Source organism: Novosphingobium sp. HNCC26DJ243, from assembly GCF_057180545.1.
In genome coordinates, this window is sequence record NZ_JBXUGN010000001.1 from 564,516 (window position 1) to 622,186 (window position 57,671).

Annotated in this window: 48 protein-coding genes and 1 tRNA gene; 23 read left to right on the plus strand and 26 right to left on the minus strand. The window is 62.3% G+C overall.

Translation table 11 applies throughout. From position 1 onward, the window contains the following. Positions 1 to 73: 73 nt before the first annotated feature. Positions 74 to 529 carry an Lrp/AsnC family transcriptional regulator gene (locus AC2A04_RS02750; protein WP_484210783.1) on the minus strand — a complete coding sequence of 152 codons (456 nt, stop codon included), beginning with the start codon at positions 527 to 529 and terminating at the stop codon, positions 74 to 76. A gap of 141 nt (positions 530 to 670) precedes the next feature. On the opposite strand from AC2A04_RS02750, the gene ald reads away from it, so the two are divergent. Then, positions 671 to 1,786, plus strand: coding sequence for an alanine dehydrogenase (gene ald / locus AC2A04_RS02755; protein WP_484210784.1), 1,116 nt, complete (start codon positions 671 to 673; stop codon positions 1,784 to 1,786). Between the two features lie 56 nt (positions 1,787 to 1,842). Here ald and AC2A04_RS02760 read toward each other — a convergent pair whose 3' ends face one another. Beyond that, a complete protein-coding gene (locus AC2A04_RS02760; protein WP_484210785.1) occupies positions 1,843 to 4,383 on the minus strand; it encodes a TonB-dependent receptor in 2,541 nt (846 codons plus the stop codon). Between the two features lie 130 nt (positions 4,384 to 4,513). Continuing rightward, positions 4,514 to 6,124 (minus strand): sulfotransferase family protein, encoded by a 1,611-nt coding sequence (locus AC2A04_RS02765; protein WP_484210786.1) that lies wholly within the window; start codon positions 6,122 to 6,124, stop codon positions 4,514 to 4,516. Positions 6,125 to 6,199: 75 nt separating this feature from the next. On the opposite strand from AC2A04_RS02765, the gene AC2A04_RS02770 reads away from it, so the two are divergent. Then, positions 6,200 to 7,504, plus strand: coding sequence for an APC family permease (locus AC2A04_RS02770; RefSeq protein ID WP_484210787.1), 1,305 nt, complete (start codon positions 6,200 to 6,202; stop codon positions 7,502 to 7,504). On the opposite strand, the gene AC2A04_RS02775 is transcribed toward AC2A04_RS02770, so the two are convergent. Both AC2A04_RS02775 and AC2A04_RS02780 read right to left on the minus strand, forming a co-directional pair. Continuing rightward, positions 7,458 to 9,071: a phytoene desaturase family protein gene (locus AC2A04_RS02775; protein WP_484210788.1), complete on the minus strand. Its 1,614-nt coding sequence runs from the start codon at positions 9,069 to 9,071 to the stop codon at positions 7,458 to 7,460. The genes AC2A04_RS02770 and AC2A04_RS02775 overlap by 47 nt on opposite strands. A gap of 27 nt (positions 9,072 to 9,098) precedes the next feature. After that, positions 9,099 to 10,298 carry an aromatic ring-hydroxylating oxygenase subunit alpha gene (locus AC2A04_RS02780; RefSeq protein ID WP_484211673.1) on the minus strand — a complete coding sequence of 400 codons (1,200 nt, stop codon included), beginning with the start codon at positions 10,296 to 10,298 and terminating at the stop codon, positions 9,099 to 9,101. Between the two features lie 62 nt (positions 10,299 to 10,360). On the opposite strand from AC2A04_RS02780, the gene betI reads away from it, so the two are divergent. Beyond that, the gene (betI, locus tag AC2A04_RS02785) at positions 10,361 to 10,975 is read left to right on the plus strand and encodes a transcriptional regulator BetI (RefSeq protein ID WP_484210789.1); all 615 of its coding nucleotides are present in this window, start codon (positions 10,361 to 10,363) and stop codon (positions 10,973 to 10,975) included. Here betI and AC2A04_RS02790 read toward each other — a convergent pair. From AC2A04_RS02790 to AC2A04_RS02825, 8 genes are all read right to left on the minus strand, one after another. After that, on the minus strand, positions 10,956 to 12,359 hold the full coding sequence (locus tag AC2A04_RS02790) for a M20/M25/M40 family metallo-hydrolase (protein ID WP_484210790.1): 1,404 nt from the start codon (positions 12,357 to 12,359) through the stop codon (positions 10,956 to 10,958). The two genes, betI and AC2A04_RS02790, sit on opposite strands and share 20 nt — an antisense overlap. Positions 12,360 to 12,482: 123 nt before the next feature. Then, positions 12,483 to 13,334, minus strand: coding sequence for a p-hydroxycinnamoyl CoA hydratase/lyase (locus AC2A04_RS02795; RefSeq protein ID WP_484210791.1), 852 nt, complete (start codon positions 13,332 to 13,334; stop codon positions 12,483 to 12,485). Between the two features lie 46 nt (positions 13,335 to 13,380). Further along, complete coding sequence (locus AC2A04_RS02800) at positions 13,381 to 14,781, minus strand: aldehyde dehydrogenase (protein WP_484210792.1); 1,401 nt, start codon at positions 14,779 to 14,781, stop codon at positions 13,381 to 13,383. Between the two features lie 350 nt (positions 14,782 to 15,131). Then, positions 15,132 to 16,124, minus strand: a complete 993-nt coding sequence (locus AC2A04_RS02805; RefSeq protein WP_484210793.1) for an NADPH:quinone oxidoreductase family protein — start codon at positions 16,122 to 16,124, stop codon at positions 15,132 to 15,134. 19 nt (positions 16,125 to 16,143) lie between these two features. After that, positions 16,144 to 17,058: an aldo/keto reductase gene (locus AC2A04_RS02810; protein ID WP_484210794.1), complete on the minus strand. Its 915-nt coding sequence runs from the start codon at positions 17,056 to 17,058 to the stop codon at positions 16,144 to 16,146. Positions 17,059 to 17,147: 89 nt separating this feature from the next. Beyond that, entirely contained in the window at positions 17,148 to 18,068 is a 921-nt protein-coding gene (locus AC2A04_RS02815) for a response regulator (protein WP_484210795.1), read from the minus strand. Continuing rightward, positions 18,065 to 19,654: an ATP-binding response regulator gene (locus AC2A04_RS02820; RefSeq protein ID WP_484210796.1), complete on the minus strand. Its 1,590-nt coding sequence runs from the start codon at positions 19,652 to 19,654 to the stop codon at positions 18,065 to 18,067. Before AC2A04_RS02820 ends, AC2A04_RS02815 begins: the two co-directional genes overlap by 4 nt. 234 nt (positions 19,655 to 19,888) lie before the next feature. After that, positions 19,889 to 20,092, minus strand: a complete 204-nt coding sequence (locus AC2A04_RS02825; RefSeq protein WP_484210797.1) for a hypothetical protein — start codon at positions 20,090 to 20,092, stop codon at positions 19,889 to 19,891. Positions 20,093 to 20,443: 351 nt separating this feature from the next. Here AC2A04_RS02825 and AC2A04_RS02830 point away from each other — a divergent pair, with 351 nt between their 5' ends. The 7 genes from AC2A04_RS02830 to glgX all read left to right on the plus strand — a co-directional run bounded on the left by AC2A04_RS02830 (position 20,444) and on the right by glgX (position 32,085). Further along, positions 20,444 to 20,983: a cytochrome b gene (locus AC2A04_RS02830; RefSeq protein WP_484210798.1), complete on the plus strand. Its 540-nt coding sequence runs from the start codon at positions 20,444 to 20,446 to the stop codon at positions 20,981 to 20,983. 397 nt (positions 20,984 to 21,380) lie between these two features. After that, positions 21,381 to 23,792: a glycogen/starch/alpha-glucan phosphorylase gene (locus tag AC2A04_RS02835; protein WP_484210799.1), complete on the plus strand. Its 2,412-nt coding sequence runs from the start codon at positions 21,381 to 21,383 to the stop codon at positions 23,790 to 23,792. Positions 23,793 to 23,800: 8 nt separating this feature from the next. Further along, complete coding sequence (glgB, locus tag AC2A04_RS02840) at positions 23,801 to 25,966, plus strand: 1,4-alpha-glucan branching protein GlgB (RefSeq protein ID WP_484210800.1); 2,166 nt, start codon at positions 23,801 to 23,803, stop codon at positions 25,964 to 25,966. A 17-nt stretch (positions 25,967 to 25,983) separates the two neighbouring features. Next, positions 25,984 to 27,243: a glucose-1-phosphate adenylyltransferase gene (gene glgC, locus AC2A04_RS02845; protein ID WP_484210801.1), complete on the plus strand. Its 1,260-nt coding sequence runs from the start codon at positions 25,984 to 25,986 to the stop codon at positions 27,241 to 27,243. Further along, the gene (gene glgA, locus AC2A04_RS02850) at positions 27,240 to 28,697 is read left to right on the plus strand and encodes a glycogen synthase GlgA (protein WP_484210802.1); all 1,458 of its coding nucleotides are present in this window, start codon (positions 27,240 to 27,242) and stop codon (positions 28,695 to 28,697) included. Before glgC ends, glgA begins: the two co-directional genes overlap by 4 nt. Further along, positions 28,694 to 30,322: an alpha-D-glucose phosphate-specific phosphoglucomutase gene (locus tag AC2A04_RS02855; protein WP_484210803.1), complete on the plus strand. Its 1,629-nt coding sequence runs from the start codon at positions 28,694 to 28,696 to the stop codon at positions 30,320 to 30,322. The genes glgA and AC2A04_RS02855 overlap by 4 nt, the downstream gene beginning before the upstream one ends. Then, a complete protein-coding gene (gene glgX / locus AC2A04_RS02860; protein WP_484210804.1) occupies positions 30,319 to 32,085 on the plus strand; it encodes a glycogen debranching protein GlgX in 1,767 nt (588 codons plus the stop codon). The genes AC2A04_RS02855 and glgX overlap by 4 nt, the downstream gene beginning before the upstream one ends. Positions 32,086 to 32,089: 4 nt before the next feature. Here glgX and AC2A04_RS02865 read toward each other — a convergent pair whose 3' ends face one another. The 3 genes from AC2A04_RS02865 to AC2A04_RS02875 form a co-directional block, all read right to left on the minus strand. Continuing rightward, a complete protein-coding gene (locus AC2A04_RS02865; protein ID WP_484210805.1) occupies positions 32,090 to 32,743 on the minus strand; it encodes an RBBP9/YdeN family alpha/beta hydrolase in 654 nt (217 codons plus the stop codon). 133 nt (positions 32,744 to 32,876) lie between these two features. Then, the gene (locus tag AC2A04_RS02870) at positions 32,877 to 33,533 is read right to left on the minus strand and encodes a TetR/AcrR family transcriptional regulator (RefSeq protein ID WP_484210806.1); all 657 of its coding nucleotides are present in this window, start codon (positions 33,531 to 33,533) and stop codon (positions 32,877 to 32,879) included. Next, positions 33,530 to 34,441: a helix-turn-helix domain-containing protein gene (locus tag AC2A04_RS02875; protein WP_484210807.1), complete on the minus strand. Its 912-nt coding sequence runs from the start codon at positions 34,439 to 34,441 to the stop codon at positions 33,530 to 33,532. Before AC2A04_RS02875 ends, AC2A04_RS02870 begins: the two co-directional genes overlap by 4 nt. Before the next feature lie 111 nt (positions 34,442 to 34,552). On the opposite strand from AC2A04_RS02875, the gene AC2A04_RS02880 reads away from it, so the two are divergent. From AC2A04_RS02880 to AC2A04_RS02890, 3 genes are all read left to right on the plus strand, one after another. Then, positions 34,553 to 35,746 (plus strand): cytochrome P450, encoded by a 1,194-nt coding sequence (locus tag AC2A04_RS02880; RefSeq protein ID WP_484210808.1) that lies wholly within the window; start codon positions 34,553 to 34,555, stop codon positions 35,744 to 35,746. Positions 35,747 to 35,875: 129 nt separating this feature from the next. Then, positions 35,876 to 36,511, plus strand: coding sequence for a murein L,D-transpeptidase catalytic domain family protein (locus AC2A04_RS02885; RefSeq protein ID WP_484210809.1), 636 nt, complete (start codon positions 35,876 to 35,878; stop codon positions 36,509 to 36,511). 206 nt (positions 36,512 to 36,717) lie between these two features. Beyond that, on the plus strand, positions 36,718 to 36,966 hold the full coding sequence (locus tag AC2A04_RS02890) for a hypothetical protein (protein WP_484210810.1): 249 nt from the start codon (positions 36,718 to 36,720) through the stop codon (positions 36,964 to 36,966). Between the two features lie 31 nt (positions 36,967 to 36,997). Here the strand turns inward: AC2A04_RS02890 and AC2A04_RS02895 are convergent, their stop codons facing one another. Further along, a complete protein-coding gene (locus tag AC2A04_RS02895; protein WP_484210811.1) occupies positions 36,998 to 37,927 on the minus strand; it encodes a LysR family transcriptional regulator in 930 nt (309 codons plus the stop codon). A gap of 118 nt (positions 37,928 to 38,045) precedes the next feature. On the opposite strand from AC2A04_RS02895, the gene AC2A04_RS02900 reads away from it, so the two are divergent. Genes AC2A04_RS02900 through AC2A04_RS02915 form a run of 4 tightly spaced genes read left to right on the plus strand, consistent with a single transcriptional unit; the run spans position 38,046 to position 42,219 of the window. Further along, entirely contained in the window at positions 38,046 to 38,771 is a 726-nt protein-coding gene (locus tag AC2A04_RS02900) for a pirin family protein (RefSeq protein ID WP_484210812.1), read from the plus strand. Between the two features lie 31 nt (positions 38,772 to 38,802). Next, complete coding sequence (locus tag AC2A04_RS02905) at positions 38,803 to 39,381, plus strand: nitroreductase family protein (protein ID WP_484210813.1); 579 nt, start codon at positions 38,803 to 38,805, stop codon at positions 39,379 to 39,381. 43 nt (positions 39,382 to 39,424) lie between these two features. Then, a complete protein-coding gene (locus tag AC2A04_RS02910; protein ID WP_484210814.1) occupies positions 39,425 to 41,044 on the plus strand; it encodes an NAD(P)/FAD-dependent oxidoreductase in 1,620 nt (539 codons plus the stop codon). Beyond that, on the plus strand, positions 41,041 to 42,219 hold the full coding sequence (locus tag AC2A04_RS02915; protein ID WP_484210815.1) for a BaiN/RdsA family NAD(P)/FAD-dependent oxidoreductase: 1,179 nt from the start codon (positions 41,041 to 41,043) through the stop codon (positions 42,217 to 42,219). Before AC2A04_RS02910 ends, AC2A04_RS02915 begins: the two co-directional genes overlap by 4 nt. 3 nt (positions 42,220 to 42,222) lie before the next feature. Here AC2A04_RS02915 and AC2A04_RS02920 read toward each other — a convergent pair whose 3' ends face one another. After that, positions 42,223 to 42,423, minus strand: coding sequence for a hypothetical protein (locus AC2A04_RS02920; RefSeq protein ID WP_484211674.1), 201 nt, complete (start codon positions 42,421 to 42,423; stop codon positions 42,223 to 42,225). A gap of 147 nt (positions 42,424 to 42,570) precedes the next feature. On the opposite strand from AC2A04_RS02920, the gene AC2A04_RS02925 reads away from it, so the two are divergent. Both AC2A04_RS02925 and AC2A04_RS02930 read left to right on the plus strand, forming a co-directional pair. Then, positions 42,571 to 44,262 carry a sensor histidine kinase gene (locus tag AC2A04_RS02925; RefSeq protein WP_484210816.1) on the plus strand — a complete coding sequence of 564 codons (1,692 nt, stop codon included), beginning with the start codon at positions 42,571 to 42,573 and terminating at the stop codon, positions 44,260 to 44,262. Continuing rightward, the gene (locus AC2A04_RS02930; RefSeq protein WP_484210817.1) at positions 44,259 to 44,942 is read left to right on the plus strand and encodes a response regulator transcription factor; all 684 of its coding nucleotides are present in this window, start codon (positions 44,259 to 44,261) and stop codon (positions 44,940 to 44,942) included. Before AC2A04_RS02925 ends, AC2A04_RS02930 begins: the two co-directional genes overlap by 4 nt. A 60-nt stretch (positions 44,943 to 45,002) precedes the next feature. Here AC2A04_RS02930 and AC2A04_RS02935 read toward each other — a convergent pair whose 3' ends face one another. From AC2A04_RS02935 to AC2A04_RS02945, 3 genes are all read right to left on the minus strand, one after another. Continuing rightward, positions 45,003 to 46,373 carry a PepSY-associated TM helix domain-containing protein gene (locus tag AC2A04_RS02935; protein WP_484210818.1) on the minus strand — a complete coding sequence of 457 codons (1,371 nt, stop codon included), beginning with the start codon at positions 46,371 to 46,373 and terminating at the stop codon, positions 45,003 to 45,005. Continuing rightward, the gene (locus tag AC2A04_RS02940; protein WP_484210819.1) at positions 46,370 to 48,685 is read right to left on the minus strand and encodes a TonB-dependent receptor; all 2,316 of its coding nucleotides are present in this window, start codon (positions 48,683 to 48,685) and stop codon (positions 46,370 to 46,372) included. The genes AC2A04_RS02935 and AC2A04_RS02940 overlap by 4 nt, the downstream gene beginning before the upstream one ends. A gap of 84 nt (positions 48,686 to 48,769) precedes the next feature. Continuing rightward, entirely contained in the window at positions 48,770 to 49,225 is a 456-nt protein-coding gene (locus tag AC2A04_RS02945) for a DUF2946 family protein (RefSeq protein ID WP_484210820.1), read from the minus strand. A 119-nt stretch (positions 49,226 to 49,344) separates the two neighbouring features. Here AC2A04_RS02945 and AC2A04_RS02950 point away from each other — a divergent pair. Further along, positions 49,345 to 49,421: transfer RNA gene (locus tag AC2A04_RS02950), tRNA-Met, on the plus strand. Between the two features lie 65 nt (positions 49,422 to 49,486). On the opposite strand, the gene AC2A04_RS02955 is transcribed toward AC2A04_RS02950, so the two are convergent. Then, the gene (locus tag AC2A04_RS02955; RefSeq protein ID WP_484210821.1) at positions 49,487 to 49,621 is read right to left on the minus strand and encodes a hypothetical protein; all 135 of its coding nucleotides are present in this window, start codon (positions 49,619 to 49,621) and stop codon (positions 49,487 to 49,489) included. A gap of 865 nt (positions 49,622 to 50,486) precedes the next feature. On the opposite strand from AC2A04_RS02955, the gene AC2A04_RS02960 reads away from it, so the two are divergent. The 3 genes from AC2A04_RS02960 to AC2A04_RS02970 are packed head-to-tail and all read left to right on the plus strand — an operon-like array spanning position 50,487 to position 54,153. Next, positions 50,487 to 52,907: a TonB-dependent receptor gene (locus AC2A04_RS02960; protein WP_484210822.1), complete on the plus strand. Its 2,421-nt coding sequence runs from the start codon at positions 50,487 to 50,489 to the stop codon at positions 52,905 to 52,907. 41 nt (positions 52,908 to 52,948) lie between these two features. Continuing rightward, a complete protein-coding gene (locus AC2A04_RS02965; RefSeq protein ID WP_484210823.1) occupies positions 52,949 to 53,632 on the plus strand; it encodes an alpha/beta fold hydrolase in 684 nt (227 codons plus the stop codon). Then, on the plus strand, positions 53,629 to 54,153 hold the full coding sequence (locus tag AC2A04_RS02970) for a nuclear transport factor 2 family protein (protein WP_484210824.1): 525 nt from the start codon (positions 53,629 to 53,631) through the stop codon (positions 54,151 to 54,153). The genes AC2A04_RS02965 and AC2A04_RS02970 overlap by 4 nt, the downstream gene beginning before the upstream one ends. Positions 54,154 to 54,171: 18 nt before the next feature. Here the strand turns inward: AC2A04_RS02970 and AC2A04_RS02975 are convergent, their stop codons facing one another. From AC2A04_RS02975 to AC2A04_RS02990, 4 genes are all read right to left on the minus strand, one after another. Further along, positions 54,172 to 55,239 carry a serine hydrolase domain-containing protein gene (locus AC2A04_RS02975; protein WP_484210825.1) on the minus strand — a complete coding sequence of 356 codons (1,068 nt, stop codon included), beginning with the start codon at positions 55,237 to 55,239 and terminating at the stop codon, positions 54,172 to 54,174. A 389-nt stretch (positions 55,240 to 55,628) separates the two neighbouring features. Further along, positions 55,629 to 56,297 (minus strand): alpha/beta hydrolase, encoded by a 669-nt coding sequence (locus AC2A04_RS02980; RefSeq protein ID WP_484210826.1) that lies wholly within the window; start codon positions 56,295 to 56,297, stop codon positions 55,629 to 55,631. Further along, entirely contained in the window at positions 56,294 to 57,088 is a 795-nt protein-coding gene (locus AC2A04_RS02985) for a DODA-type extradiol aromatic ring-opening family dioxygenase (protein WP_484210827.1), read from the minus strand. Before AC2A04_RS02985 ends, AC2A04_RS02980 begins: the two co-directional genes overlap by 4 nt. A gap of 55 nt (positions 57,089 to 57,143) precedes the next feature. Next, positions 57,144 to 57,557: a DoxX family protein gene (locus AC2A04_RS02990; protein WP_484210828.1), complete on the minus strand. Its 414-nt coding sequence runs from the start codon at positions 57,555 to 57,557 to the stop codon at positions 57,144 to 57,146. Positions 57,558 to 57,671 lie beyond the last annotated feature (114 nt).

Below are 57,671 nucleotides of genomic sequence, written 5' to 3' on the forward strand. Positions count from 1 at the left end.
ACGCATCTGGCTGATCTTGTCAGCGCAGCGGCCCTCCTGACAGTCAAGCGACGGCTGATCTCATCAGCCCACCTTAACGGACCGGGTACCCTCTCATCTGTTTGATGCGGCGAAGAGAAAAGCTTGAGCGCATCGCCGAGACACCCGGCAGACGCGCGAGGCAATCGCGGTGGATGCGGTCATACTGCTCAAGGTCGCGCGCGGCCACGCGCAGAAGGTAGTCACCCGACCCGGACATCAGATGGCACTCGAGAATGTCGTCGAAATCGCCAACGGCCTGCTCGAAGCGATCCATCGATTCCCGGGTCTGGCTGGTCAACGTGATCTCCACAAAGACTTCGACTGTCAGGCCGAGCTTTCGCGGCGCGAGCCTTGCACCATAGCCCGCGATGACGCCCGACTGTTCGAGTGCCTTGATCCGCCGATGGCAGGCAGAGGGGGAGAGCGCTACCTTCTCGGCAAGTTCAGCGATCGAAAGCGCTGAGTCGGACTGGATCGCTTCAAGCAGGGCTAGATCGGCACGATCCATGGAAGATTTCCCGACTTTTTAAATAATATCGGGAAATATCACCACGGCGATGGGCGGCAAAGGGCAAAATAGGCAAATATTGGCAACTATGCCGGGATATTCTCGTCCCAACGAAAGTTGTCCCAGTTCAGGAGCATCGCCATGCGCGTCGGAACCGTCCGTGAAATCAAGAACCACGAATATCGCGTTGGCCTGACGCCGGAAAGCGCGCGCGAACTTGTCGCTCACGGGCATGAAGTCTGGGTGGAAACAGGTGCGGGTAACGGGATCGGCGCAAGCGATGCCGATTATGGTGCCGCCGGCGCTATGATCCAGCCAGACGCCCGGACCGTGTTCGATGGCTGCGAGATGATCGTGAAGGTCAAGGAGCCGCAGGCAGTCGAGCGGGCCATGCTGCGCAAGGGCCAGATTCTTTATACCTACCTGCATCTGGCGCCCGACCCTGAGCAGACTGCCGATCTGGTGAAATCGGGTGTTACTGCCATTGCCTATGAAACCGTCACCGGCGCGGGCAATGCTCTGCCCCTGCTCAAGCCGATGAGCCAGGTCGCAGGTCGCATGGCTATTCAGGCGGGTGCCACTGCCCTTGAAAAGGCGCATGGCGGGCGCGGCGTCCTGCTGGGCGGCGTGCCTGGCGTTCTTCCGGGCAAGGTCGTCGTGATCGGTGGCGGTGTGGTTGGCGTCAATGCAGCGCAGATGGCGGTCGGTCTTGGCGCGGATGTCACCATTCTCGATCGCGACCCGGACGTGCTCGAACGCCTCGATAATCACTTCGAAGGTCGCGCGCGCACGCTCTATTCGGGCAAGGCTGCCCTGGCGAGCCTCGTCGCGGAAGCCGACCTCGTAATCGGCGCGGTGCTGATCCCGGGCGCGGCAGCTCCCAAGCTGGTTACGCGCGACATGCTGTCCACGATGAAGGCTGGCGCCGTGCTTGTGGATGTTGCGATCGATCAGGGTGGCTGCTTTGAAACCAGCCACGCCACGACCCACGCCGAACCGACCTATGTTGTCGATGGTGTGGTGCATTACTGCGTTGCCAACATGCCCGGTGCGGTGGCGCGCACCAGCACTTACGCGCTCAACAACGTGACCCTGCCCCACGCCCTGCGCATTGCGGACAAGGGCTGGAAGAACGCGCTGCTGGCCGACAGGAACCTCGCCGCCGGCCTTAATGTGCACGAAGGCAAAGTCACCTACGAGGCCGTCGCACGCGAACTCGGCTACGACTACGTGCCAGTCGCCGACATCCTCGCCTGAACGGTACAGGTGCTGAAAAAAGGCCCGGTCGGATGTTCCGGCCGGGCCTTTTCAGATCAGAACTTCGCGCCCGCTCTCACGCCGAACATGCGCGGTGTGGTTGGCACGATATAGGGCCGCTGAGTACAGGCACCGCACTGGACGAAGCGCGACAGCTGCCCGCGTTCGTCGGTAAGGTTGCGAATGAAGGCCTCGATCGAATAGCTCGCCCATTCCGCACCGACCGACAGGTTCAGCTGACCGAACCCTTCCAGCTTACCCTGGGCCGCCGCGAAATCGACGCGCAGGTCGGAACTGGCCGAGGTCTGGTAAGTGCCGTTGATCTGGCCATAGACCTTACCCTCGCCCATCGGCACCGTATAGCGCGCGGTCCCGCTCATCTTCCACTTCGGCGTGATCGGGAGCCGCGTTCCGGCCGGGGCCTGAACGCTGTTGTCCGGGTCCGAACATGCAAAAGTCGGATCGACGGCTGCGCACAGGTTCTGCTGAATCTTGGCATCGGTATAAGCGCCGGAGAAGTTCAGCGAGAGACGATCGAGCGAAACCGAGGCATCGATATCAAAGCCGCGGATACGCGCGTTCGGACCGTTGGTGATGATCGTGAAGCTGTTGGGGCCAAGATAGGCAAACTGGAAGGCCTTCCAGTCCTGCTGGTAGACTGCACCGTTCAGGCGGAGCAGGCCATTGGCCAGCGTCGTCTTCAAGCCCACTTCATAGTTGGTCAGATAATCGGGCTCATAGGCACCGAAATCCCCGCGACGGTTGATGCCGCCGGGGCGGAAACCGCGCGAAACCGTGGCATATGCCAGCAGGTCTCTGTTCGGCTTCCACGTGGCATTGAAGCGGTAAGTCCCGCCCGTGCCCGAAGCCTTGACCGGCTTCACGCCGCTGTTGGTGTAGACGCCCAAGTTCGTACACGGCGAGCCATCGACTGCAGGCGGCAGCAAGGTTGCGCCGGTATCGCCCGCAAGCTGCGCGTCGCGCAAGCGAGCGCCGCTCGAGGTAAAGCAGGCGGCAACGCCGGTGCGTGACGAGCCGGCAGCATTCGGCGGCGGATTGTCGTCCGCGCCCTGAATGAAGGCCGGGTTGCGACCGAACCCGAAGAAGCCGATCAACGTGTTGTCATAGACAAACACGCGTCCGCCCGCTGTGAGGGTGACCGTCGGCGTCAGATCGTAGCTGAATTCGCCGAAAGCGGCGTAATCCTGGTCAACACGCTTCTGCTGCGTGAGCCACAGAGTGCCCGGTTGCCCGTTGACCGAAACCAGCGGGCCGAGATTGGCGATCTGGTAGTCCTGGTGGATCAGGTTCGACTGATACTGGTAGAACAGGCCACCGACGAAGCGGAAGCGATCGGTCGATGGCGATGCGACGCGCAGTTCCTGGCTGACCTTCTTGAAATGGTCCGTACCGATCACCTTCTGGCGCGGGTCGATCGTGTTGCCGAGCGAATCCTGATAGTAGAAGTAGTTCGCAAGGCCGCCGTATGACTGGTAGAGCGAATCATAAGCCTCGGAATAGTCGGTATAATCGCTCGACTGGTAAGTCTTGCGATCAAGATAGGCGCCGGCATAGGTCATGTCCCAGTTGCCGAGCTTGCCCTCGATCGTCAGCGCGGCCTGCCAGAACTTGTCGTTGCGGAATTCCGGGAAGAAGTGCTGGACCTGAAGGTCGCCGACCGACGCGTCGAAGCCATAGGAGCCGTGGCTCTTGGTCTCCTGATACATGAACTGCGGTGTGACCGTCCAGTTCTCGTCCAGATCGACCTTCAACGCAGCACGGCCGCCGTAAGTGTCGGTGTAGTTGTAATCTTCCTTGACGAAGGCGTTGTTGTTTACGCTGATGCCGTCGAGGTTGCAGCCGTTGGTATTGCCTTCCGCATCGGTAGTCGTCGTACCACAGAAGGTGCGCGTGCCCGGCACATTGTCGATGAAGCCTGCATCGCGCTGGTACCAGCCCACAACGCGCAGCGCCGCCATGGACGCGAGCGGCGCGTTGAACATGCCCTCGAGCTTGTAGCCCTGCCCGCCCTTGTTGACGGTGTTCAGCTCGGCATCGACGCTGCCGTAGAAACCGGTCGTGTCGGGCTTGTTTGTAATGATGCGGATGGTGCCTGCTTCCGACGAAGCACCGTAAAGGGTGCCCTGCGGGCCCGACAGGCTTTCGATGCGCGCGATGTCGTAGACATGGACATCAAGATTGCCGCCGATCGTGGTCACCGGCTGTTCGTCGAGATAGACGCCTACCGAAGGCAGCGAACCCGAGTGGTTGCCGTCGCCGCCCGAAGCAACGCCGCGCATGTAAACGACGTTCGTGCCCGGCGTTCCGCCCAGTGCCTGGAAGGTGACCGAAGGCAATTGCTGCGCGTAGTCGGTAAAGCTGGCGACGCCTAGTTGCTCAAGCTTCTGCGTCCCCAGAGCCTGGATCGAGATCGGCACATTCTGCAGATTTTCGCTGCGCTTCTGCGCGGTCACGATGATCACATTTGGATCGGATTCCGCAGCATCGGTCTGCGCTTCCTGCGCCATGGCCGGAAAGCTTATTGCCGTGCCTGCAAGCAACAGAAGCCGCGACAGCCGGTCATTTTTCAAACGCATTGCAAACCCCACCCTCATGTAACTCTGCGTGCCGCTCAATGCTGCGCTGCGGTGGCCGTGCTCGTCAAGCCAGTTGCAGAATGAACGAACTGTTAGGCGCGATCCGTGGCCAATTTACAACGCTGTGAGTTTAGAATTGCGGCGGCGCTTCAGGGTAATGATCAAGGACATTGCCCAATGCTTCTTTGAGCGGATCGAGCCATGGTTCATACGCCTTCCAGCCCTCAGTGCCTTCGCGATAGATCGGGCGGCGAACCTGCTCGGAACTGGCTGTGCGAACTGCACGTTCGTTCTGGTGAAACGCAAGGCACTCCTCCTCGAAATCGAGCCCGCAATGCGCCAGCAGCGCGCGCACTTCAGCCTCGGTCTCGTCGACCATGCGCTCGTAGATCACCCGGTGCACCACGCCCGGCAGGACACGATCGAAATGGGCCATCGCGCGGACATAATCGCGATAGTAAGTCCCCATGTCCTCGAGCGAATAGCTGAACCCCTGCCCGCGCGCGAAGTGCTGCTTGAAATTCGAAAAGCAGCAGGCCAGCGGATGGCGGCGCGCGTCCACGATCCGCGCGTTGGGCAAGATCAGCTTTATGAAAGGCACATGAATCCAGTTGTTCGGCATCTTGTCGACGAACAGCGGGCGGTCAGTGTGGCGCTGGATGCGGGTGCGCTCGAGATATTGCTGCCCAAGGTCTTGAAGGGCATCAGGCGCCAGATCCGAAAGTCCTGCAGGGTAGTTCTCGACAGAGCGCGCAAGAAAACCGATGTCGGCAAGCTCACTCGTGCCTTCCACCTGCGAATGGCTGGCAAGAATTTGCTCGACCAGCGTCGATCCGGCGCGCGGCATACCAAGCACGAAGATCGGTCCCGGCGTGTCGCAGCCTTTGCCCGCATATGCCGCCAGCATCGCGGGCGTGAAGCTGGCGATGGCGCGCTCGGTCTGCTCCGTCGTGTCTGCTGCCTGATAGGGCATGCGCCTCTTTCGCAGCGCGTTGCCTGCAGCATAGTGGCTGAACGCCGCTTCTGCCTCGCCACGATCCTCGTGCGCTTTGCCCAATGCGAAATCGAGGTGCCAGCGATCCTCCGGTTCAAGATTGCCCCCGGAAAGTGCAGTCTTCATGGCGGCAATGTCTGCAGCATCGAAGCGTACGGTCTTGAGATTGGCAAGGCTCCACCACGCCTCTCCAAGGCCAGGTAGCAGGGCGATGGCCTGGCGGTAGGCGGCAATGCCCTCATCCTGCCGGCCAACCGTTTTCAGCATGTGGCCGAAGCTCATCCACACGCGCGGCTGGTTGGGCGCCTTTTCCAGGACCAGCCTGTAAAGGGCCAGCGCTTCGTCGAACTCGCCGATGCGGCCATAAGCCGCTGCCTGGAGATTGGCGTGCCCGACATTGTCAGGGTCGTCGGCCGTGACTTTTGTCAGTTCCGCCAGTGCCTCGGCCGTCCGGTTGGTACGATAAAGCACCAGCGCCAGATTGGCCCGTGCTGCCGTGAAGCGGGGCGCCAGTTCGATCGCGCGTCGCAAAAGGTTTTCCGCATCCTGATAGCGTCCGATCCGACCGGCCAGTTCGGCAAAGAGACGGATCGCGCGGACATCGAAAGGGTCGTCCTTGAGCAGCGCGCGCAACAGTGGCTCGGCTGTGGGAAGATCATTCTCGTTCATTGCCACCGCCGCGCGCAGCAGGCGTGGATCATAGGAGGGCGCGGCGATGCTGCGGACGGGCGTTGTGACGTTGGCCATTGCCCGCATCACAAACATGGTGACGCGCCGCAATCAAGCGCTAGTCTGCATTCTTCGATCGAGGAGACAGCGGGAATGTCAGGCAAACCACGTGGCCTCGGCTTCTGGATGACGCTCGCGCTTGTCGTCGGCAACATGATCGGGTCGGGGATATATATCCTTCCCGCGACACTTGCCCCCTTGGGAATGAACCAGCTTGTAGGGTGGGCCATCACGCTTGCCGGTGCCCTTTGCCTCGCCGCCAGCTTCGCGAGAATGGGGGCCCGATTGCCCCTTGCAGGCGGGCCTTATGCCTATGCGCAGGCTGCATTCGGCCCGATCCCGGGCTTCATCACCGCGTGGTCCTACTGGACGATGTGCTGGGCCGGGAACGGCGCAATTGCCGTGGCGCTAGTGAGCAATCTCAGCCTGATCGCGCCGTGGATCGGGACGACGCCGGGCGTCCCCGCTCTGCTGTCGCTGTGCTTCGTGTGGCTGTTGACGTTCGTCAACATCCGTGGCGTTCGCGCGGCAGGCGATGTGTCGATGGTGACCACGGCGATCAAACTCGTTCCGCTGGCCGGACTCATCGGCCTGACGGCGTGGCTGCTGGTCACCGGAACGCCGACCGTCGTGCAGACACCTGTTGCCATAACCGGCGGCATGGTCGCGACAGCTGCTGGGCTTACGTTCTGGGGCTTCCTCGGCCTGGAATCGGCAACCGTCCCGGCCGACAAGGTGGAGAACGCCCGTGTGGTCGTGCCGCGCGCCACCCTTCTGGGTGTGGTTCTTACGGGCTTTGTCTACATGGGGATTTCGGGCGCTTTCGCGCTCTACATGCCGCTTGATGAGGCGGCTGCCTCCCCTGCCCCGATTGCAGACTTCCTGGCCCGCTTCTTCGGCTCGAACATGGGCCAGGTTGTGGCGGTGTTTGCTGCAATCAGTGCCTTCGGTACGCTCAACGGCTTCATTCTGCTGCAGGGGGAGGTGCCGTGGGCGATGGCGCGGGGCGGCGTATTTCCGAGGTGGTTCGCCGCCGAAGGTCGCCACGACACGCCCGTGCGATCGCACGTCGTTTCCAGTGTCCTTCTCAGCATCGTGACGCTGCTCAACTACGGACGCGGCATGGGCGACCTGTTCGCCTTCATCGCGTCGGTCAGCCTTGCTGCGGGAATGCTGTCCTATTTCATCGCAATGCTGGCAGCGGTGCGCCTGCTGCCGGGTGAGCGATGGCTGGCGGCGGCGGCGCTGGTGGGCGCCGCCTTCATCGTCTGGGCGGCCTGGGGCCTTGGAATGGAAGCGCTCGCTTACGGCACCGGCTTCGTCGTGCTGGGCCTGCCGGTATACCTGCTGATCAGGCGCGATGCAGCAGCTTCCACACCACCGACCGGTCTCGGATAATCTCAGCCGCAGCATTGTGGCCAGGTGCACCGGTCACCCCGCCGCCCGGATGCGTGCCCGATCCGCACATGTAGAGCCCCTTGATCGGCGAGCGGTAATCGCCGTGGCCCAGCACCGGCCGCGCGGCCCAGAGCTGATCGAGGCCCATCGTACCATGGAAGATATCGCCCCCGATCAGCCCGAACTTGCGCTCCAGATCGAGCGGCGAATGGATCTGCCGCGCGATGACCGCCCCCTTGAAATTGGGGGCATTTTCGGTGACCGTATCGATAATCAGGTCCGCCACTTCCTCGCGGCAGTCATCCCACGACCTTCCGTCGGGAAGCTGCGGCGCGAATTGCTGGCAGAACAGGCTGGCCACGTGCTGTCCCGGAGGCGCGAGACTGTCGTCGACGGTGCTCGGGATCTTGATCTCGACAATCGGCTTTTTCGACCAGCCATGTTGTTGCGCGTCGATGAAGGCCTGATCCATGTAGTCCATGCCCGGCGCGATGATGATCCCGGCGGTGTGGTGTTCGGCTTGGGTCTTGCCCGGCAGGACGGTGAAATCGGGCAGTTCGGACAGCGCGACATTCATGCGGAACGTGCCCGAGCCGGTCTTGTATGTCTTCATCCGGCGGTTGAAGTCTTCATCCAGGTCCGAGGAATCGACCAGTTGGCGATAGAGCAGCGCCGGCCCCACGTTGGCAGCGATGATCGGTGCATAAATTTCCTCGCCGCCCTCCAGCTTCACGCCCGCCGCCTTGCCGTTATTGACCAGCACCTTCGAAACCGGCGCCTCGAGGCTGATCTCCACGCCCACATCAGCACAGGCCTTGGCCATCGCCTGCGTGATCGCACCCATGCCGCCAACCGCATGACCCCAAGCGCCCAGCTTGCCGTTCACTTCGCCGAACACGTGGTGCAGCAGGACGTAAGCTGATCCGGGTGTCGAGACGCCTGCAAAATTCCCGACCACCGCGTCGAACGCAAAGGCCGACTTCACGTGATCGTCCTCGAACCACCCGTCGAGGAAGTCGCGGGCAGACTTGGTAAAGATGTCGAGCAGGTCGCGTTGCGTGGCGATGTCGAGTTTGGCAATAGGCCAGCCCTGCATCGCGGCCGACTTCAACGCAGCCAGCCCGCCGCCGACGTTGGGCGGGGTCTGCAACGAGATGTCGCGCAAGACGTTAGCGACCTTTTCAAGCGCCGCGTCGTATTTCGGATAGGCCGCGGCGTCCTTCTTCGAGAACCGCGCGAATTCAGCCTCGGTGCGGCCCGGACCGCCCCCAAGCTTCAGGTGTGTATCCGGGAACGGGAAGAAGTTGCTGATCGTCCGTTCGATCACGCGGTAGCCGTAGTCGTGCAGCTTCATGTCCGCGATGACCTTCGGTCGCAGCAGGCTCACGGTGTAGCTGGCGGTCGAGTTGCGGAAACCGGGATGGAACTCCTCGGTAACCGCCGCCCCGCCGACGATGTCGCGGCGTTCGAGCACGCGAACCTTCATGCCTGCCTTGGCAAGGTAGAACGCGCATACAAGGCCGTTGTGGCCACCGCCGATGATGAGAGCGTCGTAACGATTGGACATGCGGTAACTCCCCGGAAATTCTTGTGCCTACTTCTTGGACCAACCCGCAGGCGGTGCCTTGTGCAGCCGTGCCTCGGGTGTGATCGCGCGGATCTTGCGGGCAAAGTTGCGCAGGCAGACCTCGCTGCGACCGATCGGACCCGCGCCATAGCTGTGCGAAGCCATGCCTTGCTGGATGCGTTCGATCAGCCAGGTATCTTCCTTGTTGACCACGCGATTGATCCGCCAGTTGGCGTAGCGCACCAGCTTCATCTCCCGCCGCTTATCGTCAGGGGTAAAGGCATCGGGCAGCGCAAAGCACATTTCGCGCAGCACCGTCGTGGTCGGCGTCAGCGGCAGCCACTGCATGAAGTCGATCTGGTCGGCGTATATGTCGAACGCCATGTTCGGCCAGAGCTTGTAATAGAGCCAGCGGCGCTGCGCATCGGGCGAGAGGTGCGGGACTTCGGGCAAATGCGCCTGATAGAACCGCTCCCAGAAATTGGCCGAGGGCTTGTCGACGAGATCCCCCTTCATGCGATCGGCCCAGCCGTGATCGGAAATCTCGTAGGACTTGCCGAAGATGCGCGTCAGCCCATCGTGCGCGACTGGAATGTGCAGGTTGTCCGAATAGTTGTCGCCAACGTTCTTCCAGTTTACCGCCCGCGTCCGCTCGCGCACCTCGCCGATCCGTCGCATGTCCGCAAAACGGTAGGGCGCGACTTCCTCGTCGAACGGCGCCATCATCTCGGCAACCGATGGGAAACCACCGTCGACCAGGCGCACGAAAACGAAGCCCTGCCAGACTTCCACGGAGACCGGAACGAGGCCGTTTTCCTCAAGCTTCAGCGCCGGATAGTCCGCCTTCATCGGCACGCCCGAGAGCCGCCCGTCCGGTTCGAACGTCCAGGCGTGATAGGGGCAGACAAGCTTGCGTGCGCAACCGGCTGGCCCTTCAACCAGCCGCATCGCGCGGTGGCGGCAGACGTTGGCAAAGGCGCGGATGACGCCGTCATCGCCCCGGATCGCGACGATGCTTTCGCCAAGATAGTCGAGCGTGCGGTATTCACCAGCCAGGGCAATGTCGCTCTGGTGGCAGACGATCTGCCAGGAGGGGCGGATAACCCGCTCCATCTCGACCGCGAAATATTCTGGATCAGTATATAGCCAGCCGGGCAGGCTCCAGTCCGCATCCGGATCGACTTCGTCCGATGAGATGTGCCGGAAAGCGCCGGAAAGATCGCCCATAGTTGCCGAATCCAAGATTGCTTGTTGAACGATCGTACAACAACGGGCAGAATGTTCAAGTGATGACGATTGCCGCCCCTTCCCCTGCCTATCGCCGGGCCGAGCCCGACGCGCGCCGGCAGAGCCTGATCGAAGCCTGCGCGCGCGTTCTGGCCCGGGCAGGCGCGTCAGGCACCAGCGTAAGAGCCATCGCGCACGAGGCTGGCGTCTCGGTCGGGCTGGTCGGGCACTATTTCGGCGGGGTCGATGCGCTGGTTGCCGCCACCTACGATCATGTCGATGGACAGGTGGCAGAAGCGCTCGACAAAGCGGTCGCCAGTGCCCGCAACGAAGCGGCGGCAAGGCTGGAAGCCTTTGTCACAGCCAGCTTTGCACCGCCAATCGCAGACCCTGCGCTGCTCGCCACCTGGATCGCCTTCTGGAGTCTGGTCACGGCGCGCAAGGACATTGCCCGTCAGCATGACGAGCAATATGCAGGCTACCGCACGCGGCTCGAAGCACTGCTGGGCGATTGCGGCCTGCCGGTCGCGCGTCGCCGTCAGGCTGCCATTGCGGTCACGGCATTGGTCGACGGCCTGTGGCTTGAACTGTGCCTGTCGCCCGGCTGCTTTTCGCCCGAGGAAGCGCGGGACATCGCCCGCGACTTCCTCGCAACGATCATTTCGAAAGATCGGTGAGCAGGCTCAGGAAATAGGTAATGCCAGGCTGGATGTTGGAAAGGCGGGTGCGTTCGTTGAGCCCGTGCGAAAAGTCTTCCGAATCCTTCGAGAACGACGGACTCAAACCGTAGCTCGGCACCCCGACGGCACGGAACCACATCGAATCTGAAGCGCCCGATGCCTGCGACGGGATCAACGGAATGCCGGGATGGGCTTTGCCCATTGCCCTGGTCACCGCGTTCATCAGATCTGGCCGCAACGGCGACGCAGGTGAAGCGACCGAGCCTTCGGTCACGTCGCTGATTTTCACGGCCGGATCGCCCACGACCTCCGCCAGCTCTGCCATGATCGCCTCTTTTGAGTGACCCGGGAAAATGCGGCAGTTGATGTTGGCAAAGGCACGTTGCGGCAGGGCGTTTTCGGCGTGGCCGCCGCCGAGCATGGTCGGAACGCAGGTCGTGCCCACCTTGCCCACCATCGACGGATCGGCCCGAAGCGTTGCCAGTGCCGAATCGTCCGCCGGATTGGCAGCGAAGGCACGCATCGCGGCGGCAGTCTCGGGACGATCGGTAAAGGCCGCCGCCTTTTCGAAATAGCCCTTCGTGATCTCGTTCTGCTCGGCCTTGAAGCGATAGGCGCCGACTTTCACGAGGGCCTGCGAAAGCTGGACGATGGCGTTGTCTGGACGCGGTGCAGAGCTGTGCCCTCCCGCATTCGTGACCTCGAGCCTGTAATCGGCATAAGTCTTTTCGGCACCCTGCCATGTCCAGTAGACCGGCTTGCCGGTGGCCTCGTCAAGCGCGCCGCCGCCGCCGTCTATATTGATGACAAGTTCGGCGTTCTTGAGCTTCTCGGCGATGATCGCACTGGTCTTCATCGTCGTTTCCTCATCGCCGGAAAACTCGATGATGATGGTGCGCTTGGGCTTGTAACCCTGACGGCGCAACTCGATCAGCGACGAGACGGCCAGCGCGCCTTCGAACTTCATGTCGCTCGCCCCGCGGCCGAACAGCATGCCGTTCTCGACGACCGGCACGAACGGATCTCGCTCCCAGTCCTCACGCTTGGCTTCCACTACATCCATGTGGCCGGAGATCACCAGCGGCTTGAGCGCGGCATTGCTGCCTTTCCACGTGGCGATCAGATAGGCCGTATCGTCGACAGGCGTGATCTCGATATCCGAGGCGTTCCAGCCCCCTGCGATCAGCGCATCACCAAAGAGTTTTGCGACATCGATCGTGCGGTTGCCTTCGCCCCGCACCGAGCGGATCGCGATGGCCTTCTGCGCAAGGTCCAGCACTTGCGCCTCAGCCTGAGGAGAGCCTGTCCCTTTCGCCGAAACGCCTCCAGCAAAGGCCATCGACGTGGCAATAGAAAGACAAAACAAGGTCTTGAGCTTCATGGTGCGACTCCCTGATCCATCAAAGCTGGCCCGACCGCGTTTGCGTGGCAACCACTTTTGCATGCAAAAGACCCCGGCCGCTTTGCGACCGGGGTCTTTACGCTACGTCAAGCTGGCCTGAGGTCAGCGCTTGATCTTGCTCGTATCGAAAGTGCCAAGGCCGGGCTTGAAGCTCTTCTCGTCGAGGAACTGACGGGTCGCTTCCTTGCGGGCTTCGACGCCGCCGAAGTTATGCAGCGCTTCCTGGGTGCGGATCAGGTAATCCTCGGCATTGTCATACGTCATTTCGGCAACGCGGCGCACGGCCCACTTGGTGGCACGCAGGGCATGGCCGTCCTTCTTGCAGAGCGCTTCGGCAATCTCGAGGACGCGGGCATGGAGCTTGTCGGCGGGCACCGCTTCGGTGACGAGGCCCTGCTGCTCGGCCTGCTTGCCAGTGAGGTTTTCGCCCATCATCGCGTGATAGACGGCCTTGCGCAGCGGCATCAGGTCTGCTGCGACCTTCGATGCACCACCGCCCGGAAGAATGCCCCAGTTGATTTCGGAAAGTCCGAACTGCGCGTCTTCCGAAGCGACTGCGATATCGCAGGCGAACAGTGGACCGTAGCCGCCGCCAAAGCACCAGCCGTTGACCATGGCGATCGTCGGCTTTTCGTACCAGCGCAGGCGCTCCCACCACGAATAGGCTTCGCGTTGGGCCTTGCGGATCGACCACAGGCCCTCGGCTTCGGTCTCGCGGAAGTATTCGCGCAGATCCATGCCCGCCGACCAGGCATCGCCTTCGCCAGAGAGGACGAGCACCTTCACGTCGTCGCGGAACTCCAGGTCGGTGATGACCTTGCCCATCTGGCGATTGAGCTTGGGGCTCATGCAGTTGCGCTTCTCGGGGCGGTTGAACTTCACCCAGGCGATGCCGTTCTCGACGGTGAATGCGACGGTATCTTCTTCCGCGCGCTCGATCTTCTGTTCAGTCATGGTCTGTCCTCTTGGATGATCTGCAATTTCAGATTGGAAAATGGCGTTAGATCGGGAAGTGCCCGGGCTGGGTTTCCATCGTAATCCAGCGCAGCTCGGTGAAGCTGTCGATCCCGGCCTTGCCGCCAAAGCGACCGTAGCCCGAAGCGCCGACGCCGCCGAACGGCATCTGCGCCTCATCGTGCACAGTCGGCCCGTTCACGTGGCAGATGCCGGACTTGATCTGGCGCGCCACGCGCAGGCCACGCGCCGTATCGCGGGTGAACACGGCGGCAGACAGGCCATATTCGGTATCATTGGCAAGCTCGATCGCGTGCGCCTCGTCGCGCGCATGAACGATGCCGACGACCGGGCCGAAGCTCTCGTCACGAAACAGATTCATGTCTTGCGTGACGCCGTCGACGACATGCGCGGGCATCAGTACATTGTGCGTGGTCTCGCCGCCGGTGAGGAGCTGCGCGCCGCTGGCAAGGGCATCGTCGATCAGGCTCTGGCAGTGCGCCACGGTCTTTGCGTCAACCACTGCGCCAAGCGGGGTCGAACCTTCGCGTGGATCGCCCACGGCCATGCCCGATACCTTGGCCTTGAAGCGCGCAGCGAATTCGGCAGCGACGGCTTCAACCACGATGATCCGCTCGGTCGACATACAGATCTGGCCCTGATTCATGAACGCGCCAAACGCTGCGGCCTTTACTGCCTCGTCAAGGTCGGCGTCTTCGAGAACGATAAGCGGTGCTTTCCCGCCCAGTTCGAGCAGGCAGGGCTTGAGGTGTTCGGCCGCGCGCTTGGCGATAATCCGGCCCACAGCGGTCGACCCGGTGAAATTTATGCGCTTCACCTCCCTGGCATCGATCAGTGCGCCGACAACCTCCGCCGCGTCGGCAGGTGCATTGGTCACGACATTGACCACGCCTTCGGGGAAGCCGGCTTCGGCAAAGGCCTCGATGATGAGCTCATGCGTGCGCGGACACTGCTCGGACGCCTTGAGAATCACGGCATTGCCACATGCCAGCGGCACGGCAATCGCGCGCACGCCAAGGATGATGGGTGCATTCCAGGGTGCGATGCCAAGGATCACGCCTACCGGTTCGCGCAGCGCCATGGCAACGCAGCCAGGCTTGTCCGAGGGGATTACCTCGCCCGAGATCTGCGTGGTCAGTGCAGCAGCTTCGCGCACCATCGATGCGGCAAGGCCGAGGTTGAACAGCGCCCAGCCCTTGGTCGCGCCAATCTCGCCCATCATCGCTTCGACGAAAGCGTCGGCACGAGCCTCAAGCGCAGAGGCGGCCTTCATCAGAACGGCGCGGCGGGCATTGGGGCCCATCGCCGACCATGCAGGAAACCCAGCTGCCGCGCGTGCAGCGATCTGCGGCATGTCGGAAGCCTGCATGGCCTCTGCCTGCGAAGCCACGGCGCCAGTCATTGGATTGATGCGTTCGAACATCATGTCGCTCTCCCATTATGTTATGGGATATAGCAATCTCGAATTGAGCGCGCAACCGGCATCTGAGACAAGCCGGGACCTGTCCTTAGGTACAGGCAACGCAAATCGTTACTCAACGCATTCGTATAAGCAGAAGGCGCAAGCATCGCGTGCGAAAGAGAAATCTTCGAAATTGCATAGAGACTTGCCCATGCATGGAAACGGAAATTGCAAAACATGCAATCATGTCATCGTATTTCGCACTTGCGAGATAGGACTCGCCAACCCATCTTGGCACTGCCTTTCAGGCATCCTCTCCCAAACTATTCAGGGCCGCCCCGGCAACGGTGCGGCCCTTTTTTTGCGCGCGATCCCTAGCTATGCGGAAGGATGACGCTTCGCCCGACAACGGTGCGGTCTTCCATCGCGGCAAAGGCCTTGCGCCACTCATCAAGCCCGAACACGCCACCGACATTCGGATGGATGGCACCGGCTTCGGCCATTGCGCACAGGCGGGCCAAATCTTGCGAACCGCGATCAGGAAAGCGGCGGCCATATTCACCGGCCCGGACGCCCACAATCGAGAACCCCTTGATCAAGGGAATGTTTGTGCGGACCTCGGCGATTCTGCCTGCGGCAAAACCGACCACAAGCAAGCGTCCATCGAACGCGACGCAGCGCGTCGATTCATCGAAGACGTCTCCGCCTACGGGATCGAACACCAGATCGGCGCCACGCCCTCCGGTGATGGCCATGACCTGGTCGCGAAAGCCGTCCGAGCCATCGATTACGTGATGTGCCGCGCAGGCATGGGCAATTGCGCCACGCTTGGCAACGCTGGAGGCCACGGCAATGACGCGCAGACCCAGCGCAAGGCCGAGGTCTACTGCTGCCAGCCCGACACCGCCCGCAGCGCCTTGGACGAGAAGCCATTCGCCCGCCTCGGCCCGTCCCTTGCGAACCAGAGCCACCCACGCGGTGATGTAAGCTGTGCGCAGGGCCGCTGCTTGTGCGATGCTGAGGTTTCCGGGCCTGGCGATCAGCGTGCCTTCGGCAAAGCAGCCATATTGCGCGAAGCCCCCGGTTTTCCCGCCGAAGATCACCTCGTCACCCGGACTCCACCGGCTTCCTTCACCGGCCACGACGACCGTGCCCGCCCCTTCCATGCCCGGCACGAACGGAAGCGCGGGCTTTGCCTGATAAAGGCCTTGCGTCATCAACAGATCGGGGAAGCCAAGCGCGGCTGCATCGATGCGAACCAGCACCTCGCCTGCCATGGGCACGGGCCGAGGCAACTCGACAATTGCCACGCCGGAGAGATCCGGAGTCAACTCCCGAACCTGCAGGGCGCGCATCAACTTAGGCATTCGCGGCGTACTCCTTCGGTCAAGGCAAGGGTTCGCCCCGTGCCGCGACCAGCACCGCATACCAAGCCTCGCGGGTCCACCGCACATCGCGGGCCTTCGCGGCCTCGACGATCCGCTCGACTTTCTGCGTTCCGACGATGGGAACGATGCCTGTCGGATGTGCCATCAGCCACGAAAGGGCAGCGCTCGTCCGCGACACACCCTGCGCCTTGGCCACAAGATCGAGTGCGGCAGCCACCGCGATCTCGCGCGGAGTTGTGGGCGAAACGATCCGCCCGCCACCCAAGGGCGACCACGCCAGAACCGCCAGCCCCTGCACCATCGCCTGATCGAGTTCGCCATTCTCGAAGCAGTCGATCCGCAAGGGACTGATTTCCGGCTGGGTCGAGACAAGCTCGCAACCAAGGAAGTGCTGCAAGGCGTCGATCTGGCTGGTCGTAAAATTCGAAACCCCAACCGTACGCACCTTCCCCGAAGCGACGGCATTCTCCAATGTGCGGGCCAGTTCCTGCGGATGGGTCAGGATGTCGGGCCGGTGAACCTGCCACAGATCGATCCGGTCCGTACGCAGCCGACGCAACGAAGCGTCGATGGCGTCGCGAAGATATGCGGCAGACTGGTCATACGGGACAGGCGGACAGATCCCGCCCTTGGTCGCAAGGATCATCGCAGTCCGCAGGTCCGGACAACGGCGGAGCACTTCGCCGAAAGCGGCTTCCGCGTCTCCAAATCCGGTACTGCCGTCAAAGCCATAGATATCGGCCGTATCGAAAAGCGTTATTCCTGCCTCGAGTGTGGCACGGGCAAGCCGCTCGATCTCACCAGCGTTCAGTCCGCTCTCGATCAGGCGCCACATACCCCACCCGATCGGCGAGACCTGAATGCCCGATCGGCCGAGAGCGCGAAGTTCTGGGGCAGGTAACAGGGAAGACATTGCGATAATCCTGCAGTTCGTCCGATGACGCCCTGCGATAGGGCTTTGCCGATCGATTGACTACCGGTTGCCTGACTGCCAGCTGATCGTCAGGCGCCCAACACCTTGATCGCCATGGCCGCAGCCGCAGCCCGCGTTTCCACCCCGAGCTTTTCGTAAATCCGCTCAAGATGCTTCTGCACAGTGCGCGGGCTGATCAGGAGCACTTCCGAAATCATTCCGTTCGATTTGCCATAGCTGATCCACAGCAGCACCTCCGCCTCGCGATCTGTCAGCGAGAGGCGCTGCTGCAATTTGAGCACATCGGCTTTGGGGTTCAGCTCGTTCAGCCGGATCAGCACCTCGTTCTCGCGATACTGCGAGATGATCACAAGCTCCACCGCGCTTTCACCGCGGTCGATCCGGGCCGAAGCGCCTTGTGCCGAACTGCGACCCAGAAGACGCTCGACAGTTCCTCGCAACGCATCTGGCAGCGCGCCTTTTTCTCCAGACCAATCCGGGCTGACCCGACAAATCGCCTGTTCGGCAAGCGGCGTGCACCACAGCAGGAGGCCGCGCGTGTCGGTCGCCATCATGGCGCGACCCGTCGCATCCAGACCGGCTGCGCCCGCCTGGATCGCACGCGCATTGCCGATGTGGACGCGGACCCGTGCCAGCAACTCGTGCACGTTCACCGGCTTGCGCAGATAGTCGACGCCGCCAACCTCGAACCCTTCGATGACATGCTCGCTTTCGGTCAGGCCGGTCATGAACACCACGGGCACGTGGGCGAGCACTGGCCGCTGCCGGATTTGCGCCGTCGTTTCGAACCCGTCGATCCCGGGCATGACCGCATCCATCAGGATCAGGTCGGGAATGACGTGTCCCAGCAGATCGAGCGCCGCCGCACCCGAGATCGCGACGAGCACGGTTATTCCGGCGCTCTCCAGCGTGTCGGTCAGGAACCTGAGCGAATCCGGCTCGTCATCGACGACAAGGACCGTGTCCCGCCGCGCTTCAGCGCCTGTCATCGGATTTCCTCCAGAATGCGCGCAATTGCGGCGAGATCGAATCGGTCGAGACAATCGTAGAGGCGCGCTACCAAAGACGCCGCCCCGGGATCGGCCAGTTCCAGACTGCGGATTTCGCCTTCCAGCGCACGCACGTGCCCGGTCCTGACGATCGCACGAATACGCTCGACATGTTCGAGCGCCTTGGCGGACAGCGGCAGGACATCGGAGGTTGGGCCAGCGAGGGCCTGGTCCACGCGCTCTGGCCAGATCCATTCGAGCGACAGCCGTCGCCCGAGCGCATCGATCAGGACCGACAGATCGATCGGCTTGAGCAGGAACTCGTCATGGTCGGGCGCCTGTCCGTCCAGACCATTGCGTTCCTCGGCGTTGGCAGAAAGCATCAGGATCGCAAGGCCGTTGCCATGAACCGCCCGCAAATGCGCAGCGACGTCCCAGCCGGTCATGCCCGGCATGCTCACATCAAGCACTACTGCATCGAACTCTCCGCGCCGGGCCATGGCAATCGCGGTCTGTCCGTCGCTTGCCTGCGCCAATTCGAACCCGAGTTCTCCGAGCGCCGTGCGCAGGAAGGCGAGGTGATCAGCCGTATCATCGACAAGCAGAATCGAACGCGTCCTTCCGCGATACCCGGTCGGGCGGCGGGCCTGCTCGGCGCGCTCGATCACGCCCGAAACCTGCGGCATCATGAGGCGCACGCGGAAGCACGACCCCTTGCCGGAGACACTTTCGACCTGCAGGTCCCCGCCAAGCATCTGCACGATGGCGCGGGTAATGGCGAGCCCGAGGCCCGCGCCGTTCCGACCGCCCTCACCTTCGCCTTCAGCGCGCGCAAAAGGAGCAAACACCTGCTCCTGGCAATCTTGTGTGATGCCGGGGCCGGTGTCGCGCACCTCGAATGTTGCCAGTTGGCTTTCCCACCGCAGTGTTACGACAATCTCGCCGGCCTGCGTGAACTTCACTGCGTTTGACAGCAGGTTGATCAGGACCTGTCTGACCCGGCGCACGTCCATGCGGACGAATTCCGGCAGTCGGTCGGGCAGTTCACAGCGCAGCGCCAGCTTCTTCTGGGCTGCAAGCGGCTCGAACATGTCGGTGACCTGCTCGACCACCTGGCCCAGCCTGACGACAGTATTGTCGATCCGCACGACGCCCTGTTCGACCGACGCGATGTCAAGCAGTCCCTCGACGAGATTGGTCAGGTGTTCTGCACTGCGACGAATGACACGCGCGGCGTCCTGCGGCGCGATCGAAGCATCCTGCTCCACGAGTTGGGCATAGCCGTAAATGGCGTTGAGCGGCGATCGAATCTCATGGCTGACACTTGCGAGATACCGGCTCTTGGCCGCACTCGCGGCGCGGGCCGCATCGCGATCATGGGTAAGCTGGCGCAGGTCCGGGGAACTCTTTTGCCTGACCATGCGAGCAAGCATGACGCAACCGGCAAGCCCGACGACGCCGACGGCAGTTATGCCATGAAGGATCAGGCTATCGCCGGGTTCGATGGCGTCTACGGCGACAAGGGCAAGCGCCATCAGCGTCAAGCCACAGGCCACAGCTACGACGACCGTCGCCAACTCTGGCACCGAAGACCTGCTTGCGCCAGCCAGCGTCCTCGCAAGACCCGCCGAACGCCCCATCGGGTTCATTCGAAAAGTCCGCATTGCCGCGTTGCAGCCTGCGCCGCAATCGCCATGAGATTGATCATTTTTTGACCCCGCGCACCCATTGGCCGTCACCGGGCGCAGGAAAGATTGTGCACCGCAACGCCTTGCTACTCAACCCCCCAATGGTATGGGTTCAAGTTGCGGCAGAAACCTTCAGATTAGTTGATCGCGCTGCAACCGCTGCATGAGCCGTTCTGCAACCGAATGCCGAATGGCACGCCCCTCACGCAATTTAACCCATGTATTCAGGCCTATACCGAAGTGATTTTGAATCACATCGGGCTTCTGGCTCTTGAGAATCGACGCCATCTTGTGAACCACGGCCGGCTCAAGATGGGTGAGGCGCTGGGCAGTCATTTTCCCTCGCAGGTTCAGGTTTTGCCCAGAGCATATTTTGCAGCGCAACACTTGGCATACGCCTTTTCCCGCATGTGACGTTCGAGCAGGGACAGTATATTGGCGTGTTTGTGTTCAGGCGCGTTCGGTACCAGGGCCAAGCACAGGATAATTCCCGCAAACATTACAAAGGTTTGTTGGTCCAGCCCACGAGTTCTGATTGTGCTTTGCGTAACCGGCGAATCAAACCGGCTAGGTTCAGGGCACGCAAATCGGCGTGGATGTGATGACTTCGCCTGGTCAGCGAACTATGGTTGGCGGGCGGCCATTTGCGGAAAGCGTCCGGAATGCGGTCGGGAGGAAGGGCAAATCATGGCTTCAATTTCGAGTTCTGAAGAGCTTGTGCGCTATAACGGCGTTGCCCGGGCATTCCACGCCATCATTGCGGCCATGGTCATTTTCAACCTGATCAGCGGCATCGGCGGTGAAGCCATCGAGGACATCTGGAACCCGATTCCCTTCCACAAGTCCACGGGTATCCTGATCTTGCTCCTGTCGGTGGCACGCATCGGCTGGCGCTTGACGTGGGTGATGCCTGATTGGCCAACGGCGATGGGTGGATTGCAACGCCGTGTCGCTAAAATGACGCACCTCGCGCTCTATGCGTTGATGCTGGTCGTGCCGATCACAGGCTGGATCATGTCTTCTGCGGGCAAGTACCCGCTTACCATTTACGGACTGTTCGACTGGCCAAAGCTTGCCGTCACCAAAGGCTCGCCGCTCGCTGAAGCTGCGGGCGAAGGGCATGAGGTGCTCGGGTTCCTCATGGCGGGCCTTGTCGTGCTGCATGTGGCAGCAGCGTTGCATCACCATTTTGTCATCAAGGACAACGTGCTGCGCCGCATGCTCTGACGCGCAGACGTATTCTCTCCGACAATTCCGTTACGGCACACTAATGCCTCCATGTCGTACAAGACGGGTGGGGCATGCTGGAACTTCGAGTGCGTGGCGAGGCAATTGGTGACGCAGTTGGCGTCATCGCCGCCTTGCGCCCCCATCAGCTGAGATCTGGCAAATCACGGGGCATATTGCTCGGTCACGCAATTCATCGCTTGCCGACATCCCGCGCGCTGTCATACCCGACTGCCTGGGAGTACGATGAAACGCCTCCGGGAATCGCGGGATACGGCCATTGTCCATGTCCGCAAAAGCGCGAGCCGAGGGTGATGAAGGGCCGGTGCAGCGCATTCCGGCGGCAAGTTGGCACGGCAGTGCGGCCAGCCGGATGCAACAGGGTGGGACGTGTACCATGAGCCTTCAAACGAATTCCAAAGCGGCAGAAATCGATGCGAACATCATCGACGTCCTGCGTCACCGCGTCGGCAAGGACGAACGCGCCGCCAAGCCGCATGACTGGTACACGGCCACCGTGCTGACGCTGCGCGATGCGATCATCGACCGCTGGATGGAATCGACTCGCAAGACCTACGCCGAGAGCGGCAAACGCGTCTATTATCTCAGCCTCGAGTTCCTGATCGGCCGTCTGCTGCGCGATGCGCTGTCCAACATGGGCATGACCCGCGACATGGAAAAGGCGCTGCGAGAACATGGCTTTGACCTTTCCGCGCTCGAAGACCTCGAGCCTGATGCGGCTCTGGGCAACGGCGGCCTCGGCCGCCTTGCTGCCTGTTTCATGGAAAGCCTCGCCAGCCTCGACATTCCGGCTTACGGTTACGGCATCCGCTATGTGAATGGCATGTTCCGCCAGCGTATTGACGATGGCTGGCAGGTCGAGCTGCCCGAGACATGGCTGAGTCACGGCAACCCTTGGGAATTCGACCGTCGCGAAAGCGCCTATATCGTCGGGTTCGGTGGTGAAGTCGTCGAAACCGGCGATGGCGTGGAATGGCGTCCGGCTGAAAAGGTAGAGGCCAGTGCTGTCGACACTCCCGTCGTCGGCTGGCGCGGCAAGCGCGTCAACACGCTGCGCCTGTGGACCGCCCATGCCTTCGATCCGCTCCGGCTCGACGCATTCAACGCAGGTGACCACTTCGGCGCGCTGGCCGAACAGGTCCGCGCCGACAGCCTCGTGCGCGTCCTCTACCCGGCAGATTCGACCCCTGCCGGACAGGAATTGCGCCTGCGCCAGGAGTACTTCTTCACCTCGGCTTCGATTCAGGACATCGTGCGCCGCCACGTGCAGTTCCATGGCGACATCCGCACCCTGCCCGACAAGGCCGCGATCCAACTCAACGACACGCACCCTGCGGTTGCTGTTGCCGAACTGATGCGCCTGATGGTCGACGTCCACGGCCTCGAATTCAGCGAAGCGTGGGAAGTCACCAAGGCAACCGTCGGCTACACCAACCACACGCTCCTGCCCGAGGCGCTCGAATCATGGCCGCTGCCGCTGTTCGAGCGCCTGCTGCCGCGCCACATGCAGATCGTCTACGCGATCAACAGCCGCGTTCTTCGCGAAGCGCGCAAGGCCGGGCTCGACGATGCCGCAATCTCGGCGATCAGCCTGATCGATGAAGGTGGCGAACGCCGTGTTCGCATGGCAAACCTTGCCTTCACCGGTGCGCACAGCGTCAACGGCGTGGCGGCTCTCCACACCGATTTGATGAAATCGACCGTCTTTTCGGACCTCCACAAGCTCTACCCGACACGCATCAACAACAAGACCAACGGGGTTACCCCGCGCCGCTGGCTGCAGCAGTGCAACCCTGGCCTGACCGCAGTTCTCAAGGATGCGATTGGCGACGGTTTTCTCGATGATGCAGCCAGGCTGTCCGATCTCAACGCGTTGGCCGACGACCCATCGCTTGGCGAACGCATTGCCGAGGTAAAGCGCAGCAACAAGATTGCGCTGTCCAAGCACATCAAGGACCTGACGGGCGTTCGCCTCGATCCCGATGCGCTGTTCGACGTGCAGATCAAGCGCATCCATGAATACAAGCGCCAGTTGCTCAACCTGGTCGAGACCGTCGCGCTCTACGACCAGATCCGCAGCCATCCAGAGAGGGACTGGGTGCCGCGCGTCAAGATCTTCGGCGGAAAGGCAGCCTCGAGCTACCACAACGCCAAGCTCGTCATCAAACTCGCAAACGACATCGCGCGGCGCGTCAATTCCGACCCTTCGGTGGGCGGATTGCTCAAGGTCGTGTTCGTGCCGAACTACAATGTCAGCCTTGCCGAGAAGATCATTCCTGCGGCCGACCTTTCGGAACAGATTTCGACCGCAGGCATGGAAGCCTCGGGCACGGGCAACATGAAGTTTGCACTCAACGGTGCGCTCACCATCGGGACGCTCGATGGCGCGAACATCGAGATCAAGGATCACGTCGGCGACGCCAATATCGAAATCTTTGGCCTCACTGCCGACGAAGTCGAGGAAAAGCGCGCCAACGGGTATGTCCCGCGTGAGGTCATCGAAAGTTCGCGCGAATTGCGCCAGGCACTCGAGGCAATCGCCACCGGCGTATTCTCGCCCGACGACCCGGACCGCTACAAGGGCCTGATCGGCGGAATTTACGACCACGACTGGTTCATGGTCGCGGCCGACTTCGACGCCTATCACGCCGCGCAGCGCAACATCGACAAGCGCTGGGAACAGCAGCCCGGCTGGCGCGCTTCGGCAATACGCAACATAGCCAATGTAGGCTGGTTCTCATCCGATCGCACGATCGGCGAGTATGCCCGCGACATCTGGGGGGTCTGACAGCCAGCATGAAACCATCGGCGCGCGCAATCGAAGCCCTTCTGGACGGGACGCACGCCGATCCTTTCTCATTGCTTGGCATTCACGAAGGGCCGGATGGCGCATTTGCCCGCGCCGTCCTGCCCGGCGCGGAAGAAGCCGTCGCATGGTCGCTTTCCGGCAAGAAACTGGGAAAGCTTGCCCGCGTTGACGGTCGCGGCCTGTTCGAAGGCAAGGTCAAGGGACCGCGCCAGCCGGTGCGCTATGCCTGCAAGGCGGGCGCGCACGAGTGGCTGGTGACCGATCCCTATTCCTTCGGCCCGGTTCTCGGTCCCATGGACGATTTCCTCATTGCCGAGGGAACGCACCTGCGCCTGTTCGACAAGATGGGCGCACACCTGATAGAGCATGAGGGAGCCAGCGGCGTCCACTTCGCGGTCTGGGCGCCCAATGCGAGCCTTGTCAGCCTGGTCGGCGATTTCAACGACTGGGACGCCCGCCGTCACCCGATGCGCCGCCGGGTCGATATCGGTGTCTGGGAAATCTTCATCCCCGAGATCGGCGAGCACCGCGCCTACAAGTTCCGCGTCGTCGCGGCTGACGGCACCGTCCTTCCGCTCAAGGCCGACCCGTACGCGCTCGCATCGGAATTCCGCCCCAGCACCGCGTCCATCACGGCACATCCGGTCAAGATGGATTGGGGCGATGAAGGCCACCGCGCGCATTGGGCCACGGTCGATGCCCGTCGCGAGCCGATGTCGATCTACGAAGTCCATCCCGGTTCATGGCAGAGGCCGCACGATGAAGGCTTCTACACCTGGGACGAACTGGCCGAACGCCTGATCCCCTACGTCACCGAGATGGGCTTTACCCATATCGAGTTTCTGCCTGTCTCCGAACACCCCTACGATCCCAGTTGGGGCTACCAGACCACGGGTCTTTACGCCCCCAGCGCGCGCTTCGGACCGCCCGAGGGCTTCGCCCGCTTCGTCGATGGCGCGCATCGCGCCGGCATTTCGGTCCTGATCGACTGGGTGCCCGCCCACTTCCCAACCGACGAACACGGCCTAGTCCGCTTCGACGGCACCGCGCTCTACGAACACGAAGATCCGCGCCTCGGTTTCCATCCGGACTGGAACACGCTGATCTACAACTTCGGCCGCCACGAGGTGGTCAGCTTTCTGGTCAACAACGCGCTGTTCTGGGCCGAGCGCTACCATGTCGATGGCCTGCGCGTGGATGCGGTCGCTTCGATGCTCTACCGCGATTACTCGCGCAAAAGCGACGAATGGATCCCCAACGAAGAAGGGGGCCGCGAGAACTGGGAAGCGGTTGAGTTCCTCAAAAAGATGAACCGCGCCGTCTACGAGGCGCACGCCGGCTTCCTCACCATTGCGGAGGAATCAACCTCATGGCCCGGCGTCAGCAAGCCCGCCTTTGCCGAGGCCCCGCGTGAACACCTGGGTTTCGGCTTCAAGTGGAACATGGGCTTCATGCACGACACGCTGCAGTACATGGCGCGTGAGCCAATCCACCGCAGCTACCACCACAACGAAATCACTTTCGGCCTGACTTACGCCTTCTCGGAAAACTTCGTCCTGCCGATCAGCCACGACGAAGTCGTTCACGGCAAGGGGTCGCTGCTCACCAAGATGAGCGGCGACGACTGGCAGAAGTTTGCCAACCTGCGCGCCTACTACGGGCTGATGTGGGGCTATCCCGGCAAGAAGCTGCTGTTCATGGGCCAGGAGTTCGCCCAGCGCCGCGAATGGAGCGAAGCCCGCTCGCTCGACTGGGACCTGCTCGGTGCCCCGGCACACGAAGGCGTGCGCCGCTGGGTCCGCGATCTCAATCGCATCTACACCACCCGCCCTGCCCTCCACGCGCGCGATTGCGAGGGCGAAGGCTTCGAATGGCTTGTGGTGGATGATGCACAGGCATCGATCTTCGCTTGGCTGCGCAAGTCGCCGGGCGAAAAGCCGGTGGCGGTGATCTGCAACATGACGCCGCAAGTCCACGATCACTATCGCCTGCCGCTGCCGCATGACGGCAACTGGCGCGAGGTGCTCAACAGCGACGCGCAGGACTACGGCGGCAGCGGTATCGGCAATCTCGGCACGGTTATGGCAAGCGAGGGAGCCGCGTTCGTGGTCCTGCCACCGCTGGCAACGATCATGCTCGAGTTCGAAGGATAAAACGGGAGGATTTTGGGATGCGGGAATCATACTCTCAGCCGCTGGCGCGCGACGCGATGGCATACGTGCTGGCAGGCGGGCGCGGCAGCCGGTTGAAGGAACTTACCGACAATCGCGCCAAGCCGGCGGTGTACTTCGGCGGCAAGTCTCGCATCATCGACTTTGCCCTGTCGAACGCGATCAACTCGGGCATCCGCCGCATCGGCGTTGCCACGCAGTACAAGGCGCACTCGCTGATCCGCCACATGCAGCGCGCGTGGAACTTCATGCGCCCGGAACGCAACGAGAGCTTCGACATCCTGCCGGCATCGCAGCGCGTGTCGGAAGATCACTGGTACGAAGGCACCGCCGACGCGGTCTTCCAGAACATCGACATCATCGCCTCCTACGCGCCAAAGTACATGGTCATCCTTGCGGGCGACCACATCTACAAGATGGATTACGAGCTGATGCTCCGCCAGCATGTGGAGAGCGGCGCAGACGTGACCATCGGCTGCCTCGTGGTGCCACGGATGGAGGCAACCGGCTTCGGCGTTATGGCGGTGGATACCGCCGACACGATCACCGCCTTCGTTGAAAAGCCCGCCGATCCCCCGGGTATTCCCGGCAACGAGGACATGGCACTGGCCTCGATGGGTATCTACGTTTTCGACACCAAGTTCCTGTTCCAGATGCTGCAGGAAGATGCCGACGATCCGAATTCGAGCCGCGATTTCGGCAACGACATCATTCCCAAGATTGTCAGGAACGGAAAGGCGGTCGCCCACCGCTTCACCGCGTCGTGCATTCGCGCAGCCGAAGAGATCGAGGAATACTGGCGCGACGTCGGCACGCTCGATGCCTACTTCGAAGCCAACCTCGACCTGACCGACGTCGTGCCAAAGCTCAACATGTATGACCGCGACTGGCCGATCTGGACCGACCAGATCATCGCCGCACCGGCCAAGTTCGTGCACGACGAGGACGGTCGCCGCGGCATGGCGATCTCGTCGCTGATCAGCCAGGATTGCATCGTATCGGGCGCCGTGGCCAAGCGCAGCCTGCTGTTCACCGGTGTGAAGATGGGGTCGTTCTCGTCATGCGAGGAAGCTGTGATTCTGCCCTATTGCAACATCGGCCGTGGTGCGCGCCTCACCCGCGTCATACTCGATTCCGGCGTCCGCATTCCCGAAGGACTGGTTGTCGGCGAAGATCCGGAGCTTGACGCCCAGCGCTTTCGCCGGACAGACAGCGGCGTATGCCTTATCACGAAGCGGATGATCGACCGGCTGGCATGACGATCAAGGTCCTGTCCGTCGCCTCCGAAGCCGTGCCGCTGGTCAAGACCGGCGGCCTGGCCGACGTGGCCGGCGCGCTCCCCTCGGCCGTCGCCCCGCACGGCGTGGAAATGACGACGGTGCTGCCTGGCTATCCTGCCGTGCTCAAGGCTCTTTCCCGTCCGCGCGCAATCCATTCGTGGGATTCGCTGCTGGGCGAAAAGGCGCGGCTCGTTGCTGGCAAGATCGACGGGCATCCGCTGCTAGTGGTTGACGCACCCGCCTATTTCCAGCGCGATGGTGGCCCCTACGTCGACAGTTCCAGCCATGACTGGGCTGACAACTGGCGGCGCTTCGCAGCCTTTGGCCGCGCAGCCGCCGATATTGCCGGTGGTGCGGTAAAGGGTCGCCGGTTCGACCTCGTCCATGCACACGATTGGCAAGCGGCCATGGCGCTCGCCTATCTGCGCTTCGTCCCGCCCGAGGGTGGACGGCGCGTGCCCTCGGTGATGACCATCCACAACATGGCGTTCCAGGGATTCTACGGTGCCGACAAATTCGGCGCACTGGCGCTTCCGCCGGAGGCGTGGTCGCTCGATGGCGTCGAATATCACGGCGGTATCGGATTCCTGAAAGCGGGGCTGGAAGCCGCGAGCGCGATCACCACGGTCAGCCCGACTTATGCGCGCGAAATCCGCACCGCCGAGTTCGGCATGGGGCTTGAGGGCCTGATCGTCAGCCGCGGGGATCGGGTCAGCGGCATCGTCAACGGCATCGATACCGCGCAGTGGAACCCACAGACAGACCCCGCGCTCGCCAGCAGGTTCGGCCTCAAAACTCTGGCAAAGCGCGTCGCCAACAAGCGCGCACTTGAAGCGGAGTTCGGCCTTGAACCAGGCGACGGTCCGCTGTTCGTCGTGATCTCGCGTCTGACCTGGCAGAAGGGCATGGACGTCCTGCTTGAGGTGCTCGATCACATGGTCGGCATCGGTGGTCGGCTGGCCCTGCTTGGCTCGGGTGACAAGGCGATGGAAAACGGATTTCATGCCGCGGCCATGCGTCACCCCGGCAAGATTGCGGTGCGCACCGGCTATGATGAGGCGCTGTCGCACCGGATGCAGGCTGGCGGCGACGCGATCCTTGTGCCTAGCCGGTTCGAACCTTGCGGCCTCACCCAACTTTATGGCCTTGCCTATGGCTGCGTGCCCGTCGTCGCACGCACCGGCGGCCTGGCCGACACCGTGATCGACGCGAACCTGGCTGCGCTGATGGGCGACGTCGCTACCGGCGTGCAGTTCAACGGCGTTCACTATACCGCGCTCGCCGATGCCATCAGCCGCGCGGTCGCGCTCTACGGACAACCTGCTAGCTGGCGCTCGATCCAGCGCGCGGGAATGAAGACCGATTTCTCGTGGAGCCGCTCTGGCCTAGCCTATGCCGAACTTTACGCCAGACTGATTGCGGAGGAACAATGACCCGGACTGTCGCTACCACGCCCTACCCCGGCCAGAAGCCCGGCACATCGGGATTGCGCAAAAAGGTCAAGGTCTTCCAGCAACCCAATTATGCCGAGAACTTCGTACAGGCCGTCTTCGACGTAGTCGAACGGCAGCCCGGGTCCACGCTCGTCCTGGGTGGCGACGGTCGGTATCATAACCGTACGGTCATCCAGCAGACGATCCGCATTGCCGCGGCCAATGGCTACGCCCGCGTCCTCGTCGGTCAGGGCGGCATTCTCTCGACGCCCGCCGCGTCCAACGTGATCCGCAAGTATGGCGCGTCAGGCGGACTGATCCTTTCAGCAAGCCACAATCCGGGCGGGCCTGACGAGGATTTCGGGATCAAGTACAACATTGCCAATGGCGGCCCTGCCCCCGAAGGCGTGACCGATGCGATCTACGCGCGGACGCAGACGATCGATCGCTGGTTCACGGTCGAAGCGGTCGACATCGATCTCGATGTGGTGGGCACTACGTCTGTTGGCACCATGACGGTCGAAGTGATCGATTCTGTTGCAGATTATGCCGAACTGATGGAATCCCTGTTTGATTTCAACGCGATCCGCGCCAATGTTCAGGCAGGCTTCACGATGTCTTTCGACGCGATGAGCGCTGTCACGGGCCCATACGCGACCGAAATTCTCGAGGGTCGCCTCGGCTTTGCCAAGGGCACGGTCCGCAACGGCGTACCGCTTGAGGACTTCGGCGGGCACCACCCCGATCCCAACATGGTTCATGCCCATGAACTGTTCGAAACGATGTTCGGTGCAGCCGCTCCCGACTTCGGCGCGGCATCGGACGGCGACGGTGACCGCAATCTCATCGTCGGCCGCCACCGCTTCATCACCCCGTCCGACAGCCTCGCGATGTTGGCAGCCAATGCCCATCTCGCACCGGGCTACGCCGCAGGGCTGAAGGGTATCGCCCGATCGATGCCCACCAGCGCCGCCGCGGACCGCGTCGCGCAATCGCTCGGGCTCCCCTGCTTCGAGACGCCCACAGGTTGGAAGTTCTTCGGCAACCTGCTCGATGCCGGAATGGCCACGATCTGCGGCGAGGAAAGCGCAGGGACCGGCAGCGACCATGTCCGCGAAAAGGACGGCCTTTGGGCGGTCCTGCTATGGCTGAACATCCTCGCCGTGCGCCAGATCAGCGTCGACCAGTTGGCGCGCGAGCACTGGTCACAGTTCGGGCGCAACTACTACGCGCGCCACGACTACGAAGCCTTGCCCACTGACAAGGCCGATGCGCTGATGGCAGAACTTAACGGATCGCTCGCAGGTTTGCCGGGTAAGTCATTCGGATCACTCACGGTTTTGACGGCCGACAACTTCTCATATCTCGACCCCGTCGATGATTCGACCAGCGCCAATCAGGGCGTGCGCGTGCTGTTTGAAGGTGGTTCACGTGTCGTTTTCCGGCTTTCCGGCACCGGGACCGAAGGCGCCACTCTGCGCGTATATCTCGAGCGCTATGAACCAGCAGGCGGCGATCTCGACCGCGAGACACCGGACATGCTGGCCGACCTCATCGCTGCGGCAGACGCAATCGCGGGCATCGTTCGTCACACAGGCCGTACCGCCCCCGACGTGGTGACGTGACACCCGGCGTAACGATAGCGAACGGCAGCACGCGCTTCACTGTCCGGTCCCCCCGGGCGGAAGCGCTCACGCTGTGCTTGTTTGAGGGAGAGGTCGAGCAGCAAGTGCCCATGGCACGGTCAGGCGACTTCTGGACTGCCGCGATCCCGGGAGAAATGCGTGGTGCTCGCTATGGCTACCGGGCAAGCGGTGAGTGGAATCCGCCGGAAGGGCTGTGGTTCGATCCGGCGAAGCTGCTGGTCGATCCTTGCGCCATCGAACTTGACCGAACCTTCACATACGATCCTGAATTGTCCACCTATGGCATTGATACTTCTAAATTAGTGCCTCGCGCCTTTGTCGGCACCCCCCAGGATGCTCCGCGCCAAACGCCATTCTTCACGCCCGGCGGACTGATCTACGAGGTCAACGTCCGCGGCTTCACCATGCTTCATCCCGAAGTGCCCGAAGACCTGCGCGGTACGGTGGCCGCGCTCGCCCATCCCGCGGTTCTGTCGCATCTCAAGCGCCTGCATGTCAGCGCCATCGAACTCATGCCGATCGTCGCCTGGATTGACGAACGACATCTGCCTCCACTCGGGCTGACAAACGCCTGGGGCTACAACCCGGTCGCCCCGATGGCGCTCGATCCCCGGCTCTGCCCAGGTGGCGTGGCGGAGCTGCGCGATACTGTCGCCGCACTTCATGCCCAGGGTATCGGCGTCATTCTCGACATCGTGCTCAACCACACGGGCGAGAGCGACGTCCTTGGCCCGGTGCTGTGCCTGCGGTGCCTCGACGATGCGGCCTACGCGCGCAATCCCGATGGCAGCCTGATCAACGATACCGGATGCGGAAACACGCTCGACTTCGGCAATCCCGCCGTTCGTGCGCTGGCGCTTGATACGCTGCGCCATTTCGTGCGGCATTGCGGGATAGACGGATTTCGCTTCGACCTCGCCACGATCCTTGCCCGCAGCCCCGGCTTTGCGCCCGATGCGCCGATCTTTGCCGAGATTGGCGCCGATCCCTGGCTTGCCGACCGGGTAATGATTGCTGAGCCATGGGACATTGGCCCAGGCGGATACCAGCTAGGAAGTTTCCCGCCTAACTGGCTGGAATGGAACGACAGATTTCGCGACGACGTGCGGCGATTCTGGCGCGGCGATGCCGGCGTCGACGTGTTGGCGACGCGGATCGCGGGCTCGTCGGACCTTTTCGGCAAGCTCTGCCGTTCGGTCAATTTCCTTGCAGCGCACGATGGTTTCACGCTGGCTGACGGTCTTGCCTACGAACATCGCCAAAACTGGGCCAATGGCGAGGAAAACCGCGACGGACATTCCGAAAACTTCAGCTGGAACAACGGCATGGAAGGGGAAACGGAGGATCAGGAGGTGCTTTCTAGGCGTGCCGCATTCGCTCGCGCCATGCTGGGCACGCTGTTCGTATCGACGGGCACAATCCTGCTGACAGCGGGCGACGAGTTCGGGCGCAGCCAGCGCGGCAACAACAACGCCTATGCGCAGGACAATGCCATCACCTGGATCGACTGGGTAAATCGCGATCGTGCGCTTGAGGCTTACACTTTCGCACTATCCGCTTGGCGTTTCTCGAATTTGTCCCACTTCAAGGCATTTCCGGAAAACGGCACATGGTGCGAGTTGTCGGGGGGTAGCATGGGGGTTGAGGGGTGGCAGAGCGGGGACACCCCCGGCTTCGCCTGGTCCAATGGCCACTACGGCTTCGTGATCGACCGGACCGGCCCTCGGGCAGGTCCGGTCTGAACGCTCACGCCCCGATCCGGCGCAAGGCGCGATCAGGTTGGAATTCCCCAACCGAAGCCGGATGTAGTGTCTCGTCATGCATCAGGGGGCGCGGAAGCAGACGGTCGAGCAGGAGTTGGCCAAAGATCCAGGCACCCAGATCGGACTCCGCGTTGATATGTCCTGCCTCGCCCGCGTCCTCGAATTCGCTTCCCCAAGCCCGAGCCAGTTCCTGCGCCTGACCAAAGCCGATGTAGGGATCGTTCCTGCTGGCCACGACGATCGAGGGAAACGGCAGTTCGCCTTGCGGGAATGGCGCGAAGCGGGTGAGGCGGCGGTCGATGGGGCGCACCTCCACATCGGGAGGCGCCACCAGCAGGGCCCCGAGGACCTTGCCGTCGCGCGGTTGTTCGAACTCGGCCCACCAAGCCACCGCGAGGCAACCCAGACTGTGGGCGGCAAGCACGACGGGACGGTCAGCGCGCGCAATGGCGAGGTTGATCTTGTTGACCCACGTGTTGCGATGTGGATCGTCCCAGAGTCCGAGATCGACCCTGTGGCAATCGGGTATCGCCTCTTCCCACAGTGATTGCCAGTGGCCGGGGCCGCTGTTGCCCAGTCCGGGAACGGTGAGGATGAGTGGATCGCCGCTGCGATCGTGGCTGCTGCCTTGAGTCATCTGCGTGTCTCCTGAAACGGAAAAGCCGGTCGACTCGGTCTACGTCCCGACGCCGAATCCAGATAACTCAACTATAAGAGTAGACAATGGCGAAGCGACGGTCCGCCAGCTTTTTGCGCCGGATCACCACGCGTCAGCTCAAGGGGGGGAGCGGAGCGTTGACGACCTGAAAGGCGTGCTTGGCCGAACAACCAAGGCCAATCAGGACTGCGCGGGCGACCTCGGCGGGATAGTCGGCGGAAGTCTCATCACGCAGCTGGGTGAACAAGGCGGACAAGGTTCCGCCCAGCACGAGATCACGCCCGATGCGATCGTCGGTCAGCTGGAAAATGCCTGCTTCCACCCCCTCGGCGACGGTCTGCCTGGCCTGCGAGTAGGTTTCGGCACCGAATACGATCCCGCTTGCGGAGAGATTGACGATCGACCAGGCCCAGCGCGGGTCGCTGCGGCCCCTTTCAAGATAATAGCGGATGGCGGTGGCGAGGCGCTCTGCCCCCACAGGCAGGGTGTTGAGAACAGCGGTGACCCGCGCAAGGAAATGATGACCGACTTCGTAGGTCAGTGCCTCGCGCAGTTCCTCCATGCCGGAAAAATGATTGTAGAATGTCTGGCGCGTGATGCCGGCAGCCTCGCAGACTTCTTCGACGCGACAGTGCAGTCCGGTTTCGCGCCCGTAAATCTCGAAGGTTTCGGCGAGAATTCGCGCACGCGTGCGGGCACGCCGTTCGCGTCCGATTTCGGCGCGGCGTTCGCTGTCAATCTTGCGCTTGCGAGGCGTGGCAGACGTCATGATTCCCGACTATCCGGCAATTCCCGCTCCGTCCACGCCTGCCGTTCGCGAAATTCGCTCGCCGTGAAACCTGTGCGGGTTTTGAAAAAGCGGGCGAAATAGGCCGGATCGACGAAGCCCAACGAGTAGGCGACCTGCGCCACGCTGGCACCGGTAAAGGCCAGCTTGCGCTTGGCTTCGAGGACGATCCGGTCATGGACAAGGTCTGCAGGGCCCCGCCCGGTCAAGGCCTTGGTAGCGCGCGTGAGCGTCGACGGTGTGGTGGCCAAGGCGGCCGCGTAGGCCGCAACGCTCCAGCGGTCGCGGAAGTGCGCTTCGATCAGGTTGCGCAGGCGCGCGACGAGCCTTTCTCGCGGATCGTGGACCGTTTGCTGGTCGGCGTCGGCCGAGACGCAAAGCGCCGATGCAAGGATCAACCCGACTTGCGCCAGCAGCGCATCGCCGACCAGTTCCCCCTGCGTCAATTGCTCGTCGAGATCCTGCAAGAGCCAGGCGAGGCGCGAGACGAATGAAGATGAACCGGGCAGATCTACAGCCAGAGATTGCCCCTGCAACTTGCCCAAGCCGGAAAGCAGATGGGCCAGCCGGGGATCGCTGACGAGATCAGCGGCGAGAGACAGAACCCAGCCCTGCGCCCCATTGGCGAAGCGAAATGCATGGGCGCACGACGGCGGAACGAGGATCAGGGCGGGTGCGCGCAGCGTCCTGGACGCAGATCCTTCAGCGTGGCGGCATTCACCGCCTTCAAGCAGGAGCAACTGAATCATGTGCGGATGCACGTGCGGGTCGATTGTCCAATCATGCAGAATGGATCGATCGCGAATCCGCTCAAGATGGATGAACTCGGGAGGCAGCGAAACGCCGGCCTCACCGTAGAGGGCATAGTGCCTTAGCGACGCTCCGTTCATGAGGCGATCGTGCACGCCATGCGTGAAATGTGCAAGCATTCGCCTGTCTCTCGCATGGCCACCAGCCGCCACTTCAGCCGATGATCGGGCGACTGAGCGAGAGGAAACGAAATGGCAGAAAATGTCATCGAACGGACAGCGTTCCGCTTCGACCCTTATTCCCCGGAAACCGACGCCGATCCCTTTCCGGCATACAGGACCTTGCGGGACCAATACCCCTGCTTCTGGTCGGAAGAGGCCGGCAAGTGGGTGCTTTCGCGCTACGATGACGTGCTTGCCGCCTTGCAGGACTGGCGCACCTATTCGTCCGCCAAAGGTAATCTGGTAGACGAATTTCCCGGCCGTGCAGGCTCAACGCTCGGGTCGAGCGATCCGCCGCGCCATGACAGACTGCGGGCGCTGATCCAGTCAGCCGTGACGAAGCGGGCGCTGGAGCACATCATCGAGCCGGCCCGGGCCTCGGCACGACGCCATCTCGCCGCTCTGGCCGACAAGCCGGTTTTCGACCTCGTCGGAGACTATACCTCGCGCCTGACGGTCGACCTGTTATTCTACCTGTTCGCCCTTCCAGAAGAAGGTGCGGACGAGGTGCGCGCGAATGCCGTACTGATGGTGCAGACCGATCCCGTCACGCGCCAGAAAGCGACAGAGCATCTCGCGGCCTTCCACTGGATGGCAGACTATGCCGAAAGGCTCGTCGCCGATCGCAAGCGCGCTCCAGGCGAGGACCTCCTTTCCAACTTCATCACGGCCGAAATCGACGGCGAGAAGCTGCTCGACAAGGAAGTGCAACTCACTGTCACGACGCTGATCATGGCCGGAATCGAGAGCCTGTCAGGCTTCATGGCAATGTTCGGCCTCAACCTTGCCGATCACCCTGGGGCACGACGGGCGCTTGTGGCCGATCCCTCGCTCATCCCCGATGCGATCGAGGAATCGCTGCGGTTCAATACGTCGGCCCAGCGATTCAAGCGGACGCTCACGCGTGACGTCGAACTTCATGGGCAAGTTATGAAGGCCGGAGACGCCGTTATCCTGGCTTATGGAGCGGCCAATCGCGACGAGCGCATGTTCGCCAATCCCGATGTCTACGACATCACGCGAAAGGCCAAGCGTCACCTTGGATTTGGCGGCGGCGTCCACGCGTGTCTGGGATCGGCGATCGGCAGGGTGGCGACCCAGATTGCCTATGAGGAACTGCTGAGGGTCGTTCCGGAGTTTGCCCGCATCGACGATCGGCTCGAATGGGTATCGTCGTCAAACTTCCGCAGCCCGAAAGCGTTGAGACTCAAAAAGGACACCTGATCCGGCACGGAGGCTCGGGATGCGGCGGGTCATGCACGACTCGTCGCAATGACGAAACGCCAGCACTTGCGTAAGCAGTGCCTTGCATACAATTTCCCGGCCAATGAACAAAAACCGGGGTCTCGCATAATGGTTCCTGATCGGCGCCGATTTCTGGGCGCCCTTGCCGCAACTGTGGGTAGCATGGCCGTATCCGGCCAGCCTGCGCTGGCGGTGACACCTCCAAAGCCGATCGAACCGACGCCGTTCGCCAAGCCGACGCCGCCGCTGATGGTGCAGCGCGCCTTGGCTGCGCTCGATGCGCATGGCCGCAATATCCGCAACCGCGACCTCGTCGGCCTCGTCGATTTTGCGCAGGCTTCGCGCGAGGCGCGTTTCCACCTGATCGACATTGAAGGCGGCAAGGTCATTTCCTCGCATCTCGTTGCCCACGGCAGCGGCTCCGACCCGGCCAACAGCGGTTGGGTACAGCGCTTTTCCAACGAAATGGGGTCCAACGCCTCAAGCCCGGGCGCCTTCCTTACCGGCGCCGCCTACTACGGGAAGCACGGGCGCTCGCGTCGCCTGATCGGCCTTGAAGACGCGAACAGCGCCGCGCTGGAACGCGGCATCGTCATTCATGCCGCGTCCTATGTCGATCCCGACATGGCGCGCACGCAAGGCCGCATCGGCCGCAGCCAGGGCTGCTTTGCGTTTTCGAGCGGCGACATCGGCAGCGTGCTTGACCGACTGGGCGAAGGCCGCCTCCTCTTCGCAACGAAGTAGACCGCTCACTCCCCGTTCGCGCCGGCCGAAGGAGGCACCAGCTCGTCCGGAATTAAGTCATTATGGATATAACTCTTATGGTTAAGTTCGACTTAATTACAAATCTTACGATTCGTTAAACTGCGGACACGCAAAAACCCCTGTGCGGGGCGCGAAAGCTTCTGGTGCTTTCTCCCGCGGCGATAACTGCACTTCGGGGGGCATTCATGATTGCAAGGAAGTATCTGGCCGCGGCGGCAGCCGTGGCGATGGTCAGCTTCGGCTCGCAGGGAGCATTGGCTGGCACACGCGCCGACGACAACAAGGTGATCTATCCCGCTCCGGCCGCGGCCCCTGCTGCATCGAGCCAAGCACAAGGGCCGAAAGGCGGATTTCCTTCGACACCCGGTCTTTCGATCGCGCAGATCAAGGCCAATGACAACGCCGCGTTCAAGCGCAAGAGCCGCGGCACCTGACAATAGCCCGATAACCCAAGCTTGCGCCTCGTCAGCCCGTCTGGCGGGGCGCTTGCGCATCCGGACAATCTGCGAGTCTTGCCTTCAAGGCATCAAGCAGCCACGCACGGGCTGGTCCGATCGGGCAATCGCGCCGCCAAAGTGCATGGAACCGGTAGCTGACACCAGGAGCCTCGGGGACGGCGAGCCGGACAAGGCGGCCCGACGCCAGATCGCCGCTTACGACATGGAGCGGCATATTGCCCCAGCCGATGCCCTCGCGCATGAGCGCATGGCGCGCACCGAGATCACCCAGACGCCATGTATTGGCCGAATAGACCGAAAAGTCCTTGCCTTCGGTAAGCCGCGAACGATCGGTCAGCACAAGCTGGCGGTGCTTGCGGACTTCGCCGGGAGGGATCACGGCCATGCGCGCAAGCGGATGGCCCGGTGCCGCAACGGGGACCATTTCGACTTCGCCTATGGCTATGCGTTGGAGCTCGGTCTGCGGTAGAAGTTCGGGACCTCCAATGCCGAGATCGGCCTCACGATCGATGACGAGTGCGGCAATCGCGCCCAGTGCCTCGACGTGCAGTCGCAGCCGCACCGTGGGGAACTGCTGCTGGAATTCGCGCAGGACGGCGGCGATCAGGCTGGTGGGAAACATGACGTCCACCGCAAGGCCGAGTTCGGCCTCGAGCCCCTGGTTGAAGCCGAGAACTCCCGCCATGAGCGCGTCAACATCGTCGGCAACTGCACGCGCCTGCGCCAGGACCGCCTTTCCTGCCTCGGTAAGAACTGGCTTCCTCGATCCCTCCCGATCGAACAATGACACACCCAGCTGCGCCTCCAGCATGGTAATTCCGTAGCTTACCACAGAGATCGCGCGCGAGAGCTTGCGCGCAGCCCCGTTGAAGCTGCCCTCATCGACAACCGCGAGGAACAGGCGAAGCTGGTCGAGAGTTGGCTGGCCGATGTTCATGCGATTAGCTTTCAACTCTCTAGAACATTCTGAACCAATTTATCGGGATATTCCGATAGCAAAGCAAACCCTATCTACGCTCCAACAGGGCGACATTGTCCCGAACCGGAGAAATCCCATGACCCAGACCACCGCCACCACGGCCCATATCGAGTTGCGCCCCTTCGCGACGCTCGGCGCTGCTAACCACGGCTGGCTCGATGCCCATCACCATTTCTCGTTCGCAGAATACCACGATCCCGAGCGGGTCAACTGGGGCGCGCTGCGCGTGTGGAACGATGACAGGATCGCTGCGCGTACCGGCTTCCCGCCACATCCGCACCGCGACATGGAAATCATCACCTACGTGACCAAGGGCGCGATCACGCACAAGGACAGTCTGGGCAACCAGGGCCGCACCGAGGCGGGCGACGTTCAGGTCATGTCGGCCGGGACCGGGATCCAGCACTCGGAATACAACGTGGAGGACGAGGAAACCCGCCTGTTCCAGATCTGGATCATTCCCGATCGCCGTGGCCACGCGCCAAGCTGGGGTGCGCGCCCCTTCCCCAAGGACAGCCGCGAGGGGCGTTTCGTGCCTTTGGCTTCCGGGATCACGGGGGATCAGGACGTGTTGACGATCAATGCCAATGCCAGGGTTCTGGGCGCGACGGTCAAGGCCGGCGAGACCATCCGCTATGTGCTGACGCCCGAGCGCCACGCCTATCTGGTTCCTGCGACCGGCCGCATCCGCATTGCCGACATCGAAGCTAACGCTCGCGATGGCGTGGCAATCACGGGCGCGAACGAAATCGTCGTTACCGCCATCGAAGATGCCGAACTCGTCCTCGTCGATGCCGCCTGACCCAACATCATTTCACAACTGGAGTATCCCGATGACCCGTACCGCTTCCCCCCAGATCGTGCCGCTGATCGTCGAGCGGTGGAGCCCGCGCGCTTTTGACGGCTCGGCCGTGCCGCAGGCCGATCTCGACGTGATCTTCGAGGCCGCAGGACTCGCCGCGAGCGCCTACAACTACCAGCCCTGGCGTTTTGCCTACGCGCACAAGGGCGATGCGAACTTCGATGTGTTCCTGTCGGCTCTGGTGCCGTTCAACCAGTCATGGGCCAAGGATGCAGGCGTGCTGGTCTTCGCGGTGTCCGACGAATTCATGCGCTCGGACAAGGGCAACAACCCGAACCACAGCCACAGCTTCGACACCGGAGCCGCCTGGGCCAGCGCCGCACTTCAGGCATTCGCGATGGGCTATCATACCCATGGCATGACCGGTGTGGACTTCGAAAAGGCCGCGCAAGTTCTGAACCTGCCCGAAGGTTTCCGCGTGGAAATGGCGTTCGTCATCGGCAAGCAGGGCGATGCTGCTCAGCTTCCCGAGGGTCTGCGCGAACGCGAAGTGGTGAGCGACCGCAAGCCGGTGAGCGAGATCGCGTTTTCCGGTCCATTCACGGCCTAACGCACGAGTGGCGCCGCCCGCGCGTTTTCGCTAGGGCGGCGCCATGCTTCGCATCAATGAACTGAAACTGCCGCTGGATCACGCCGCCGAAGACCTTCCGGTGGCGATCTGCGCGCGCCTTGGCATCGAGGCGAGTGACCTCGAGCGCTTCCAGATTTTCCGTCGCGGCAACGACGCTCGCAAGAAGCACGCAATCCTGCTGACCTATGTGGTCGATTGCGTGATCCGCAACGAGGCCGAGGTTTTGGCGCGCTTCGAAGCCGACCAGAATGTCAGGCCGACGCCGGATACGTCCTACAAGTTTCCCGTGATGGCGCCTGCCGGATGGGAGGGCGAACGGCCGGTGGTCATCGGCGCGGGACCATGCGGACTACTGGCCGCCCTGATCCTCGCCCAGATGGGCCTGAAGCCGATCATCATCGAACGCGGCAAGGCTGTGCGCGAGCGCACCAAGGACACCTGGGGCCTGTGGCGCAGGTCGGTGCTGACGCCTGAATCGAACGTCCAGTTCGGCGAAGGCGGCGCAGGCACCTTCTCGGACGGCAAGCTCTACAGCCGCATCAAGGACCCGCGCCATCTTGGACGCAAGGTACTGGTCGAGTTCGTCAAAGCCGGGGCACCCGACGATATCCTGACCGAAGCCCATCCCCACATCGGCACCTTCCGTCTGGTGACGATGGTGATGTCGATGCGCGAGACCATCGAGAAGCTGGGCGGCGAGTACCGATTCCAGACGCGCGTCGAGAACTTCGAGATCGAGACCGGCACTGATGGCATGCGCCGAATGGTGGGTCTGCACCTGTCGGACGGTTCGTTTCTGCCCGCACGCCATGTCATCATGGCCGTGGGTCATTCTGCGCGCGACACGTTCCAGGTCCTTTATGATCGGGGCGTGCACATCGAGGCCAAGCCTTTTGCCATCGGCGTGCGGATCGAGCATTCGCAAAGCTGGATCGATACCGCACGCTATGGTCCGAGTGCAGGGAACAAGATCCTTGGCCCTGCGGCCTATTCCATTTCGCACAAGTGCAGCAACGGACGTACTGTCTATTCCTTTTGCATGTGCCCGGGCGGACGCGTGGTCGCCGCCACGAGCGAAGAGGGCCGCGTCGTGACGAACGGCATGAGCCAGTACTCGCGCGCCGAGTTCAATGCGAACTCGGGACTGGTGGTCGATATCGACCCGAGCCGCGACTATCCCGGCGGACCGATGGCGGGCATGGCTTTCCAGCGCCACTGGGAAAGCCTCGCGTTTGAGGCCGGCGGGCGCAACTACATGGCGCCCGGGCAGAAGCTCGGAGATTTTCTGGCCGATCGGCCTTCGACCGAGTTCGGCAGCGTGATCCCGAGCTACAAGCCCGGCGTGCACCTGACCGAACTCAAGACATGCCTGCCGGACTACGTGATTGAATCCATCCGCGAAGCACTGCCGGTTTTCGGCCGCATGGTCCCCGGCTACGATCATCCCGACGTGGTAATGACCGGCGTCGAGACGCGGACCTCCTCCCCGGTCAAGATCACACGCGGCGCCGATTGCCAGAGTCTCAACACGCAAGGCCTGTACCCGGCAGGTGAAGGCGCGGGCTATGCTGGCGGCATTCTTTCGGCAGCCGTCGACGGGATCAAGGTGGCTGAGGCGCTGGCTGCGCAAATCCTCAAGTGAACAAGCAGGCTTTCGATGTAATCGTGCTCGGCGCGGGCGCGGCAGGGATGATGGCCGCGCTTACCGCCGGACAGCGCGGGCGGCGCGTGTTGCTTGTCGATCATGCCGATGCACCCGGCAAAAAGATCCTGATCTCGGGCGGGGGGCGCTGCAACTTTACCAACATCCACACGGCGGCCGACCGCTACATTTCGGAAAATCCGCATTTCGCGCGCTCTGCGCTTGCCCGATACACGCCTGCCGATTTCATCGATCTGGTCGGGCGACACGGCATCGCCTGGCACGAGAAAACCCTCGGCCAGTTGTTCTGCGATGGTTCGGCCAAGGCCATCGTCGAGATGCTGGTCCAGGAATGCCGAGACGGCGGCGTCATGTTCGCTTTCGGTCAGGGGGTCTCGGCACTGGATCATTCCGACGGGCTGTTTCGGATCACATTGGACGGACTCATTCGTGAAGCACCCTCGCTGATTCTTGCCACCGGCGGGCTCTCGATCCCCAAGATGGGCGCGACAGGTTTCGCGCTCGACATCGCGCGCCGGTTCGGACTGCCTGTGGTGCAGACGCGCCCCGCGCTGGTGCCGTTCACGCTCGGCGAAGACGAGGCGCTGTTCCGCTCGCTTTCCGGCGTTTCGCTGGACGTAGTCGCAAGCGCCGGAAAGACGGCGTTCCGCGAAGCAGCGCTGTTCACCCATCGCGGGATGTCGGGCCCCGCCATGCTGCAGGTCTCGTCCTACTGGCAGCATCGCACGCCGATCCATGTGGATTTCCTGCCCGATGCGGATGGCGAATGGCTGCTGGAGGAGAAGCGCTCCCGCCCTCGCGCAACCTTGCGATCGACCCTTGCGCGCCGCTTGCCCGAGCGCCTTGCCGAAACGCTCGCCGACCGGCTCGGCATGGAGGGGGAACTTGGCAATTGCCGGGATGCGGCCTTGCGCACCGTTCAGGACCGGCTGGCGCGCTGGGCGTTTACGCCGAACGGCACCGAGGGCTATGCCAAGGCCGAGGTTACTGCTGGTGGAATTTCCACACGTGCCCTTTCACAGAAGACGATGGAAGCGATCAAGGTCCCGGGTCTCTATGCGATTGGCGAGGCTGTCGACGTGACGGGGTGGCTTGGCGGCTACAACTTCCAGTGGGCCTGGGCGAGTGGCCGGGCAGCAGGCGAAGCTGCCTGATCGTCAGTCGATAAGATCGAGGTAGGCCACAACGTCGTTGTCAGTCGCGATGAACAGACCCGCCTGGACTTCTTCAGGCTGTGCGGCCGCCATGGCCAGCGCCTGTGCCAAAGGGGCGTAGCACAAGGTTTCGGCTGAACCGCCATCCGGTCCATCGCCCAGATAATAGAGACGGACCGTGGCATCGTGATAGGTCGTACGCATGACCAGGCCATGCCAGCCCGCAAGAGGGCTGTCATCCGCAGAGTTGCTGGCCTGTGCCTTGCCCATCTGGCACGTGGCAATTCATCCAAAATTAATCCGCCGGTTCGTTGATCGCTGGGCAACGGCACGACAATGTAACGTAGAAGAATGCCTGCCTCGACGTCGCAAGGGATCGGCGGTCATGGTCGGGCGGGGGATTATCGCATCAATGCCGGAAACTACGCGCAGCACAGCGTCATGCGGCGGCAGGACCGAACGGGTGAGCGCGAGGGCAACCTTGTCTCGGGGTTTGCACGCGTGAACGCATTGCGGCTCAAGCTGTGGATGGCGCTCGTCTTCGTCCTGTTCATGGTGGCGGTGCCCGGCGTGATCGCCAGTCACGCCATCAAGATCGTGCGTGCGCAATACGCGCGCGCGGAAGCCTCGTCGCAAAGCCTGAGCGCCTACCAGCGTCTGGCCGTGCTGGGCTATACCCTCCAGCAGGAGCGGTCTGCCGATCCGAAGGCGTTCGAACGTGACTTCCAGCTCTATATCGACGGCGTGCGTTCGCACGTGACCAATACCGAGCGCTATATCAATGCCGAAATCCGCCTGATCAGCGAAGCCTCGCTGCAGCGTACCAAGCGGGCCGAACGGATCGAACAGGAACTGCGGCAGCGGGAAAACCTGCAGAAGATCGGTGCCAGCCTTGAAAAAACGCTTGGTGGACAACCCGATACGGTCTGGGAAGATCTCACGTTCGAGGCGATCAAGAACGAGGAACGCGAATCCCGCGAATTTCAGCGGGATTCGATCGAGACATTCGCCAGCGTCACCGACACGCTGACCTTCACTCTGACGATCATGAGCATCTGCGGATTGCTGGCGATCGTGTGGGGACAGCGCCAGATCATCCGCCCACTGGGAAATTTGTGGCAGGGCACCCAAGCCATGGCCGACGGGCGCTATGAGGAACGCGTGCCCGAGATCGGCACCACTGAATTTCGCACGATTGCCGGCAGCTTCAATACGATGGCAGCGCGCGTCGAAGATGCGGCGCGCACGATGCAGCAGACCAACGAGGAACTCGAACGCGCGGTATCCCGCCGCACCATGGAGCTTGCCGCCACCAACCGCTCGCTCGAACGCGCAAACCGCCTGCGCCAGCAGTTCCTTGCCGATGCCAGCCACGAATTGCGCACGCCGCTTTCGATCATGCGCAGCGAGGCCGAGATCACGCTTCGCAAGAGCGACGCTGAGATCATCGATCTGCGTTCAGGCCTCGATCGTGTGGTGAGGCTGGCCGCTCTGATGGGAGAGATGATCGAGGACATGCTTCGCGTGGCGCGCGCCGAAGAGCCCATGCTGCACGTGAGCATCGAACCTGTGGACGTTGTCGAAGCGGTGCGCGGATGCATCGACGATTTCCATCGCGTGATCGAGGCAGACGACGGAAGCATCAAACTTGTCGAGGCACCGTCACGGCTGATGATCGAGGGTGACAGGACCCGTCTGGATCAGGTCATCCGCATCGTGGTCGACAATGCCGTCTGCTATTCCGATCACGCCCCCCAAGTCGAGATCGCAATCCGGGAAGACGAAGGGCAGGCGCTCATCGCAATTTCCGACAAGGGAGACGGCATCTCTCCCGATGAAATACCCCACCTTTTCCAACGGTTCCGGCGTGGCAGCCGTAAAGTTGGCAACGGACAAGGCTTGGGCCTTTCGATCGCGCGCTCGATTACCGAAGCGCTGGGAGGAACCATCAGCCTCGAAAGCCGCTTGCAGGAGGGAACAACGGTGTCGATCAGCCTTCCGCTGATGCCGGTCGCTGTGACGCATGACGAGAACTGCGCATGAAGATACTGATCATTGAAGACGAAGTGGAACTCGCAGGCGCACTTCATCGCGGCCTTACCCAGGAGGGTTTCAAGGTCACGATGGCCACAGACGGCGCAACCGGCCTGGAGCTTGCGACAACCGTTGGGTTTGACTTCATCCTGCTCGACGTGACGCTGCCGGACATGAGCGGTTTCGACGTCTGCGCGCGCTTGCGTGAAGTGGGCCTGCCCACGCCGATCATCATGGTCACCGCGCGTGACGACGTCGCGGACCGTATTCGCGGTCTCAAGGGCGGCGCGGATGACTATCTGCCCAAGCCGTTCGCTTTCGAGGAACTGCTTGCCCGCATGGATGCGGTCAAGCGCCGGATCGAGCGACCTGCCGGCAGTTCGATCCAGTCCGACGGCAGCGTCTCGGTGGGTGATCTGCATTTCGATCCCCGCACGATGGCCCTTACCCGGGGCGGCACCCCGGTGCAGCTTACAGTCAAGGAAATGGGCGTGCTGCGCCTGCTGATGGAATCGCCCGGCAAGGTCATCTCGCGTGCGGAAATCCTGCGCGCGGTCTGGGGCATCGAGGACGATCCCTTGACCAATATCGTCGAGGTCTACCTCAGCCGCCTGCGCCGCAAACTCCACGCACTCGGGCCGCCTGTCGTGGAGAATGTGCGCGGGTTCGGATACCGGCTTACCGCCTGAGACAACGCCTGAGACAACGCCTGAGACAGGGAGGCGCGCGATGGCAACGCGCCTCTCGCCTCAAGCTTGCAACCCGAGCCAGTGGTTCAGGCGCGGCGTCCGCCGCAGGATCAGGTTTTCGATCAGGAACATCCCGACAAGCGAGATCGCCAGCATCGGCAGCAACGCCGCAAGGACGATCAGCCCCCCCCATACCCCCCGGCCGACCTTCCTCCCCTGCGCCGGTGGCGGTGCGCCAAGCGTTCCGGACGGTCTGCGCCTGCGCCACATCACGAAGCCGGTGACGCTCATCGTGACCAGCATCAACGCGGTAGCGACCCCGACGAGTTGATTGAACAGCCCGAACAGCTGGCCTTCGTGCCAGGCCACCCCATAGCCGACGACCCGGTCAATCGGGTGCTTGTCGGCAAAGGTCTCGCGAGAGATTTCGCGCCCCGTCCGGGCATCGTAGACGATCGAGACGCGCAAGGGCCGGTTTGGCGCTTCGGACCGGACAGCCCAGCCTGGCGCTGCCTTGGTGCCGAACCGTCCGGGCGCGCCGGGCGGCGTCACCACGACTGGAAATGCGAGGTGTTCGCCCCGCGCCTTTGCCACGATCTCCGTCAGGAATGGGCCCGCAGGTCCGTGGCCTTCGTGGCCGGGCACCGCGTGTGACGAATGCGCAGCTCCGGCCATCATCGCGCCATGATCATGCTCTGCGTGTTCGCCCGCATCCGGGGCGCGCCCGCCGATCGTCCAGTCCTGTGCGCCCTTCTGCCAGCCCATTTCGGCACGCCCGACCTTGAACGCGCTACCCCAGACATCGGCCCAGGGCAGGCCGGTTACCAGCAGGACCAGAGCGAGACCGGAAACCCAGAAGCCGGTCACGGCATGCATGTCGCGCCAGGCCGCGCGGGCGCCCAGATGCAGACGCGGCCATACCACGCCTGCGCCTCCCCTGCCCCTTGGCCACCACAAGTACAGTCCGCTTGCGATCATCACGATGGCCCAACTTGCTGCCAGCTCAACGATCCAGCTACCGCGCGGACCGAGCAGCAACTGCCCATGGATGTCGTGGACGACGGCCATGATCCGCCACTGTGGATCGAGCGATCCCATGACGTCGCCTTGCGGAGACATGAATACGTCACGCATCGTGCCGTCACGCAATCCGATGTGTACCATGGCCGCATCGCCTTCGGCCCGGGGCAAGCGGTAGGAATGGAAGCTCGAACCGGAAAATGCCTTCAGTGCGGCAGCGACCTGATCGTCAGGCGAGACGGCGTGATACATCGGATAGTCGGCATAGAACCGCTCCTCCCATGCCTCGACCTCGGGCTTGAACAAGTAGATCGCGCCGGTGACCGACAGCAGGACGACCATCGGCATCACGAACAGCCCGGCATAGAAATGCCAGCGCCAGATCGCGCGATAGAGCGACGCGCCGCTCACAGCCGCCACCCGGCTTCGATAATGAACGTGCGTTGCGGATAGGGGTGAAACACCCAGGCCCTGTCGTTGGTGAGATTGTCGACACCGGCCGACACGCGCAGCGCCTGGGTTACGTTCCAGTTCACCCGCGCATCCAGTGCGAACAATTCGGAGGTGAAGCCGAAGGTATCGCCGCGCTGCAGGCCGAACAGGTCGGTGTTGGGCCGGCTCGCATAGCGCATGCCGAGCGAGGCGACGACCGTGTCGGACAGGGCGTAGCGAAGATTGCCGTTGATCCGCCAGCGCGGAATGCGCGGAAATTGCACGCCTTCTGCAAGCGGATTGGACGGGTTGCGCAACGTCCTTGAATCAATCCACGCGCCATTGATATCCATGTCCACGCCATCTATCGGCCAGTCGCGCATCTCGCCGATCAGCTCGAAACCGTATTGCCGGGTCAGGGCGATGTTCTTGAAGCTGCCGGTGGTCACGCCGTTCTGATTGAAGCCGGTGAAGGCGAAGATCGTGTCACGCACGCGCTGGTAAAAGGCCGATCCGGTCAGCTTGATGCGCCCGAAATCATGGCCCACCAGCAGATTGGCATCCCGGCTTCGTTCCGGACGGAGGTTGGGATCGAAGCTGTTGACGTTGAAGGTGCCGTCGCCATTGAGGCTGCCCTGAAACAGTTCGCCGACCGTCGGATAGCGCGTCGCCGTGGCAAGGCTCACTTGCACTGAAGTGCCATCCGCAAGGCGGTATTCAAGCGACAGGCTGGGATCAACCGAATCCTTGGTACGCGCAACGTAGACGTTGGAGATTGTCTGGCCGGCAAGCACCCCCGTGCCAATCCGGGCCAGACCCCCGCGATAGGCGCGCCAGTTGTCATAGCGCACCCCGCCAGTAACGGTCAGAGCATCGAACAGCAGGCGGGCCTCGGCCCAGGCAGATATCTGGCGGGTGCGTCCCAAAGTGCGGGTCGCGAAGGTCTTGCCCGCTGCGCTCTGCCAGTTGCCAAGGTTGTAGCGCGTCTGATCGGTGCGGTAGGCATTTGCGGTGAAACCCAAGGCCAGTTCACGTCTGTCGGTCTTGTTCTCGAGCGTCAGGTCACCGGTCCACCAGCCGGTAGGTCCCTGCCCCGCAAGCGTTCCTGCGCCGTTGGTCTTTCCGGTAGCATAGCCGTTTGACGTGAAACCGTCAGAGCGCAGGATCTGGTAGGTCGAGACACCCAGCCGCGCGGTCGTGTCTTCGCCCAGCGGTGCTGCAAGCTTCAGCCCGGCCAGCAATTCGTCCCGAAGCGTTTTCGAGAATGTCACGCCTGATGCCGTGTAGGCCTGCGATCCGATGATGACCCGACCCTCGCAGACCACGTTGCCGCCCGCATCTCGCAAGTAGCAGTCAGGCGCCGTCTGGCTGTCCTCGTTATGCCAATAGGCAAAGAGCAATTGCCCGCTCAGTGCCCCATCGTCATAGCCGATCTTGAGCTTGGCCTGTTCCTGCGTGATCCTCGCGGGAGATTGCGCGGCGAAATAGGGGTTGGAGGCGGTGCCTGGCGCAGCGGGTATGCCGGTGCCGGCGGCGGCGGCCCGGACATGTTCAGGATCGACGATAGCGCCGGAGACCGCCGTACCACCGGTGCCGTTTACGGGCGACAGGCCAAGGAACGTCATCGGCTGACCGGTGTTGCGAAAGAAGCGGCCGGTCAGTCGCGCCGACCATGGCCCATCCTGCTGCTTCAGGCCGAACCCCGCTTCAGCCGAACCGCCCCAGTAGCTGTCATGCGTCGAGAACTCGTCATAGGGCTGAGCGAAGCCCTGCACGGTCGCAAACGCTTCAGTAGCCTCGGGTTCACGCGTGGAAATGTTGACGATCCCGCCCATCGAGTTGCCGACATAACGCGCGCTATAGGGACCGTAGACGATATCGAACTGTTCGACCTCACCCGGCCCTACCACGCCCCACTTGGGCGCGAACCCGAAGCTGTTGCCGAGGAAGTTGGAAACGACGAACCCGTCGACCATGACCAGCGTCCTCGCGCTCTGGGTCGAATGGGTTCCGCGAAAGCCCGGAACACCATTGCTGTCGCCCGGGTAGCGTTTGCGCACGAAGAAGTCGGGCGCATACTTCATCAGGTCTTCGGTGTTGAACGCGTTGATCGCGGCGAACTGCTCCTGCCCAAGACTGACAGAGAGGCCGCGAGGCTCGATCTCGATCGGCGCATCGCGCTGCCCGACCACAAGGATCGATATTGCGGGGGTTTCGGCGGTCTCTTCCTCGGCAAGTGCTGGCGTGGTGACGACAAGCGCAGTGGCCAGCGCAGTCAGGGAAATCTTCATGTAGGTCGTATCCGTCTTCCGGCCCGCGCCGGTCGCTCGCGCGGGCTGCTCAACAAGGCCGCTTGATAGCGGCAGGCTGTGCTGTCAGGAGAAGACGGGCGGTGCGCGCAACGGAGGGCGAATTCGCCGCCCTGGCGTAATCAAGGGCAGCGTTACAGGCAGGAAACCCAGCAGGGCGATGAACGCGAGTGCCAGCGCCAGCAGCACCGGATCAGCGCCCGAAACCCCCGCAGCACAATGCCCTGCGAACGAGCAACTTTCACCGGATTTGGATTTCGACGATCCGCGCTCAACCTGCTTTGCCGGAATGACGATTTCGCGCGAAACGGCATGATCGCCGCTGGCGTCGGCACAGATGGCGACGGTGAGCACCCGGTTGCCGGTCTCGATCATGAAGCCCGCCGGCACCAGCGCCTTGATGGCAAGCGCAAGCACGATGACCGCAAAGGCCATGCCGCGCCGCGCCGCCAGGAAGTTCCGTAGTGCCCCCATGATGCCCGCGCGCTTAGCCGCTTGGCGCGCGCCTGTCACCGCCAGCACGCATTAAAAGTTCGTGAGCCAGACTTGTCGCAAAAAATCCCGCGAACCCGGTTGACCACTCCCCCGCCTCCGGTTAGGAGCGCGCCCTGTCTTGCAGACATAACCAATCTGCATCAAGGGGCGGAGTAGCTCAGCTGGTTAGAGCAGCGGAATCATAATCCGCGTGTCGGGGGTTCGAGTCCCTCCTCCGCTACCAACTAGATCACAGAAAAATATATTGTTTATGGCGCGCGTTGATGCAGCGTCTGTTCCAACCCCTGGCTATTCTCGCGTCGGGGCACGCACGAGCGCCACAACGAGCAGCGCGCTGCCGGAGCCGAACGCCGCCAGCGAGATGCCGAGTACGATCTTGCGGAACAGCTTTTGCGCCAGCAAGTGCTGAATGTCGCTGAACATCGGGAATGGCTGCAATGGCACGCGGTGCCTCGGGAATGCGACGCACGATCACGCGCGCGCCAAGAGCAACCGGAATGCCGATCGCTACCACGATCTTCATTGCAACGCCCCACCCGAATGTTTGTGCTGCAAATCCGGCTTGCATCATCCCGAGCGCAACGCCCGACAATCCGCCAGTCTGGAAAATGCTGAACGCCGTCGCGATTTCGCTCGGCGTAATTCTCGGCAATGATCGAGAAGCTTGCGGGGTAACAGCCCGCCTAACCTACTCCCACCAGCATCCTTGCCACAATCAGCGCGGCGAATGTGCCTGGAAGGCCCGATGCGATCGTCATCAGGCTCCAGAGGAACACGCGATCGGCATAAGCCACGCATTCATGGCACGATCTGCGATACGACCGATGGGTACTCCGAGCATCGCGTAGAAAAGGGAGAACGCGACCCCGTCAGCAGCCTCACCTGACCGTCAGTCAGCACGAATTCGCGCTACATCGGTTCAAGTATAAACAAAATAGATATGCGGGCCGATGTAGTTGAGCAGATTGATATCCGAAATAATGACCAAGAGTGCTTACCAAGTGTGTTCACTGTTAGGCAGCGCAACAAACTTCGCACCAGTATAGCCGTGGCTCATCTCGATCTCACCTCATCACCGCGCGGCAATCGTTTGCAGTAAAGCCACGCTCCAAAGGCCGTTCCTGCATAAAGAAATGTTTTGACATTATGCAACGGCAGGAGCAAGTCTGTTTCACAGATGACCAAGTTGATCCGCTTGTGAAACAGGTGCATCAAATGGCTTCCGCGGAACGCACCGGTGCGAAACGAAAACATAAGCTTTCCGGCAAACATGGAGAGGATTTCAGATATGAGCAAAATTCACGGGCTCCTGCGCCACACTTCTGCGTTCACCGAGCTTGCATCGGTCCGTGCTCCGCGTCAGGCGGGAGCAGGAAAGGGCGCTTTTGGCGTGATGGCATGCCTGCTGGCGTCAGCAGCGACCCCATGCCTTGCCCAGGCTTCGCAGCCTGCAGAGCAGGCAGACACGGGCTCAGCCGATGGCCAAGTCACCACAACCGGCGAAATCCTGGTGACGGCAACGCGTCAGGCGACATCGCTAAGCAAGGTCCCGATGAGCGTTGTGGCAATCACGCCTCTGCAGATGGACAAGCAGGGCCTGCGCAACATCAACGATATCACGCGCGTCACACCCGGCATCGCTCTTACGCCTTCCGCCAATGGCGGCGGCGTCGCGGGTACCAATACGGTCATCTCAATTCGTGGGATCAGCTCGGTGGTCGGCTCGCCGACGACCGGCATCTACATCGATGATACGCCGATCCAGTCGCGCCCGCTTGGCAGCGCGAACAACGTCTATCCGCAGCTTTTCGACCTTGAACGTGTGGAAGTTCTGCGTGGACCGCAGGGCACGCTGTTTGGCGCCGGCGCCGAAGGCGGCGCCATCCGCTTCATCACGCCGCGTCCCGGTCTCGACAGCTTTTCGGGCTATGCGCGCGGCGAACTTGCGTTCACGCGCGGCGGCGCGCCGACGTATGAGCTTGGCAACGCCTTCGGAGGACCGCTGGTTGAAGACCGTCTCGCGTTCAGAGTCAGCGCCTGGTATCGTCAGGAAGGCGGCTATATTAACGAAATCAACGAGTTCACCAACCAGATCACGGCCAAGAATGCCAACACGCATTCAAGCTACGCGTTGCGCGGCGCCCTGACCTGGAAGGCAAGCGAAAACTTCTCGGCCACGATTTCGACGACCTACCAGAACGAAGAACGCGACGATAACAACTCGTTCTACACGACGGTTTCCAACCCCGGCAAAAGCGATTTCAATGCGACGCGCCTGTTCCCCTCGCCGTCGCACGACAGGTTTGTCCTCTCCAGCCTCGACCTGAAGTACAACGGGCCCTCGTTCGACATCATCTCGTCCACTTCGTACTTCAATCGTCGCGCCGACCTGTACCAGGACTACACCCACTTCATCTCGAGCGTGCTGTTCGGGTTCCCCTACATCTTCCCACAGGGCAGCCTGGAATCCGCGAACCTTGAGGACCATCAGAAGAACTGGTCGCAGGAAGTCCGTATCCAGTCGCACCCCGGCGGCCGTCTGAACTGGGTGATCGGCAGCTTCTACGGTCACTCGAAGCAGACGAGTTACCAGCTCAACAATGACCCCAATCTCAATGCGCTTCTTGCGACATTTGGCGTGCCGCCGCTTCCGCTGCTGCCGGGCGACCATGCTCTGGAGCAGACGCTGGGCGCAACCGACGTGCAAAAGGCCGGGTTCGGCCAAGCCGACTACGAGATCCTGGATGGCCTGAAGCTGACCGCCGGTATTCGCATTGCCAAGGTCGACGTGTCCGCTTTCCGCGAGGCTATCGGACCAATCGCGGGCGCTAATGCCAGCTATTCCGCCAGGACCTCGGAAACGCCGGTCACGCCCAAGTTCGGCATCTCTTATCAGGCGAGCAGCAACACGCTGCTCTATGCCACCGCCGGCAAGGGTTACCGCATCGGCGGGATCAACGGCCCGCAGCTCTCGTTCTGCGACGCAACGCTTGCGCAGATCGGCCTGAAGTCCACCCCGGGTTCTTACAAGTCGGACAGTCTGTGGTCTTACGAGGTCGGTGCAAAGTCGAAAATGCTCGATGGCCGCCTCAATGTATCGGCCAGCGCGTTCGACATTCGCTGGAAGAACATCCAGCAGTTGGTAAGCATCGCCGCGTGCAAAGGCTCGTTCATCGTCAACGTCGGTGCGGCTCGGAGCGTCGGATTTGATCTGGCAGTCGATTTCCAGGTGAATTCCAACTTCCGCCTCGGTACCAGCGTGGGTTACTCGGATGCCCATCTGACGCAGGACTTCCAGGGAACGCCCGGTGCAGGCGGTGCGCCAACATACTTCGCCCGCAAGGGTGATCGGGTCGGCGGTCCGCCGCTTACCGCGACTGTCTCGGGCGATTATGAGCAGCCGGTGGGCGACGATCGCAGTGTCTATTTCCACACCGACTTCCAGCACGTCAGTAGCGGTCCCGAAATCGACTACACGCTCTTTGGTGCAGATCCGAAGGCGCGCCGTTCCGACTCGTTCGAACAGCTCAACATCCGCGCGGGCTTCCGTGTCAAAGGTCTCGACATCTCAGCCTTTGCCACCAACCTGCTGGATAGTGCACCGATCATTAGCCGGACGCGTGGATCGCTCGGTCCGTTCGACGATCTGTTCACCGCCACCACCATTCGCCCGCGCACGATTGGCGTGACGGGAACGTACCGCTACTGACCAACCGCGCAACCGGCATCACCCGAGATGATCCGCAAGACATGGCAAACGTAGTTCTCGTACCTGGCGGATTTCACGGTGGCTGGTACTTCACACCAATGCTCGGCGGGCTTCGGTCCGCCGGGCATAGCGTGCACACCATAACGTTATCGGGACTTGGGGGCACAACCACGCCGAAAGTGCCAGCGATCAATCTCGAGACGCACATCGCCGATGTCGTCGCGCTGATTGAGGACGAGAAGCTGGATGATGTGGTGCTGTGCGGGCACAGCTATGCGGGCCTTGTAATTGCCGGTGCGGCGGATCGCCTTCACGGCCGCATCCGCACCCTTTTGTTCCTCGACGCAATCGTGCCACACGACGGGGACTCGGTGTGGTCCTTGTGGAATACGCAGCAGCGCGAGGCTTTCATCGCCAATTCTCCCGACGGAATCGTGACCCGACCTCCGCCTGGTGTCGATCCTCGCGCGCGGGCCCATCCGCTTGCATGCTTCCTGCAACCGCTGTCGTTGACCAGCACTGATTACGGCGTCCGTGATCGCGTCTTTGCATGGTGTAGCGCATGGCATGACGGCCCTTACCGCGCCGTGCACCAGCGCGTGAACGACGAAGGTGGCTGGGACGTCCACGAGCTCGACAGCGGGCACGATTTCATGAAGGACAATCCTGCAGCGGCAGAACGGCTTATCCGCGCCGTTGCAGATGGTGCCGGGGCTCAATCGTGACCGATCCGGCGATTGCCGAGTTGTCCGCACTCGACGCGCGCCTGACGCAACTTGAAGACCGGCTCGAAATCCTCAACCTCATGGCAGGGCTCGCGTACAGTTCGGACACGACCGACCAGGCGTTTGAGAACCACGCTTACCACGACGATTGCGTGATGGACCGGAACGACGCCGCCGACCCCATCATCGGCCGCGAAGCGATCGTCGCGATCATCGGTGGCCAACAACATGCCAAGGCGATTCAGGCGGGAATGGTCCATTTCGCCGGACTTCCGCTCGTGCGGATCGAAGGCGATCGCGCCGTCGCCACCGGCTATCTCCAGATCGTCGTACCTGTCGAACAGGGCCAGCGCTTGGCACTTGACGGCTACGGCGAGACCGCTGGTCTTGCGGTATGGCGTTTGACGGCCAATCGGTGGGAGCTGGCCAAGGACAGCAATGGCTGGCGCGTGACCGGCAGAATCATTCGCAGTGTGCCCAGCGCGGAAATAATGCAGTTGATGGCACCGAGCCTGCGCTGAGGCGCGGTGCCCATCGTTCTACTTGCCGTCGGTCAAGGCCGCCTGCAGCGCCATCATTTCCGGCCAGACGGCAAAGGCGTCCTTGGGCTTGAACAGAAACAGGAAGCCGTAGCGGCCTGTGGCGCTGTCGAGCCATGGGTAAGCGCCGAACGCCCCGATGCTCGAATTGCGCGTGCAATTGTGCGCAGCGTCCCAGGCTTCGCACCAGTTGCCAAGGCTGTAGTGGGCATTGACCAGCAAGGCAGCGCCGGTCGGGTGCATCGTCGCATTGGCAGTCTGGTCGCTCAGCATTTCGGCCACGGCAGCGGACGAGAGCACCTGACGGCCATCATAGCTTCCCTTCTGGGCGAGCATCCTGAGGAAGCGCATGTAATCGTCAGCGGTGCTGACCGCGCCGCCCTGCAACGTCGGATTGTTCGTTTCGGCCGGCGGCGGCGGAGCAGCCCCGAACTTCATGAACGTCCAGTAGGTGTCCTTCATGCCCAACGGACGGCCGATGCGCGACTGGAAGGCTTCCTCCCAGCGCTGGCCGGTTACCGCTTCGACGACAGCTCCTGCGACCTGGAACCCCGGCGCGCCATAACGGAAGTCGGTGCCCGGTCTGGCAATCGGTGGGCGCGCCAGCACTTCGGCCGCCGACTGCGCCAGCGTCACCCGGTGATCCTGCTTGAGCTCATAGAGATCGCCGAGCCCGCCGGCGATGCCCGAAGTCTGCGACAGGAGCTGGCGGAGCGTGAGCTTTCCGGCATCTCCCTTGATCTGCGGCAGCCAGGTGCTGATAGGCTTGTCGAGCGAGACTTTGCCTTCATCGACCAGCGACATGACAACGGCTGCCGTCAGCCACTTCGATGCAGAAGCGATCGGATATTGCGTATCGGACGAGATGGCCCCGACATCCGCGCGGACGGTGGGCCCGCCGACCGATGCATAAGAGACAGTCAGTCCGGAAATACCCTTTGCGACAATGGCTTCTGCAGCGGCATTGGCGGCGGGCCCGAACACGACCGGCGCCTGGGCGCGCACCGGGGCCTGGGCTAGCGCAATTGCAGATGCCATGGCGGCGAGTCCGAAATGAAGTGACTTCATCGTCATTCTCCTGTCCGCGCGGCCCCTATGGCGTGCTTGTCACAACGCTAGGGCGCAGCGCCGGGTTGATTTCTCGTGCTGCGGCTTGCACTGTTTCCGTGGAAGCGTGAAGGGCGTCAAACGTCCGCTCTTCACGGACATTTTGTCGCCCCTCGTTCGCGTGAGGCCGCTGCGAACCCTTCGCAGGATCGCTTTGAGCAATGGGACGCTTACGAAGTTCATGGTCGGTGCCATAGCCGTCGCGCTCGCAAGCGCGCGGGCGGGAACCGACCAGTTCGAGGTAAAAGGCGAGATGACCGACAGTATCAGCGAGAGCGTCGGCCAAGCCGCGAGCCACACCAGAATGACTTGCACGGCGCGCGGATGCCAGTTGGATGGATGCAAGCGCCTCATGGCCGCGCGACCTGAGATGTGTCTAGGTTTGCCATCAGGAATGTGACCATGTCCTCGATCTGTGCGGCATCGATGCTGTGCCCCTGATCTGGCCTGACCCGCAGTTCTACGGGGTATCCGGCGGCCGCGAACGCCTGCAACGCTTGGCGAGCTTCGGCCAGCGGTATGACCGCGTCCTGTGCTCCGTGACTCAACAGAACCGGGGATTTGCGCGCTGCGTCGGAGGTGATCTGCGTTGCAAGACGCCCGGCAAATGCAACCACTGCCGCAGGCGGCTCACGCGTTGCGGCGATCTGCAAGGCGATGATCGCACCCTGGCTGAACCCGACAAGTGCGACGCGATCGGCAGGAAGACCAAGCGGCGCGCGGATGCTGTCGACCATCGCGGTGATCGCAGGAATGCTCGCATCCACCCGCCCGCCGCGATTGGCCTCGGTGACCCCGCGCACGCTGAACCATTGCCGCCCAGAAGGGCCCATGTCGAAGCGATCGGTGCCATCGGGTGCGGCGACCGCCACATCGGGCATGGCCTTTGCGATCGCCTCCACGAGTGGCTGCATGGCTGCGGCGCTGCTGCCGACGCCGTGGAGGATCACAACCAGTGCCTCGGCGCGACCTGTGGGCAGACGCAACAAGCCGGCAAAGTCTTGGGTGATCGTGTTCATTCGATTCCTCCGAAAGCATAGGCGTCCATGCGCAGCACCGCGTGGGTGGTGCTGGCATGGAGCCGCCTGGAATGGGGCCCCTCACCGGCTGCGCCGAGCGCGACAAACAGCGGCAGGAGGTGTTCCTCGGTCGGATGATTTCGGCGCGCATTGGGGGCAAGGTCACGATAGGCGACAAGATCGTCTATCCGCGATGACGCCAAAGCCGCGTCGAACCAGTCCGCAAACGAAGTTACCCATTCGGGTTCGGCATAGTCCTCGAACCCGCGATGCGCGCCGAAGCTGGACAGATCGTGGGTGAACGAGCCCGAGCCCACGATGAGCACGCCTTCTTCGCGCAAGGGTGCCAAAGCGCGGCCCAAAGCGAGATGGTGCTCGACACCCTGTCCGTATTGCACCGACACCTGGACCACGGGCACGTCGGCTTCGGGATACATCAGCATCAGTGGCACCCAGGCGCCGTGATCCAGACCCCGGCGTGGATCGATCCCGGCAGGAAAACCAGCGTCAGCAAGCACTTCGACGACCCGCTCGGTCAAGTTGGCATCGCCACGTGCCGGGTAGCGCATTTCGTAGAGCGCGCGGGGAAAGCCGCCGAAATCGTGGATCGTCTCAAGCGCGCCTGGCCCGGTGACCATGGGACTTTGCGTTTCCCAGTGGGCCGAAACCATCACGATGGCCCGCGGCCGCTCGGGCAACCCGGCCGGCACACCGGCCATGAAACCCTTTGCCGGCGCGTCCGACAACAGCAGCGTCGGTGCGCCGTGGCTTACGAACAAGGTGGGAAGCATGATCTGTCTCCTTGAGGGCAGGACTTTCGCCCTGCCCGATTTGGGGTAAACCTGTTCAGGCCGCAGACTTTCCGACGCTAGGACGCAGAGCAAATGCACCTTCGCCGATCAGAGCCTGTGCCACCAGCGCAGCGATCCAGAACGCGGGGTATTCCCAGCCGCCCTTTGGCGCATCGAAGAAGAAGCCGTTGGCAGCGTGGACGGTCACAATCGTCCCCAGCAGCACGAATGCGAGTGCGACGGCAGCATGGCGGGAAAATACGCCCAGCAGGAGAGCAAGACCGCCGAGAACTTCGGCGGCGATGGTCAGGTAGGCAAGCGGACCGGGTAGGCCGATGCTCTGGAAGAACTGCGCCGTACCTGCAGGCGTGAAGACGAACAGTTTGAGGCCTGCGTGTGCGAGGAAAAAGGTTCCGGATACGGCCCGCAGGATGAAGGCACCGTAGGGAGCAAGGCGTGTATCGATCATCGTTCAAATCCTTTGTGAGAATGTATGCTTCGTTGTGTCCCGGCTTAACTGCACGCTTTTACGGCCTTCGCACATTCCCTGTTTGCGCCTGTTAGCTATGCAAAAACGCATAGG

Bases quoted from the DNA above. Each gene is read 5' to 3' on its own strand.
- AC2A04_RS02750 (WP_484210783.1), bottom strand. From the start codon at position 529: ATGGATCGTGCCGATCTAGCCCTGCTTGAAGCGATCCAGTCCGACTCA.
- ald (WP_484210784.1), top strand. From the start codon at position 671: ATGCGCGTCGGAACCGTCCGTGAAATCAAGAACCACGAATATCGCGTT.
- AC2A04_RS02760 (WP_484210785.1), bottom strand. From the start codon at position 4,383: ATGCGTTTGAAAAATGACCGGCTGTCGCGGCTTCTGTTGCTTGCAGGC.
- AC2A04_RS02765 (WP_484210786.1), bottom strand. From the start codon at position 6,124: ATGGCCAACGTCACAACGCCCGTCCGCAGCATCGCCGCGCCCTCCTAT.
- AC2A04_RS02770 (WP_484210787.1), top strand. From the start codon at position 6,200: ATGTCAGGCAAACCACGTGGCCTCGGCTTCTGGATGACGCTCGCGCTT.
- AC2A04_RS02775 (WP_484210788.1), bottom strand. From the start codon at position 9,071: ATGTCCAATCGTTACGACGCTCTCATCATCGGCGGTGGCCACAACGGC.
- AC2A04_RS02780 (WP_484211673.1), bottom strand. From the start codon at position 10,298: ATGGGCGATCTTTCCGGCGCTTTCCGGCACATCTCATCGGACGAAGTC.
- betI (WP_484210789.1), top strand. From the start codon at position 10,361: ATGACGATTGCCGCCCCTTCCCCTGCCTATCGCCGGGCCGAGCCCGAC.
- AC2A04_RS02790 (WP_484210790.1), bottom strand. From the start codon at position 12,359: ATGAAGCTCAAGACCTTGTTTTGTCTTTCTATTGCCACGTCGATGGCC.
- AC2A04_RS02795 (WP_484210791.1), bottom strand. From the start codon at position 13,334: ATGACTGAACAGAAGATCGAGCGCGCGGAAGAAGATACCGTCGCATTC.
- AC2A04_RS02800 (WP_484210792.1), bottom strand. From the start codon at position 14,781: ATGATGTTCGAACGCATCAATCCAATGACTGGCGCCGTGGCTTCGCAG.
- AC2A04_RS02805 (WP_484210793.1), bottom strand. From the start codon at position 16,124: ATGCCTAAGTTGATGCGCGCCCTGCAGGTTCGGGAGTTGACTCCGGAT.
- AC2A04_RS02810 (WP_484210794.1), bottom strand. From the start codon at position 17,058: ATGTCTTCCCTGTTACCTGCCCCAGAACTTCGCGCTCTCGGCCGATCG.
- AC2A04_RS02815 (WP_484210795.1), bottom strand. From the start codon at position 18,068: ATGACAGGCGCTGAAGCGCGGCGGGACACGGTCCTTGTCGTCGATGAC.
- AC2A04_RS02825 (WP_484210797.1), bottom strand. From the start codon at position 20,092: ATGACTGCCCAGCGCCTCACCCATCTTGAGCCGGCCGTGGTTCACAAG.
- AC2A04_RS02830 (WP_484210798.1), top strand. From the start codon at position 20,444: ATGGCTTCAATTTCGAGTTCTGAAGAGCTTGTGCGCTATAACGGCGTT.
- AC2A04_RS02835 (WP_484210799.1), top strand. From the start codon at position 21,381: ATGAGCCTTCAAACGAATTCCAAAGCGGCAGAAATCGATGCGAACATC.
- glgB (WP_484210800.1), top strand. From the start codon at position 23,801: ATGAAACCATCGGCGCGCGCAATCGAAGCCCTTCTGGACGGGACGCAC.
- glgC (WP_484210801.1), top strand. From the start codon at position 25,984: ATGCGGGAATCATACTCTCAGCCGCTGGCGCGCGACGCGATGGCATAC.
- glgA (WP_484210802.1), top strand. From the start codon at position 27,240: ATGACGATCAAGGTCCTGTCCGTCGCCTCCGAAGCCGTGCCGCTGGTC.
- AC2A04_RS02855 (WP_484210803.1), top strand. From the start codon at position 28,694: ATGACCCGGACTGTCGCTACCACGCCCTACCCCGGCCAGAAGCCCGGC.
- AC2A04_RS02865 (WP_484210805.1), bottom strand. From the start codon at position 32,743: ATGACTCAAGGCAGCAGCCACGATCGCAGCGGCGATCCACTCATCCTC.
- AC2A04_RS02870 (WP_484210806.1), bottom strand. From the start codon at position 33,533: ATGACGTCTGCCACGCCTCGCAAGCGCAAGATTGACAGCGAACGCCGC.
- AC2A04_RS02875 (WP_484210807.1), bottom strand. From the start codon at position 34,441: ATGAACGGAGCGTCGCTAAGGCACTATGCCCTCTACGGTGAGGCCGGC.
- AC2A04_RS02880 (WP_484210808.1), top strand. From the start codon at position 34,553: ATGGCAGAAAATGTCATCGAACGGACAGCGTTCCGCTTCGACCCTTAT.
- AC2A04_RS02885 (WP_484210809.1), top strand. From the start codon at position 35,876: ATGGTTCCTGATCGGCGCCGATTTCTGGGCGCCCTTGCCGCAACTGTG.
- AC2A04_RS02890 (WP_484210810.1), top strand. From the start codon at position 36,718: ATGATTGCAAGGAAGTATCTGGCCGCGGCGGCAGCCGTGGCGATGGTC.
- AC2A04_RS02895 (WP_484210811.1), bottom strand. From the start codon at position 37,927: ATGAACATCGGCCAGCCAACTCTCGACCAGCTTCGCCTGTTCCTCGCG.
- AC2A04_RS02900 (WP_484210812.1), top strand. From the start codon at position 38,046: ATGACCCAGACCACCGCCACCACGGCCCATATCGAGTTGCGCCCCTTC.
- AC2A04_RS02905 (WP_484210813.1), top strand. From the start codon at position 38,803: ATGACCCGTACCGCTTCCCCCCAGATCGTGCCGCTGATCGTCGAGCGG.
- AC2A04_RS02910 (WP_484210814.1), top strand. From the start codon at position 39,425: ATGCTTCGCATCAATGAACTGAAACTGCCGCTGGATCACGCCGCCGAA.
- AC2A04_RS02920 (WP_484211674.1), bottom strand. From the start codon at position 42,423: ATGCGTACGACCTATCACGATGCCACGGTCCGTCTCTATTATCTGGGC.
- AC2A04_RS02925 (WP_484210816.1), top strand. From the start codon at position 42,571: ATGCCTGCCTCGACGTCGCAAGGGATCGGCGGTCATGGTCGGGCGGGG.
- AC2A04_RS02930 (WP_484210817.1), top strand. From the start codon at position 44,259: ATGAAGATACTGATCATTGAAGACGAAGTGGAACTCGCAGGCGCACTT.
- AC2A04_RS02940 (WP_484210819.1), bottom strand. From the start codon at position 48,685: ATGAAGATTTCCCTGACTGCGCTGGCCACTGCGCTTGTCGTCACCACG.
- AC2A04_RS02955 (WP_484210821.1), bottom strand. From the start codon at position 49,621: ATGTTCAGCGACATTCAGCACTTGCTGGCGCAAAAGCTGTTCCGCAAG.
- AC2A04_RS02960 (WP_484210822.1), top strand. From the start codon at position 50,487: ATGAGCAAAATTCACGGGCTCCTGCGCCACACTTCTGCGTTCACCGAG.
- AC2A04_RS02965 (WP_484210823.1), top strand. From the start codon at position 52,949: ATGGCAAACGTAGTTCTCGTACCTGGCGGATTTCACGGTGGCTGGTAC.
- AC2A04_RS02975 (WP_484210825.1), bottom strand. From the start codon at position 55,239: ATGAAGTCACTTCATTTCGGACTCGCCGCCATGGCATCTGCAATTGCG.
- AC2A04_RS02980 (WP_484210826.1), bottom strand. From the start codon at position 56,297: ATGAACACGATCACCCAAGACTTTGCCGGCTTGTTGCGTCTGCCCACA.
- AC2A04_RS02985 (WP_484210827.1), bottom strand. From the start codon at position 57,088: ATGCTTCCCACCTTGTTCGTAAGCCACGGCGCACCGACGCTGCTGTTG.
- AC2A04_RS02990 (WP_484210828.1), bottom strand. From the start codon at position 57,557: ATGATCGATACACGCCTTGCTCCCTACGGTGCCTTCATCCTGCGGGCC.